Below are 57,416 nucleotides of genomic sequence, written 5' to 3'. Positions count from 1 at the left end.
GGGTAGAGGCTTCTTGCTGAAATTCTGCGCCCGCTTCCCCAATCTTCGACGCTATGAGTTGCAACAACCCGTACGCTGGGCGCAGGGATGTCCGCTGGAGCAAATTGTCAGCGATGCGCTGGTGTTTGATGATGAAACGTTCACGCATGCCCCATTGGGGGAGCTTCACTTCTCGGCATTTGAGCAACAGTCCTGGGATGCTAGCCCGGCGCTGCCGTTAGCGGTATACCAGTTGCTCTCCGGAGCGCATTATCGCACCTCGCCATTAGACCTGCGGCGAATGATGGACGCGCCTGGTCAGCATTTTCTTCAGGCATCAACCGCTGACTCAGTGGCGGGTGCTGTCTGGCTGGTCGATGAAGGGGGACTATCCGCAGAATTAAGCCAGGCCGTCTGGGCCGGATATCGTCGACCGAGGGGGAATCTGGTTGCACAGTCGCTGGCGGCGCACGGTGGTGACCCGTTGGCGGCGACGCTCGTCGGGAGAAGAGTCAGTCGAATTGCGGTTCATCCTGCGCGCCAAAGAGAAGGTATTGGGCAACAGCTGATTGTGCTGGCCCACCACTATTCCACATCGTGTGACTATCTGTCGGTCAGTTTTGGGTATACGGCTGAACTATGGCGTTTCTGGCAGTGCTGCGGTTTTGTGCTGGTGCGAATGGGAAATCACCGGGAAGCCAGCAGCGGCTGTTATACCGCCATGGCGTTGCTGCCGATCAGCGAAGCGGGAAAGCGCCTTGCCGAGCGGGAGCACCAGCATTTGCGGCGTGACGCGGAAATCCTTGCGCGATGGAATGGTGAGAGCATTCCGCTGGTCCCGCTGAAAGAGACTACGCTTAATGAGGATGACTGGGCTGAGCTGGCTGGGTTTGCCTTCGCGCATCGGCCATTATTGACGTCGCTAGGCTGTCTGAATCGTCTGCTTGAGCACAGTGAATTACCTCTTCCGGCATTGCGCGGACGTATACAGGCTAAACGCAGCGACGCCGAATTATGCCAACAGCTGAAGATCTCAGGTCGTAAAGCGCTGCTGGTCGTTCAGCGCGCCGAAGCGGCACAAGCGTTAAATCAGCTGGATGCTGAACGTGAACAGCGGCTACATAATCGCATTATGCAATGGCAATTTTTTCACTAACATCTTCAATTTCCTGGCATGGTCATTGCGGTTAAGCGGCGTAGAATGATTCTCATCAGTTAAGGAGATCGCCATGAAACATGACCATTTTGTTGTTCAAAGTCCCGATAAACCCGCTCAACAGCTACTGCTGCTGTTTCATGGCGTCGGCGATAACCCGGTTGCCATGGGTGAAATTGGCTCCTGGTTTGCGCCGCTGTTTCCGGATGCGTTAATCGTCAGCATTGGCGGGGCAGAGCCTTACGGTACGACTTCCGGACGTCAGTGGTTTTCGGTACAGGGCGTAACGGAAGAGAACCGCCAGGCGCGTATTGACGCGATTATGCCGGTGTTTATCGAAACCGTGCGCTACTGGCAGAAACAAAGCGGCGTTTCACCGCAGGCCACCGCGCTGATTGGTTTTTCTCAGGGTTCGATTATGTCGCTTGAGAGCATCAAAGCCGAGCCGGGGCTGGCGTCGCGGGTCATTGCTTTCAATGGTCGCTATGCCACCTTACCGGAGGTTGCAACTACCGCAACGACGGTGCATTTGATTCACGGTGGTGAAGACCGGGTGATAGAGCTCTCCCATGCCGTTGCCGCGCAGGAGGCATTAATTGCTGCGGGTGGGGATGTGACGCTGGATATCGTCGAAAACCTGGGGCACGCCATTGATGAACGCAGCATGCAGTTTGCGCTCGATCATCTGCGTTTTACCGTACCGAAGCACTATTTTGATGAAGCGCTGAGCGGCGGTAAGCCTCACGATGATGATGTGATTGAGATGATCTGATTGATAACCGTAGGCCGGATAAAACGCGAAGCGTTGCCATCCGGCACTTAACGCCCGGTGGCGCTAGCGCTTACCGGGCCTACGTGACTTATCGGCCTGGAAATTATTTCTTCGGTTGATCCTTGTTCGGCCAATCGTCGTCGTCATCCCATTTATCGTTAAAGTCACGATGCGGGGGAAGCTCCGGTTTGTTGGCCAGATATTTCTTTGAATCGACGCGCTTGAGATCTTTGATAACGTTAAGCAGCACGCCTACCAGAAACACCAACACCAGAATCCACCAATATTTTGCTAGCCAGTCCATGTATTTTTCCTCTTGCAGGAACACTCATCAGGCGACGAGTTGCTCCATGATACGTTGATACATACGGGCAAGCAGCTGCAGGTCGGCGGCATTAACACATTCATTTATTTTATGAATAGTGGCGTTGACCGGCCCAAGTTCGACTACCTGTGCCCCCATGCGGGCAATAAAGCGCCCGTCGGACGTCCCGCCTGTAGTCAGTAACTGCGGTTTAATTTCATTATAGTGCTCAATGGCGTTCACTACTGCATCCACCAGTTTACCGCGTTCAGTCAGGAACGGCTGACCGGAAAGCCACCAGTCGACGGTATAGCGCAACTGATGTTTCTCCAGCAGCGCGTGAACCCGTGCTTTAATCATCTCATCGGTCAGCTCAGTGCTGAAACGGAAGTTGAACTGGATAAACAGTTCTCCGGGGATAACGTTGTTGCTGCCGGTACCTGCCTGAATATTGGCAATCTGCATGCTGGTCGCCGGGAAGAATTCGTTCCCCTGATCCCACTCAATCGCCACCAGTTCGTTGAGCATTGGCGCCGCGCGGTGTACCGGGTTATCGGCCAGATGCGGATAGGCTACGTGCCCCTGCACGCCATGAATGGTCAGGTTGCAGGTCAGTGAACCACGACGTCCATTCTTGACTACGTCGCCAACGATTTCCGTGCTGGACGGCTCGCCAACCAGACAATAATCCAGTCGCTCATTACGCGCCATCAGTGCTTCAACCACCTTTACGGTGCCGTTTTTGGCGCTGGCTTCTTCGTCGGACGTTATCAAAAATGCCAGACGACCCTGATGGTTTGGATGCTGGGCGACAAAACGCTCTGCGGCCACGACCATCGCTGCCAGTGAGCCTTTCATATCGGCAGCGCCACGCCCGAACAGCATGCCATCGCGAATGGTCGGTTCGAACGGTGGATTGATCCAACGATCGACATCGCCGGCGGGCACTACGTCGGTGTGACCGGCAAATGCCAGGGTCTCACCTTTACCGCGCCATGCCCAAAAATTCTGTGTGTCACCAAAATCCATACGCTCAACGGTAAAACCTACCGCGCGCAGGCGTTCAATCATTAACGCCTGGCACCCGGCATCATCCGGGCTCAGGGAAGGACGGCGAATAAGCTGCTGTGTCAGCTCAATAACCGGGCACGACATAGACTACACCTCATTAAAAAACAGAGTATAACTGGATTCACTGAAACCAAGCAGCATAGGCTTACCCGGCGCGCAGAGCAATGGGCGTTTGATAATTGCTGGCATTTCAATCATCAATGCGGCGGCGGAAGCCGCATCGGTGATTTGACTGCGCGTGGATTCATCGAGTTTACGCCAGGTGGCTCCACGTGTATTGAGCAGCGCTTCCCAACCTAATTCGCTGATAAAGGACTGTAATAGCGTATTGTCAAGACCGTCGACGCGATAATCATGAAAGCGATAGTCAATACCTTGAGCTTCCAACCAGCGTCTGGCTTTTTTAATCGTGTCGCAATTCTTAATGCCGTAGAGGGTGATCATTTGAATCCTTATTGACGTAATTTGAATATTTATTCTTTTATTATGTGGCAATGAATAATACATATTGTCATTCAATCGTTATAGAAAAATATAACATTGTTGAACAATAGTGAATAATGATTCCTGAAAGTTCCAAAAATACCGTATAACTAAAAATCAGAATCTGCCTGTTTGCATCAGCCTGTTTTTCCATCAGAATTGCAAAAGTAGTAGATGATGTATGAATATTTCAAAATATTGCAGTAAGTCACATAAAATTTATGGGTATGGCGCATAGTGATCACATAAACCCCAAACACGGGAGGATGTAATCACAACCATCGGTTAAATGTTCTTCTTTTGATGATGATGATTTTGTAGAATGCTCATAATAATAAGAGAGGTTGTTATGATTGAACGTGAACTGGGGAACTGGAAAGACTTTATCGAAGTGATGCTTCGTAAATAATTTTCTGGAAGAAATTCATATCCTGTAAAGGATAAAAAAAGGCGACTCAACGTAAGTCGCCTTTTTTGTGCCCGATTATTCCGGGCGCGGTTTCAACGGGAAGCGTCTGCGTACCAGCACAAAGAACAGGGGCACGAAGTAAATCGCCAGGATAGTGGCTGAAATCATCCCGCCCATTACGCCTGTCCCCACCGCATGTTGACCGCCAGAACCTGCGCCACTGCTGATGGTCATCGGCAGAACCCCAAAGATAAACGCCAGCGAGGTCATCAGAATCGGACGCAAGCGCTGGCGACAGGCGTGGAGCGTGGCATCGAGCAGATCGTGTCCTTTCTCGTTCATCTCATTGGCGAATTCAACAATCAATATTGCGTTCTTCGCCGATAGCCCGATAACGGTAAGTAACCCGACCTGGAAGTACACGTCGTTTTCCAGACCGCGCATCCAGGTCGCCAGCAGAGCACCAATGACCCCCAGCGGCACAACCAGCATGACGGAGAAGGGAACTGACCAGCTTTCATACAGGGCCGCCAGACACAGGAATACCACCAGCAGAGAAATGGCGTACAGGGCGGGGGCCTGAGAACCCGACAGCCGTTCCTGATAAGACATCGCAGTCCATTCGAGGCCGAATCCGGTCGGCAACTGGCGCACCAGCGATTCCATTATGTCCATCGCTGTACCGGTACTGACGCCGGACGCGGCTTCTCCGACAATCTCGACCGCGGAGTAGCCGTTGTAGCGTTCCAAACGCGGTGAACCGGTTTCCCAGCGCGACGTGGCAAAGGCCGAGAAAGGCACCATGCCACCGTTGTTATTACGGACGTACCACAAATTGATGTCGTCAGGGAGCATGCGATATTTTGCTGCCGCCTGCACGTAAACCTTCTTCACGCGACCGCGGTCCATAAAGTCATTGACGTAGCTGGAACCCCAGGCCGTTTGCAATGTATCGTTGATGTCGTCGATGGAAACGCCCAGAGCCTGGGCTTTGCGCTGATCGATATCAATTTGCAACTGCGGGCTGTCGTCCAGACCGTTATGACGAACGCGGGTCAGGGAAGAATCCTTCCCGGCCAGCTCAATCAGCTTGTCGCGCGCGGCCATTAACGCGTCATGTCCCGCTCCAGCGTGATCCTGCAGCTCCATATCGAAACCGGCAGAGCTTCCGAGGCCACTGATAGCCGGAGGGCTACTGGCGAAGACGCGGGCTTCTTTAATCTTATTAAAGGCTTTGGTCGCACGTTCAATGATGGCGAAAGAGGTTCCGGTTGTGGTGTCGCGCTCATCCCAGTCTTTTAAACGGACAAACATACGCGCCACGTTTTGACCGTTCCCGCCAGGGCCTGAACCGACCGTGGAAAAGACCGACATAATGTTGTCTTTCTCATGGGTGAAGTAATACTTCTCTACTTCCTCAACCACTTTCAATGTTTGTTGCTGTGTGGAGCCGCTGGGCAGCTGTACCGAGGTGGTAAACATGCCGCGGTCTTCCAGCGGCAGGAAGGAGGTTGGCAGGCGCAGGAACAGGAAAACCATTCCGCCGAGCAGCAGGCCGTAGATCAGTATCCAGCGCAGGCTGCGGTGCAGGATCCTGGCAACGCCTTTTTCGTAGCGCTCGGCGTTGCGATTAAACATTCGGTTAAACCAGCCGAAGAAACCGGTTTGTCCGTGATGCTCGCCCTTATGCAGCGGTTTGAGCAGGGTGGCGCACAGAGCAGGAGTGAGGATCATCGCCACCAGAACAGACAGCACCATTGCGGAGACGATAGTAATCGAGAACTGGCGGTAAATAGCCCCGGTAGTGCCGCCGAAGAAGGCCATCGGGATAAACACCGCCGACAGCACCATGGCAATACCAACCAGCGCGCCCTGGATTTGCCCCATCGATTTCCGCGTCGCTTCCCGCGGTGTGAGCCCTTCCTCACTCATAATACGCTCGACGTTTTCCACTACCACTATGGCGTCATCGACCAGCAGGCCGATCGCCAGCACCATCGCAAACATCGTCAAGGTGTTAACGCTATAGCCAAAGGCGTAAAGCACGGAGAAGGTACCCATCAGGACGACGGGAACGGCGATGGTGGGAATCAGCGTGGCGCGGAAGTTTTGCAGGAACAGGTACATCACGAGGAATACCAGCGCGATCGCTTCCAGCAGGGTTTTTACCACGTCGATGATTGAGGCTTTGACAAAGGAGGTGGTTTCATATGCCACCTTATATTCCAGCCCATGTGGAAAATACTGTGACAGTTCGTCAAGGCGGTTGAGCACCAGTTCCGCCGTCGCCATTTCATTGGCGCCTGAAGCCAGCTTCACGCCCAGACCGGAGGCAGGATTTCCATTAAAGCGGCTGAGGTAATCATACTTTTCAGCACCCATTTCGACCGTAGCCACATCGCCCAGTTTAACTTCTGAGCCATCCTGGTTGACACGTAGAGTAATGGCGCGGAATTCATCCGGAGTCTGCAGTAGCGACTGGGCGTTGATCGTCGCGTTCAGCGCCTGCTTGTCCACCGAAGGCGTACCGCCAAGTTGTCCGACCGCAATCTGCGCATTCTGTGACTCGATAGCGTCGGTCACATCTTTAGCGGTCATCTGGAAACTGTTCAGTTTGGCCGGGTCAAGCCAGATTCGCATGGAGTACTGTGAGCCGTAAGCGTCAATATCCCCCACGCCGTTAATACGGCTGAGCGGATCCTGAATGTTACTGGCGACATAGTCGGCGATGTCCTGCTTATCCATTGAGCCATCGGTGGAGACAAAGGCGATTGTCAGAATATTGGTGTCCCCGGTCTTACGCACCGTGACCCCCTGATCCTGTACCGCCTGCGGTAGTTTACGCATTGCCGATTGCAGCTGGTTTTGCACCTGCTGGACGGCCTCATCAGGATCGGTTCCGGCGACAAAGCTCAGCGTAACTGATGCCTGACCTGTCCCGCTGCTCTGTGACGACATGTACATCAGGTTATCGAGACCGGTCATGTTCTGCTCGATCACCTGGGTGACGGTGTTTTCCAGAGTCTGAGCCGAGGCGCCAGGATAGTTGGCGGTGACCCGTACATTTGGCGGCGCCAGATCGGGATATTGCTCAACGGGCAGTGAAAAAATAGCCAGGGCTCCTGTCAGGCACAACAGGATAGCTAACACCCAGGCAAAAATGGGGCGATCGATGAAAAAATTCGCCATTAAAAGAGGACCTCGTGTTTCTGCGTATCGTTATGGGTATGGCTTGCTTCACTTTAGCGGCAAGGTACGGGTCAAACGTGGAGAAAAAAAGAAGATAATGTAAATTATCATGCCCGTTTACAGCATACCTTTCGTGCCAACGCCGTCAGGCCAGGATCCAGACCCGACGGCGCTTTGCGGTTCTTTACGTTAGATAACTGTCTGATTCAGCCGAGCGGAAACTGATGCTTACCAACGTTCCTCCTCCGGAAGGTTGAGAGAAGGTCAACGTGCCGCTTAGTCTTTCCGCCCGCTCACGCATAATATTTAGTCCATAGTGCCCTGTAGGCTCATGCGGCTCGCCAATGCCGATGCCGTTATCGCGGATATAAACCGTGTGGTTGCCGTCCGGAGCCGTTACGCAACTGACGGCAATTTCGCTCGCACTGGCATGCTTAATGGCGTTCAGCACCGCTTCGCGGATGATCTGCAACAGGTGCACTTGCATTTGCGCATCCAACGCCAGCGTGGGTAACCGACAGTCGAGTGTGAGTTTAGCTGAGGTTTGATTTTGCAGAGTTTCCAGCATTTCATGCAGGGCGGAGGGTAAGTCTGCCTGTTGTAAGGTCAGACGGAAGGTGGTGAGCAGTTCGCGTAGCTGGCGGTAGGCATCGTTCAGCGCCTGGGAGAAATCCGCCATGATGCTTTGCGCTGGGGCGTTATCTTCCGGAATTGACCGCTTCAGCAGCGTCAACTGAATGCGTAAATAAGAGAGCACCTGTGCCAGTGAGTCGTGCAGTTCGCGTGCAATCGTCGCTCGCTCCTCCATTAACAACAGTTGCTGAAAATGTTTTTGTGCCTGGTTGAAGTACAACCCGCGTCCCAGCATTGAGGAAACGCTGTTAAGCAGTGGAATAGAAGCATTGACGTTTGGACTTTGCCAGTGCAGTTCGCCGTAGACGGTTTCCTGCATAGTGACCGGCAGGATCTGCATCGGCAGCTCCAGGCTTTTAGTCCCTTCGCTAATCCGCCAGTTATCACCGACGGTGAGCTCAAGGAAATACGCGGCGTCATGTTCGCGGACGATCTGTAAAATATGGCGGAAGCAGTGCACGTCAATCTGGCTGGTATTTAACGCCTGGGAGCACTGATACAACACCTCCAGACGGCGATTGGCTTCATGGAGATCGTGAGTTTTCTCGGCAACAGACGCTTCCAGCGAGCGATACAGCTTGTGTAATTCACTCGACATCTGGCTAAACGTTTTGCCCAGCAACCCCAGTTCATTGGGCAAACCGGTATCCAGCGGTGGGATATTAAACTGACCGTGTTCAATTTGCTGACTGGCCATCACCAGTTTATTCAGCGGACGCACCACCTGCTGGCGAATGCGCCGCAGGGTAAAGAAGACGAGGGTGAATATGCCGATCCCGCCCGCCAGCGAGATGCCAAATACCAGCATGACTTTACGCTCGGCATAATGTTGCAACGCCAGCACGAAGAGATCGATTTGATCGACGTAGTTGTTGATATTGGCCTGGTACCATTTTAAATCGCCGTCGATCAGGCGGGCATTCATTTCCAGCCAGTTAGCATGCAGACGTCCATAGCGGCTTTTTACCGCTTGTGGCACATACCACGCATTCAGATTCTGTAATGCCGGTGCGTTTAGCGCCTGCTGGAAAAGCTGGCGGTGGGCGTTAAGCTGCGGGCTCTGGCTTTGCAGATCGTAACCCAGACGGTAGCTTTGCATGCGCAATGAGCCAGCAACGTTGATGGCTTCGGCATCTCGCAAGCTGCTGGTCAGCGTGAGCAGCGCAATACCTGTTGAGAGAATTGACAGCAGCACTATGTAGAAAAAAGCTTTAGCCAGACTGGCCGAGACCGGACGCTTTACCGTCACTTGTGCATCCTCACACAATACACGTCGCGCCTGAAAACAGCGTGAACGATGCGGTGTATTTGATAAAGGTTAATAAAACGCCATGAAACTGGATGGTAACTGAAACACAATTTCATATGCGATGAAATAAATTGATCTGCCACAGGTTCTGCATAAATAGTTGTGCTTCCTGGGCAAATGAACATTGCCGCTTCCTTCCGTGTCGGTTAATAACACTCTTATAAAGAATAAGGTTTTTGCAACCAAAAAAGAAGGAAGCCATGAATCGTTTTATTATGGTCAATAGCCAGCAGTGCCTGGGATGCCATGCCTGTGAGGTCGCTTGCGTCATGGCTCACAATGGCGAACAGCATGTCCTGAGCCAACGGCATTTTCAGCCCCGAATTACCGTCATTAAACATCAGCAGCAGCGCAGCGCGGTGACCTGTCACCACTGCGAAGATGCACCCTGCGCCAGAAGTTGCCCAAATGGGGCAATTAGCCATGATAACGACAGCGTTCAGGTGAACCCGCAAAAGTGCATTGGCTGTAAATCGTGCGTCGTTGCCTGTCCTTTCGGCACGATGCAGATCGTACTCACTCCCGTCGCCAAAGGGAAGGTGAAAGCCACCGCGCACAAATGCGATCTGTGCCAGGGGCGTGAACAGGGGCCCGCCTGCGTAGAGAACTGCCCGGCGCAGGCGTTACAGTTGGTGACGGAAAATTCGCTTACCGGTCTGTCAAAAGCGCGCAGGCTGCGTACCGCAAGTCTGGAAAGCCAGCCATGGCACGCCAGCACTACCGATTTTGTTCCACATGTCATCACCAAACGTGAGCAAATGCAGGCGACGCCTGCGCGTGGTGAACCGGATAAACTGGCGATTGATGCCCGGAAAACCAGCTTTGAAGAGATCTATCTGCCGTTTCGTACGGCGCAGGCGGAGCGGGAAGCCTCTCGCTGCCTGAAATGCGGCGACCACAGTATTTGCGAATGGACCTGTCCGTTGCATAACCACATTCCGCAGTGGATTGAGCTGGTCAAAGCCGGAAACATCGATGCCGCGGTTGAGCTTTCACATCAAACCAACTGCTTGCCGGAGGTGACCGGGCGTGTATGCCCGCAGGATCGACTCTGCGAAGGGGCATGCACGGTGCGTAGTGAGCATGGCGCAGTCACCATCGGTAATATTGAGCGTTACATCTCCGATCGGGCGCTGAGTAAAGGGTGGCGACCGGACTTAAGCCATGTGCAGAAAGTGGACAAGCGTGTTGCCATTATCGGCGCGGGTCCGGCGGGTCTGGCCTGCGCAGATGTGCTGGCGCGTAGCGGTATCAGTGCCACCGTTTACGATCGCCATCCTGAAATTGGCGGTTTGCTGACGTTCGGTATTCCGGCCTTCAAACTGGACAAATCGCTGCTGACGCGTCGCCGTGAAATCTTCAGCGCTATGGGGATTCATTTCGAACTTAACTGTGAAGTGGGTAAGGACGTCGCACTTGAAAAGTTGCTGGAGGATTACGATGCCGTGTTCGTGGGGGTGGGAACCTATCGTTCCATGAAGGCGGACCTGCCAAATGAAGACGCGCCAGGCGTGTATGACGCGCTACCGTTCCTGATTGCCAACACCAAGCAGGTGATGGGGCTGGATGAGTTGCCTGAAGAGCCGTTTATCGATACCGCCGGACTGAACGTGGTGGTTCTGGGCGGAGGCGATACGGCCATGGACTGTGTACGTACCGCGCTGCGCCACGGTGCAAGCCAGGTAACCTGCGCCTATCGTCGTGATGAAGCCAACATGCCGGGTTCGAAAAAAGAGGTGAAGAACGCCCGGGAAGAGGGGGCAAACTTCGAGTTTAACGTCCAGCCGGTTGAGCTGGTGTTGCATGCCGATGGGCGAGTCAGCGGCGTGCGTTTCTTACGTACCCAACTTGGCGAACCTGATGCGCAGGGGCGTCGTCGCCCGGTTCCCATCGCCGGGAGTGAGTTTGTGATGCCCGCAGATGCGGTGATCATGGCGTTTGGTTTTCACCCACACGGCATGCCGTGGCTGGAGTCGCATGGCGTTAAGGTCGATAACTGGGGGCGCATTGCCGCCGATGTTGAAAGCGCATACCGTTACCAAACCAGTAACCCGAAAATCTTTGCCGGTGGCGACGCGGTACGCGGTGCGGACCTGGTGGTGACGGCCATGGCGGAAGGGCGGCACGCCGCCCAGGGGATCGTCGACTGGCTGGGCGTAAAATCAGTCAAATCTCACTAATCGGCGTCCAGGCCGGATAAAACGCGTTAGCGTTGCCATCCGGCAATGTGCCGCATGAATGCCTGATGGCGCTTTGCTTATCAGGCCTACATTGTTCCAAGACAAACCCGGTTTCACGGCGTAGTATTATTTCTCACTTCTTGCTGTGGAGCCGGTATGTCGCAAAAAATTACCCTCATCAAAGATAAAGTCCTCTCCGATAACTACTTCATCCTGCGCAATATCACTTATGACCTGACCCGTAGCACTGGGGAGGTGATTCGTCATAAACGCGAGGTTTACGATCGCGGTAACGGTGCCACAATCCTGCTGTATAACCCGGAGAAGAAAACGGTGGTCTTAATTCGCCAGTTCCGCGTCGCCACCTGGGTCAACGGTAATGAAGATGGTCAACTGATTGAAACCTGCGCCGGGCTGTTGGATAACGATGAACCGGAAGCGTGCATTCGCAAAGAGGCCATTGAAGAGACCGGCTTTGAAGTAGGCGAAGTGCGCAAACTGTTTGAGTTATACATGTCGCCGGGCGGCGTGACGGAAATAATCCACTTCTTCATTGCACAATACAGTGACAGCCAGCGAGCAAACGCGGGTGGCGGTGTGGAAGATGAAGATATTGAAGTTCTGGAACTGCCGTTCACCCAGGCGCTGGAAATGATCAAAACGGGTGAGATCCGTGACGGTAAAACGGTGCTATTGTTGAACTATTTGCAGTCGTCCCATCTCATGGACTAATGCGCGGGATTTATATTTCTTTACAAATTTACGGCCAATCCGACAATTCTTATTGAGCCACATCAGTCGCGCAAGGAAGATACCGCTTAGGCTGTGTGTTTTGACTTCGGGGTTGTACCGTCCATGCGCTATCGCGTTATTCTCCTTTTCCTGCTCGGGTTGCTACCAGCCCGATTGCTCTGGGCTGCGTCCGCGCAACAGGCGTTTTCTGACTGGCAGGTGACGTGTAATAACCAAAATTTTTGCGTGGCGCGCAATACCGGAGAGCACCACGGCCTGGTCATGACCTTGAGCCGCAGCGCCGGGGCACATACTGACGCCGTGTTGCGTATTGAGCTGGGCGGGCTGGAATCGTCCAACGTCAAAGAGAGCGATATTGCGCCGCGTCTGTTGTTGGATGGTGTGCCGCTCTCGCTGAACGGCGAGCACTGGCGTGTTACCCCATGGCAACTGATGACCGATGATCCCGCCACCATTAGCGCATTTTTACAAACCGTACAGGACGCGAAGGCGATTACCCTGCAAAAAGGTGCGCAAAATCTTTCGCTGGTCGGGCTAAAAGCCGCATTGTTGTTTATCGATGCCCAGCAAAAACGGGTTGGCAGCGAAACCGCATGGATCGAAAAAGGTGACGAGCCTCCGCTCAGTGTACCTCCTGCCCCCGCGCTGAAAGGCGTAGCGGTCATTAACCCAACACCAACGCCTCTCACACAGCAAGAGCGCAGTGAACTGCTGGACTATGGTAACTGGCGAATCAACGGTATTCGTTGCTCTATCGATCCGCTGCGTCGCGAGATGCGCGTCACGGCCCTAACGGATGATAAAGCGCTGCTGATGATTGGCTGTGAGGCCGGAGCGTATAACACTATCGATCTGGCGTGGGTGGTTTCACGTACAACCCCGCTGACTTCACGCGCGGTACGGTTAAGCCTGCCTTTTAAAACGGATGCGGAAAGTCGCGATATGGAGCTGACCAACGCTACGTTTGACGAAAAGTCGCGGGAGCTGGTTACCCTCGCTAAAGGACGAGGGTTGGCAGATTGCGGTATCCAGACCCGCTGGCGCTACGATGGTCAGCGTTTTCGCCTGGTGCGCTATGCCCAGGAGCCAAGTTGTGATAACTGGCATGGGCCAGATGCCTGGCCCACACTGTGGATCACACGTTAAGCACCTTGTGTGCTTTGTCGACGATGTTATCTACCGTAAAGCCGAAGAACGGGAACAGTTTGTCTGCCGGAGCCGACTCCCCATAGCCCGTCATCCCAACAATCGCCCCTTTCAGCCCAACATACTTGTACCAGTAGTCGGCAATACCGGCTTCTACCGCCACGCGCGCGCTGACGTTTGCCGGCAGGACCGACTCCCGGTATGCCTCATCCTGGGCGTCGAAGATATCGGTTGAGGGCAGAGAAACTACCCGTACGTTACGGCCTTCGCCGGTCAGTTTTTCCGCCGCCAGCAGTGTGATTTCCATTTCTGAACCGGTAGCAATCAGGATAACATCCGGCTTACCGCCGCCGTCCTTCAGCACATAGCCGCCGCGGGCAATTTGCTGCACCTGCTCAGGTGTGCGCTCAACCTGCGCCAGATTCTGCCGCGAGAGGATCAGCGCCGTTGGCCCGTCATGGCGTTCGACCGCCAGCTTCCAGCCTACTGCCGCCTCAACCTGATCGCACGGTCGCCAGGTACTGAAATTAGGTGTCAGGCGTAGGCTGGCGAGTTGTTCGACGGCCTGGTGCGTGGGACCATCTTCCCCCAGGCCAATCGAGTCGTGGGTATAAACCATGATTTGTCGGGCTTTCATCAGCGCCGCCATGCGCGCGGCATTACGAGCATATTCAACAAACATCAGGAACGTGGCAGTGTAAGGTACGAAGCCCCCGTGGTGCGCGATACCATTGGCAATGGCGGTCATGCCAAATTCCCGCACGCCGTAGTGGATGTAGTTTCCTGCATGATCCTCTTTAAGAGAGGAGGAGCCTTTCCAGATGGTCAGGTTGCTGGGTGCCAGATCCGCCGAGCCGCCGAGCAGTTCTGGCAGTATCGGCCCATAGGCGTTCAGGGTATTTTGCGAAGCTTTACGGGTGGCTATTTTGGCTGGGTTGGCTTGCAGGTCGGTAATATATTTCTGGGTTGTTGCTTCCCACTCCTTAGGCAGTCCGCCGCTCATCCGGCGAGTAAACTCTGCCGCCAGTTCTGGGTAGGCTTGTTCGTAAGCTGCGAATTTTTCCTTCCAGCCCTGTTGCGCTTTTTCGCCTTTCTCGTGTGCGTCCCAGGCCCGGTAAATCTCTTTGGGGATTTCAAAAGCAGGATGATGCCACCCCAGTTTCTGCCGGGTCAGCGCCACCTCTTCTTCGCCCAGCGCAGCGCCATGCGCTTCCTCTTTCCCGGCTTTATTCGGTGAGCCAAAACCAATCACCGTGCGGCAGATAATCAGCGACGGTTTATCGGTAACAGCCTGCGCCTCCTGAATGGCTTTTTTCACCGCCTCAGGGTCATGACCGTCAATGTCGTGCACTACATGCCAGTGGTAAGCCTCAAAGCGTTTTGCAGTATCGTCGGTAAACCAGCCGTCGGTTTCGCCATCAATTGAGATGCCGTTGTGATCGTAGAAGCCGATGAGTTTGCCAAGCCCCAGCGTGCCCGCCAGCGAACAAGCCTCGTGTGAAATACCCTCCATCAGACAGCCGTCGCCCATAAAGACCCAGGTAAAGTGGTTAACAATCTCATGGTCCGGCTGGTTAAACTGCGCTGCCAGCGTGCGCTCGGCAATGGCCATGCCGACGGCGTTGGCCAAACCCTGGCCCAGCGGTCCGGTGGTGGTTTCCACGCCCGGCGTGTAGCCAATTTCCGGGTGACCTGGCGTCTTCGAATGGAGCTGACGGAAGTTCTTTAATTCTTCGATCGGCAGGTCGTAACCGGAAAGATGCAATAGGCTGTAAAGCAGCATTGAGGCGTGGCCGTTGGACAGAATAAACCGGTCACGATCGTACCAGGTGGGATCTGTCGGGTTATGGCGTAGAAAATCGTTCCACAGCACTTCGGCGATATCGGCCATCCCCATTGGTGCTCCTGGGTGGCCGGAGTTAGCTTTTTGGACGGCATCCATACTCAGCGCACGAATGGCATTGGCAAGCTCTTTACGGGTCATAGGAAATACTCCTTGAAAAGTAAAGTGTTAGATGCGTGTTGTGATTCACACTTTTGGGAAAATTGCGGGCGTTGTCAGCAAAAAGCATAGCAGACAAGCATGGTATTGCTGGATTAAGCAGGTAACATGGCTGTTATAAATTGATAACAAATTCTTTCTTTGAATGGTGAGAGTTTGGGGACCTTCAAAGTTTGTGCAGTTGACTGAGGTGATAATGTGCGGCTCAGTAGAATGGTTACCCGCGCCACTTTTTTGATAGATACGTGAAAGGAACAACAAGATGGATGACCAGTTAAAACAAAGCGCCCTCGATTTCCACGAATTTCCAGTACCCGGTAAAATCCAGGTTTCTCCGACCAAGCCTCTGGCAACGCAGCGCGACCTGGCGCTGGCCTACTCGCCGGGCGTGGCTGCACCGTGTCTTGAAATTGAAAAGGACCCGCTGGCAGCCTACAAATACACCGCGCGTGGCAACCTGGTTGCGGTTATCTCTAACGGTACGGCGGTGCTGGGTCTTGGCAACATTGGCGCACTGGCCGGCAAACCGGTGATGGAAGGTAAAGGCGTTCTGTTTAAGAAATTCGCCGGGATCGACGTGTTCGACATTGAAGTCGATGAACTCGATCCGGATAAATTTATCAATGTGGTTGCGGCCCTGGAACCCACGTTTGGCGGTATCAACCTCGAAGATATCAAAGCGCCGGAGTGCTTCTACATTGAGCAAAAGCTGCGCGAACGCATGAATATTCCGGTCTTCCACGATGACCAGCACGGTACAGCAATCATCAGTACTGCCGCAATTCTGAACGGTCTGCGGGTGGTTGAGAAAAATATCTCCGACGTGCGCATGGTGGTGTCTGGCGCAGGCGCGGCGGCGATTGCCTGTATGAACCTGCTGGTAGCGCTGGGTATGCAGAAACACAATATTGTGGTCTGTGACTCCAAAGGCGTGATTTACAAAGACCGCGAACCGAACATGGCGGAAACCAAAGCGGCTTATGCGGTGGTGGATGACGGTAAGCGTACGCTGGATGATGTCATTGACGGCGCAGATATTTTCCTCGGTTGCTCCGGTCCGAAAGTGCTGACGCAGGAAATGGTTAAGAAGATGGCGCGTGCGCCAATGATTCTGGCACTCGCTAACCCGGAACCGGAAATCCTGCCGCCGTTGGCAAAAGAGGTGCGTTCCGACGCAATCATTTGTACTGGTCGTTCAGACTACCCGAACCAGGTTAACAATGTCCTGTGCTTCCCGTTCATCTTCCGCGGTGCGCTGGATGTCGGTGCAACGGCCATCAACGAAGAGATGAAACTGGCGGCGGTGCACGCCATTGCTGAGCTGGCGCATGCCGAGCAGAGTGAAGTGGTGGCCTCTGCTTATGGCGATCAGGACCTGAGCTTCGGCCCGGAATACATCATTCCGAAACCGTTCGACCCGCGTCTGATCGTCAAAATCGCCCCTGCTGTGGCGAAAGCAGCGATGGACTCTGGTGTGGCAACGCGTCCGATTGCCGACTTTGACGCTTACATCGATAAGCTGACTGAATTCGTCTACAAAACCAACCTGTTCATGAAGCCAATTTTCTCCCTGGCACGCAAAGCGCCGAAGCGTGTGGTGCTGACGGAAGGGGAAGAAGCGCGCGTACTGCATGCTACCCAAGAATTGATCACTTTAGGTCTGGCGAAGCCGATCCTGATCGGTCGTCCGAGCGTTATTGAAATGCGTATCCAGAAACTGGGGCTGCAGATCAAAGCGGGCGTCGATTTTGAGATCGTCAACAACGAATCCGATCCGCGCTTTAAAGAGTACTGGAGTGAGTATTATCAGATTATGAAGCGCCGTGGGATCACCCAGGAGCAGGCGCAGCGTGCGGTGATTGCCAACACTACGGTGATCGGTGCAATCATGGTGCAGCGTGGCGAAGCGGATGCGATGATCTGCGGTACGATTGGCGACTACCATGAGCACTTCAGCGTGGTGAAAGAGGTGTTTGGTCATCGTGACGGCGTGCATACTGCCGGGGCGATGAACGCCTTGCTGCTGCCAAGCGGTAACACTTTTATCGCCGATACTTACGTCAACGACGATCCTACACCTGAGCAACTGGCGGAAATCGCCGTGATGGCGGCAGAGACTGTGCGTCGCTTTGGTATTGAACCGAAGGTGGCGTTGCTGTCGCACTCCAACTTTGGTTCCTCTGACTGCCCGTCGGCCAGCAAAATGCGCGAAGCGCTGGAGCTGATTAAGGCGCGCGCGCCAGAGTTGATGATTGACGGCGAAATGCACGGCGACGCCGCGCTGGTGGAAAGTATCCGTAATGACCGCATGCCGGACAGTCCGCTGAAAGGCTCAGCGAATATTCTGGTGATGCCGAATATGGAAGCGGCCCGTATTAGTTACAACTTACTACGCGTTTCCAGTTCTGAAGGCGTAACGGTTGGCCCGGTGCTGATGGGGGTTGCGAAACCTGTTCATGTATTAACGCCGATCGCCTCTGTTCGTCGTATCGTTAATATGGTGGCGCTGGCGGTTGTAGAAGCCCAAACGCAGCCGCTGTAATTTCACTTTAATTAATTTCCGGCGCGGGTTTCTCTCGCGCCTTTTTATTTTCCCTTTCTTAGTGATCTACTTCACCTTTTAAACCTGGTTGCCGAATTTTGTTATTTACTCTGACAAAAAATTGCCACGATGAGGGCAGTTTTAGCGGAGGCGGTGAGCAATGGAAAAAGAACGCATTATTCAGGAATTTGTGCCGGGGAAACAGGTCACGCTGGCGCATCTCATTGCGCACCCCGGCGAGGAATTAGCGAAAAAGATCGGCGTTCCCGAAGCGGGCGCTATCGGCATCATGACGCTGACGCCAGGCGAAACCGCGATGATTGCCGGTGACTTAGCCATGAAGGCGGCGGATGTACATATCGGTTTTCTCGATAGATTCAGCGGCGCACTGGTGATCTACGGCTCGGTAGGCGCAGTAGAAGAAGCGTTATTACAGACGGTAAGCGGTCTGGGTCGATTATTAAATTTCACTTTGTGCAACCTGACAAAAAGTTAATCAGAGGCGGCGATGAAACGTATTGCGTTTGTCGGTACGGTGGGGGCGGGGAAAACAACGCTCTTTAATGCGCTACAGGGGAATTATTCCCTCGCCAGAAAAACACAGGCCGTGGAGTTTAATGAAAATGGCGATATCGATACGCCAGGGGAATATTTTAGCCATCCGCGCTGGTATCACGCCTTAATTACCACGCTGCAGGATGTTGATACGTTGATTTATATACACGCGGCAAATGATAAAGAAAGTCGCTTACCTGCCGGGCTGTTGGATATCGGTGCCAGTAAACGACAAATCGCCGTTATCAGTAAAACGGACATGCCGGATGCCGACGTCGCCGCAACGCGACAACTACTTCGCGGGATGGGGTTTCAGGAGCCGATTTTTGAGCTCAATAGCCATGACCCGCGCAGTGTGCAGCACCTGGTGGATTATCTGACTGAGCTCAGCCAAAAGGAGGAAAGGGCAGGTGAAAAAACTCATCACAGCTAACGATATTCGTGCGGCCCACGCACGCGGCGAACAGGAAATGTCGGTTGTTCTGCGCGCCAGCATCATCACCCCGGAGGCGCGCGAAGTGGCGGAGCTGCTGGGCGTTACCATCAGTGAATGCGATGAATCCGCGCCAGGCGCCGTCGCTGCTGCTCCGGCTGCGGTGATTGATGGCAAAACGGAAAGCCAGCGCATTCGTGAAACCATCATTGCGCAGTTACCGGAAGGGCAGTTTACCGAAAGCCTGGTCGCGCAGCTGATGGACAAAGTCATGAAGGAAAAGCAGTCGCTGGAGCAGGGCGGAATGCAGCCGAGCTTTAACTCGGTGACCGGCAAAGGCGGTGTGAAAGTCATCGACGGCAGCAGCGTGAAGTTTGGTCGTTTTGACGGCGCGCAGCCGCACTGCGTGGGCTTAACCGATCTGGTGACCGACCAGGACGGTAGCAGCATGGCCGCCGGGTTTATGCAGTGGGATAACGCCTTTTTCCCATGGACGCTGAACTACGACGAAATCGACATGATTCTGGAAGGCGAGCTGCACGTTCGCCACGAAGGCGAAACCATGATTGCAAAAGCCGGGGACGTGATGTTTATCCCGAAAGGCTCCAGCATCGAATTTGGTACGCCATCGACGGTGAAGTTTCTGTATGTGGCCTGGCCTGCGAACTGGCAGTCCTGCTAAGGCGGATGTATGAAGGATTTCATTACCGAAGCATGGCTCAGAGCGAATCATACGCTCAGCGAAGGGGCTGAAATTCATCTCCCCGCTGACGCTCGCCTGACGCCGTCTGCCCGGGAATTACTGGAAAGCCGACATCTGCGCATTAAGTTTATTGACGAGCAGGGCAGCCTGTTTATTGATGACGAAGAACAGCAGCCGCAGCCGGTTCATGGATTAACCAGCAGTGATACGCATCCACAGGCCAGCTGCGAACTGTGCCATCAACCGGTGGCGAAGAAACCGGACACCCTGACGCATCTGACGGCGGACAAGATGGTCGCCAAAAGTGACCCTCGGCTGGGATTTCGCGCCGCGCTGGACAGCACCATCGCCCTGGCCGTGTGGTTGCAGATTGAGATGGCAGAACCATGGCAGCCGTGGCTGGCGGATATCCGCTCGCGCCTGGGCAATATTATGCGCGCAGACGCCATGGATGAGCCGCTGGCAGCACAAGCTGTCGTGGGTTTAAGTGACGAAGATTTACACCGTCTTTCGCATCAACCGCTGCGCTATCTGGACCACGACCATCTGGTGCCTGAAGCCAGCCATGGACGTGATTGCGCGTTACTTAATCTGCTGCGTACCAAAGTCCGTGAAACGGAGACGGTGGCGGCCCAGGTATTCATCACTCGCAGTTTTGAGGTTATACGACCGGACATTATGCAGGCGCTCAACCGCCTTTCCAGTACGGTCTACGTGATGATGATTCTGAGTGTTGCAAAGCATCCGCTGACGGTTAGTCAAATTCAACAGAGACTGGGGGAGAAGCAATGATCATTGAACGTGCTCGTCAACTCGCCCAACGCTCACCTGCACGAGTAGTGTTCCCGGATGCGCTGGATGTCCGGGTGCTGAAGGCGGCGAATTACCTGCATCAGCACGGTCTGGCACGCCCCATTCTCGTCGCCAGCCCGTTTGCGCTACGCCAGTTTGCGCTCAGTCATCGCGTAGCCATGGATGGTATTCAGGTTATTGATCCACAAAGCAATGTACAGATGCGTGAAGAGTTTGCCCTGCGCTGGCTGGCGCGTGCGGGTGAAAAAACGCCGCCGGATGCGCGGGAGAAGCTCAACGATCCGCTGATGTTTGCCGCCGCGATGGTCAGTGCCGGTAAAGCCGATGTGTGTATTGCGGGCAACTTGTCATCAACGGCAAACGTGCTGCGTGCAGGATTGCGCATTATTGGATTACAGCCTGGTTGCAAAACGCTGTCGTCAATTTTCCTGATGCTGCCGCAGTATCTCGGGCCGTCATTAGGATTTGCAGACTGTAGCGTTGTGCCGCAGCCCACTGCTGCACAGCTGGCGGATATCGCCATCGCCAGCGCTGAAACCTGGAAGGCGATCACAGGTGAAGAGCCGCGCGTGGCCATGCTGTCGTTTTCAAGTAATGGCAGTGCTCGCCATCCTAACGTCGCTAACGTGCAGCAGGCGACCGAGATCGTTCGTGAGCGTGCCCCGCAGCTTACAGTGGACGGTGAACTGCAATTTGATGCCGCCTTTGTTCCGGATGTCGCTGCGCAAAAAGCGCCCGCCAGTCCGTTAAAGGGCAATGCCAATGTGATGGTCTTCCCATCGCTGGAGGCAGGCAATATTGGCTACAAAATCGCTCAGCGTCTGGGAGGGTATCGCGCAGTAGGGCCATTGATTCAGGGGCTTGCCGCACCGCTTCATGATCTCTCTCGTGGCTGTAGCGTACAGGAAATTATCGAACTGGCGTTGGTGGCAGCAGTGCCGCGCCAGACTGACATGAGTCGTGAAAACGCCTCGCACACAATGGTTGTATAAGGTCCCGTTCAGGACCCCTTAATGAGAGGAAAACACAATGGAAGCATTAGGAATGATTGAAACCCGGGGCCTGGTTGCACTGATTGAGGCTTCTGACGCAATGGTTAAAGCGGCACGCGTGAAACTGGTTGGCGTGAAGCAGATCGGTGGCGGTCTGGTCACTGCCATGGTCCGTGGCGACGTAGCGGCATGTAAAGCTGCAACGGACGCAGGTGCTGCGGCAGCACAGCGTATTGGCGAGCTGGTTTCAGTGCACGTGATCCCGCGTCCGCACGGCGATCTGGAAGAAGTGTTCCCGATCAGCTTTAAAGGCGACAGCAACGACATGTAAGTCGTCCATGTGACGCCACAGACTTCATTGCTGGCGTCACCCTCTCTCCTTTTCACATTACCTTCTGCGGAGGGTAGGGGGAGGTTTTACCTGAAATATGCCACGGAGGCGCGTATGAAACTGGCAATCGTTACAGGACAAATTGTTTGTACCGTACGCCATCAGGGGCTCGCGCACGACAAGTTGCTGATGGTGGAAATGATTGACGCCCAGGGAAATCCCGACGGGCAATGTGCTGTTGCTATCGACAGCATCGGGGCGGGAACCGGAGAGTGGGTGCTGCTGGTCAGCGGAAGCTCCGCCCGTCAGGCGCACCGGAATGAATCATCGCCTGTCGATCTGTGCGTGATTGGCATTGTCGATGAAGTGGTGGCAGGTGGTCAGGTGATCTTCCATAAATAAGGCAGAAAATCATGAATCAACAGGATATTGAACAGGTCGTGAAAGCGGTACTGCTGAAAATGAAAGACAGCAGCCAACCCGTCAGTGCCGTTCAAGAAATGGGCGTTTTTGCCTCCCTGGATGACGCAGTGGCGGCAGCAAAACTGGCCCAGCAGGGGCTGAAAAGCGTCGCCATGCGCCAACTGGCTATCACGGCGCTACGTGAGGCGGGCGAAAAGCACGCCAGAGAATTAGCGGAACTTGCCGTCACTGAAACCGGCATGGGACGCGTCGAAGATAAATTTGCCAAAAACGTGGCGCAGGCGCGCGGCACGCCGGGTGTGGAATGCCTGTCTCCACAGGTTCTGACCGGCGATAACGGTCTGACGCTGATTGAAAACGCGCCGTGGGGCGTGGTGGCCTCGGTAACTCCATCCACCAACCCGGCCGCGACCGTTATTAACAACGCCATCAGCCTGATTGCCGCTGGTAACAGCGTGGTTTTCGCACCGCATCCGGCGGCGAAAAAAGTCTCTCAGCGCGCTATCACTCTGCTTAACCAGGCGGTAGTTGCCGCAGGCGGTCCGGCAAACCTGTTGGTGACGGTTGCCAACCCAGATATCGAGACTGCCCAACGTCTGTTCAAGTACCCTGGTATCGGCCTGCTGGTGGTGACCGGTGGTGAAGCCGTAGTAGATGCCGCGCGTAAGCACACCAACAAACGTTTGATTGCCGCTGGCGCAGGTAATCCGCCGGTGGTGGTTGATGAAACGGCTGACCTGGCACGCGCGGCGCAGTCGGTAGTCAAAGGCGCATCGTTTGACAACAACATCATCTGCGCTGACGAAAAAGTGCTGATCGTGGTCGATAGCGTCGCTGATGAACTGATGCGTCTGATGGAAAGCCAGCATGCGGTGAAACTCACCACGGCCCAGGCCGAACAGCTGCAGCCGGTGCTGCTGAAAAATATCGATGAGCGCGGTAAAGGCACGGTCAGTCGTGACTGGGTAGGTCGTGACGCAGGCAAAATCGCTGCGGCGATTGGTCTGAACGTACCGGAGCAAACCCGTCTGTTATTCGTCGAAACCTCCGCGACGCATCCGTTTGCCGTCACCGAACTGATGATGCCGGTTCTACCAGTCGTGCGGGTCGCTAACGTCGATGAAGCCATTGAACTGGCGGTCAAGCTTGAAGGCGGTTGCCACCATACGGCGGCGATGCACTCGCGCAATATCGACAACATGAACCGTATGGCAAACGCCATTGATACCAGCATCTTCGTTAAGAACGGACCGTGCATTGCCGGTCTTGGACTGGGCGGTGAAGGCTGGACCACGATGACCATTACCACACCAACCGGGGAAGGGGTGACCAGTGCGCGTACGTTTGTGCGTCTGCGTCGCTGTGTGTTGGTAGACGCCTTCAGAATTGTATAAGGAGTAAATGAGATGGCGCACGACGAACAACGTTGGTTGACACCCAGACAGCTAAAAGCGGCAACGCTATGTAACCAGACGCCCACTAAGAGCGATTCACCGCTGTGGTTGGGCATTGATTTGGGAACGTGTGATGTGGTGTCGATGGTTGTGGACAGTGACGGACAGCCGGTCGCGGTTTGCCTGGACTGGGCCGATGTCGTGCGCGATGGAATCGTCTGGGATTTCTTTGGTGCGGTGACCATCGTTCGTCGCCATCTCGATACGCTCGAACAACAGTTGGGTTGCCGCTTTACCCATGCGGCAACCTCATTTCCACCGGGAACTGACCCTCGCATCTCTATTAACGTGCTGGAGTCTGCCGGGCTTGAAGTGAGCCATGTGCTCGACGAACCGACAGCGGTGGCGGATCTGTTGCAGCTCGATAACGCCGGCGTGGTGGATATTGGTGGTGGCACTACCGGGATTGCGATCGTTAAACAAGGCAAGGTGACCTACTCCGCTGATGAAGCAACCGGTGGGCATCATATCTCTCTGACGCTGGCCGGGAACCGTCGTATCCAGTTAGAAGAAGCCGAGCAGTACAAGCGTAGCAACGGCAAAGAAATCTGGCCGGTGGTGAAGCCTGTCTACGAAAAAATGGCGGAAATCGTGGCTCATCATATTGCGGGTCAGGGCGTTACCGATTTATGGCTGGCCGGTGGTTCCTGCATGCAGCCGGGCGTTGATGAGCTGTTCCGTAAGCGTTTCCCGGAACTGCAGGTGCATTTACCCCAGCACAGCCTGTTTATGACCCCGCTGGCGATTGCCAACAGCGGAAAAGAAAAAGCGGAAGGAATCTATGCAAGCTGAATTGCAGACCGCGCTCTTTCAGGCATTCGATACCCTGAATCTGCAACGCGTAAAAACGTTTAGCGTTCCACCGGTCACCCTTTGTGGGCTGGGAGCGCTCAGTACCTGCGGACAGGAAGCACAAACGCGCGGATTGACGCATATGTTCGTCATGGTGGACAGCTTCCTGCATCAGGCGGGGATGACCGCCGCACTGGAGCGCAGTCTGGCGATGAAAGGCGTGGCGATGACGCTGTGGCCATGTCCGGTGGGCGAACCGTGCATTACAGACGTCTGCGCGGCGGTCGCGCAATTGCGTGAATCGAAGTGCGATGGCGTTGTGGCCTTTGGTGGTGGCTCCGTACTGGATGCCGCCAAGGCAGTGGCGTTGCTGGTGACCAACCCCACTCAGACGCTGGCAGGCATGGACGAGCGCAGCGCGTTACGCCCACGTCTGCCGCTGATTGCCGTACCGACTACCGCCGGAACGGGCTCAGAAACCACCAACGTCACGGTGATAATCGACGCCGCGACTGGACTCAAAAAAGTGCTGGCCCACGCAACCCTGATGCCGGATGTGGCGATCCTGGACGCTGCATTGACGGAAGGCGTGCCTGCACATGTAACGGCAATGACCGGGATTGATGCACTGACGCACGCCGTTGAAGCGTATAGCGCGCTGAACGCGACGCCGTTTACCGACAGTCTGGCGATTGGCGCGATTGCGATGATAGGTAAATCGCTGCCGAAGGCCGTCGGCTACGGTCAGGATCTGGCGGCGCGCGAAAGCATGCTGCTGGCTTCCTGTATGGCCGGGATGGCGTTTTCCAGCGCAGGGCTGGGCCTGTGCCATGCGATGGCGCACCAGCCGGGAGCGACGTTGCATATCCCACACGGACAGGCTAACGCCATGCTGCTTCCTACGGTAATGGGGTTCAACCGCATGGTGTGTCGTGAGCGTTTCAGCCATATCGGACGCGCGTTAACCAACAAGAAATCGGACGATCGTGATGCTATCAACGCGGTCAGCGAGTTGATTAGCGAAGTGGGCCAGACCAAACGGCTCTCAGACGTTGGAGCAAAACCCGAGCATTACAGCGCATGGGCACACGCCGCGCTGGAGGATATTTGTATTCGCAGTAACCCACGCACCGCCACGCAGGAACAGATTATCGACCTGTACGCGGCTGCCGGGTAATGCCTGTAGGCCGGATAAGGTGCTTGCACCGCCATCCGGCAATAACACGGCGTTAATGCCGGAGGCGACGTAAACGTCTTATCCGGCCTACAAATCACAAATGACAGGGAGTAGGGGCTATGGGAATTAACGAAATCATCATGTACATCATGATGTTCTTTATGCTGATTGCCGCCGTGGACAGGATCCTGTCGCAGTTCGGCGGTTCGGCGCGCTTCCTCGGTAAGTTCGGTAAGAGCATTGAGGGATCGGGCGGTCAGTTTGAAGAAGGCTTTATGGCAATGGGCGCGCTGGGCCTGGCGATGGTCGGTATGACCGCGCTGGCACCGGTACTGGCGCATGTGCTCGGGCCGGTAATTATTCCGCTGTACGAAATGCTGGGCGCGAACCCGTCGATGTTTGCCGGAACGCTGCTGGCGTGCGATATGGGCGGCTTCTTCCTGGCGAAAGAACTGGCGGGCGGCGACGTGGCGGCGTGGTTGTACTCTGGGCTGATTCTCGGCGCGATGATGGGACCGACGCTGGTGTTCTCCATTCCGGTTGCGCTGGGAATTATTGAACCGTCTGACCGTCGTTATCTGGCGCTGGGCGTGCTGGCCGGTATTGTCACCATTCCGATTGGCTGTATTGCGGGTGGTCTGGTCGCGATGTACTCCGGCGTGGAAATCAACGGTCAGCCGGTGGAGTTCACCTTTGCGTTGATCCTGATGAACATGATCCCGGTGCTGATCGTAGCCGTGCTGGTGGCGCTGGGACTGAAATTCATCCCGGAAAAAATGATCAACGGCTTCCAGATCTTCGCCAAGTTCCTGGTAGCGCTGATCACCCTCGGTCTGGCTGCGGCAGTCATCAAGTTCCTGCTCGGCTGGGAGCTGATCCCAGGTCTTGATCCTATTTTCATGGCGCCAGGCGACAAGCCGGGTGAAGTGATGCGCGCCATCGAAGTTATCGGTTCTATCTCCTGTGTGCTGCTGGGTGCCTACCCGATGGTGCTGCTGCTGACCCGCTGGTTTGAAAAACCGCTGATGAGCGTCGGCAACCTGTTAAAAGTCAATAACATTGCGGCTGCGGGTATGGTGGCAACGCTTGCCAACAACATCCCAATGTTCGGCATGATGAAAAACATGGATACCCGCGGCAAAGTGATCAACTGCGCCTTTGCGGTTTCCGCGGCCTTCGCTCTGGGTGACCACTTAGGTTTCGCCGCTGCCAACATGAACGCCATGATCTTCCCGATGATTGTCGGCAAGCTGATCGGCGGCGTGACGGCGATTGGCGTGGCTATGCTGTTAGTACCGAAAGACGAAGATGTTCCGGCACCAGCAGAAACCAATCCGGAGGCGCAATCGTGAATACTCGCCAGCTACTCAGCGTCGGTATCGATATCGGCACCACCACCACTCAGGTGATCTTCTCGCGCCTTGAGCTGGTTAACCGTGCGGCAGTGTCGCAGGTGCCGCGCTACGAATTCATCAAACGCGAAATTAGCTGGCAAAGCCCGGTGTTCTTTACCCCCGTTGATAAGCAGGGCGGGTTGAAAGAGGCCGAACTGAAAGCACTGATCCTCGCCCAGTATCAGGCGGCGGGGATTGCGCCAGAGACCGTCGATTCCGGCGCGATCATCATTACCGGGGAAAGTGCCAAAACGCGCAACGCGCGCCCGGCGGTGATGGCGCTCTCCCAGTCGCTGGGGGATTTCGTGGTTGCCAGCGCCGGTCCGCATCTGGAATCGGTGATTGCCGGTCACGGTGCGGGGGCGCAAACCCTTTCCGAGCAGAAGTTGTGCCGCGTACTGAATATCGACATCGGCGGCGGTACGTCGAACTACGTTCTGTTCGATGCCGGAAAAGTCAGCGGATCGGCCTGTCTGAATGTCGGCGGACGGTTACTGGAAACGGACGGTCAGGGGCGCGTGGTGCATGCGCATCAGCCGGGACAAATGATTGTGGATGACGTATTTGGTCCAGGCACTGATGCCCGAACCCTCAATGCGGCGCAGCTTGTTCAGGTGGCCCGACGGATGGCGGCGCTGATTGTGGAGGTGATTGACGGCACGCTTTCACCGCTGGCACAGGCGCTGATGCAAACCGCTCTGTTACCGGCGGGCGTGAAGCCGGAAGTGATTACGTTGTCCGGCGGGGTGGGCGAGTGCTACCGCAACCAACCTGCCGATCCGTTCTGTTTTTCCGACATTGGGCCGCTGTTAGCGACGGCGCTGCATGAACATCCGCGCCTGCGTGAGATGAACGTGCAGTTCCCGGCGCAAACCGTGCGCGCCACAGTGATTGGCGCCGGTGCGCATACGCTGTCGCTTTCGGGCAGCACTATCTGGCTGGAAGGTGTGGCGCTTCCGCTGCGCAATCTGCCGGTGGCGATTCCGGTTGATGAGGCTGATCTGGTGGCCGCCTGGCAACAGGCACTAATGCAGCTCGATCTGGACCCGCAAACGGACGCCTACGTGTTGGCGCTGCCCGCTTCTCTGCCGGTGCGCTACGCCGCGCTGTTAACGGTGATTGATGCGTTGCTGGCCTTTGTCGCGCGCTATCCGAATCCGCATCCCCTGCTGGTGGTAGCCGAGCAGGATTTTGGTAAAGCCCTGGGCATGCTGTTACGCCCACAGTTACAGCAACACCCGCTGGCGGTCATCGATGAGGTGGTTGTCCGGGCGGGGGACTATATCGACATTGGTACGCCTCTTTTTGGCGGATCGGTTGTGCCGGTGACGGTGAAATCACTCGCATTTCCTTCCTGAGGGAACGACTTATGAAACTAAAGACCACATTGTTCGGCAATGTTTATCAGTTTAAGGATGTTAAAGAGGTGCTGGCAAAAGCCAACGAACTGCGTTCGGGGGATGTGCTGGCAGGTGTCGCTGCAACCAGTTCGCAAGAGCGCGTGGCGGCTAAGCAGGTATTGTCGGAAATGACGGTAGCGGATATCCGTAATAACCCGGTGATTTCCTATGAAGAGGACTGCGTGACGCGTCTGATTCAGGATGACGTCAACGAAACGGCCTATAACCGCATCAAAAACTGGAGTATCAGCGAGCTGCGCGAGTACGTGCTAAGCGATGAAACCTCTGTTGATGATATTGCGTTTACGCGTAAAGGGTTAACGTCGGAAGTGGTCGCTGCGGTAGCAAAAATCTGCTCTAACGCGGACCTGATCTACGGCGGTAAGAAAATGCCGGTGATCAAAAAGGCTAACACCACCATCGGTCTACCGGGCACCTTTAGCTGCCGTTTGCAGCCGAACGATACCCGTGACGATGTACAGAGTATTGCGGCGCAAATCTATGAAGGACTGTCTTTCGGTGCGGGCGATGCGGTGATCGGTGTCAACCCGGTCACGGATGACGTGGAAAACTTAAGCCGTGTGCTCGATACCGTGTATGGCGTTATCGACAAGTTCAATATTCCGACCCAGGGCTGCGTACTGGCGCACGTCACCACCCAGATTGAAGCGATTCGTCGCGGTGCGCCGGGCGGGCTGATTTTCCAGAGTATCTGCGGTAGCGAAAAAGGCTTAAAAGAGTTTGGCGTTGAGCTGGCCATGCTGGATGAAGCGCGTGCAGTGGGTGCTGAGTTCAACCGTATCGCCGGGGAAAACTGCCTGTACTTTGAAACCGGGCAAGGGTCTGCGCTCTCCGCTGGCGCTAACTTTGGTGCCGATCAGGTGACGATGGAAGCGCGTAACTACGGGCTGGCGCGTCACTACGATCCGTTCCTGGTGAACACCGTGGTGGGCTTTATCGGGCCGGAATATCTCTACAACGATCGTCAGATTATTCGCGCGGGCTTAGAAGATCACTTCATGGGCAAACTGAGCGGCATCTCAATGGGCTGCGACTGCTGTTACACCAACCATGCTGATGCTGACCAGAACCTTAATGAAAACCTGATGATTCTGCTCGCCACCGCTGGCTGCAACTACATCATGGGCATGCCGCTCGGTGACGACATCATGCTCAACTACCAGACCACCGCCTTCCACGACACCGCGACCGTGCGCCAGTTGCTGAACCTGCGCCCGTCGCCGGAGTTTGAACGCTGGCTGGAAACCATGGGCATTATGGCAAACGGTCGCCTGACCAAACGGGCGGGCGATCCGTCACTGTTCTTCTGATGACGCGGGGATGACACACGATGGATCAAAAACAGATTGAAGAAATTGTACGCAGCGTAATGGCGTCAATGGGAGAGCCGCAGGTTCAAGCGCCATCAGCGGAAGTGAAATGCAGCACTACGCAGTGCGCCGCGCCGACCGGTGAAAGCTGTGCGATGGACTTAGGTTCAGCTGAAGCGAAAGCGTGGATTGGCGTTGAGAACCCGCACCGTGCAGAAGTGCTGACCGAACTGCGCCGCAGCACCGCCGCGCGTGTATGTACCGGTCGTGCCGGTCCGCGTCCGCGCACTCAGGCACTGCTGCGCTTCCTGGCCGACCACTCGCGTTCAAAAGACACAGTGTTGAAAGAAGTCCCGGAAGAGTGGGTGAAAGCGCAAGGCTTGCTGGAAGTGCGCTCGGAAATCAGCGACAAAAACCTGTATCTGACGCGCCCGGACATGGGACGTCGTCTGAGTGCGGAAGCCATTGAAGCACTGAAATCACAGTGTGTAATGAATCCGGATGTGCAGGTGATTATTTCTGATGGTCTGTCTACTGACGCCATCACCGCCAACTACGAAGAGATCCTGCCGCCGTTGTTGTCGGGCTTAAAACAGGCCGGATTGAAGGTCGGGACGCCGTTCTTTGTTCGCTATGGGCGCGTGAAAATTGAAGATCAGATCGGCGAACTGCTGGGTGCAAAAGCGGTGATCTTGCTGGTTGGTGAGCGTCCGGGCCTCGGCCAGTCGGAAAGTCTTTCTTGCTACGCCGTCTATTCGCCGCGTGTGGCAACCACCGTTGAGGCTGACCGTACCTGCATCTCGAACATTCACCAGGGCGGTACGCCACCGGTTGAAGCGGCGGCGGTGATTGTGGATTTGGCCAAGCGCATGCTGGAGCAAAAAGCATCCGGCATCAATATGACCCGTTAAGGAGGCATCATGCCAGCATTAGATTTGATTAGACCTTCAGTCACCGCGATGCGTGTGATTGCCTCGGTAAATGACGGTTTTGCCCGCGAACTTAAATTACCGCCACATATACGTAGCCTCGGACTCATCACAGCAGACTCTGATGACGTGGCGTATATTGCCGCAGATGAAGCGACAAAACAGGCGATGGTGGAAGTGGTTTATGGCCGCTCGCTGTATGCCGGTGCGGCGCACAGTCCCTCTCCAACCTCGGGCGAAGTGCTGATTATGCTCGGTGGACCAAACCCGGCCGAAGTTCGCGCGGGTCTGGACGCGATGGTGGCCAATATTGAAAGCGGTGCGGCATTCCAGTGGGCGAATGACGCAGAAGATACCGCCTTCCTGGCGCATGTGGTTTCGCGTACCGGTTCGTATCTTTCCGCGACCGCGGGATGCCGACTGGGCGATCCGATGGCGTATCTGGTAGCACCGCCGCTGGAAGCGACATTTGGTATTGATGCCGCGCTGAAATCTGCCGATGTACAACTGGTAACCTATGTACCACCGCCGTCAGAAACCAACTATTCAGCAGCGTTTTTGACCGGTAGCCAGGCCGCTTGTAAAGCCGCATGTAACGCCTTTGCCGATGCCGTTCTGGATATTGCCCGTAATCCAATCCAGCGCGCGTAAGAGAGGTAGTGATGATCAATGCACTGGGATTACTGGAAGTGGATGGCATGGTGGCTGCCGTGGACGCGGCCGATGCCATGCTGAAAGCCGCGAATGTGCGCCTGCTTAGCCACGAAGTGCTCGATCCTGGTCGGCTGACGCTGGTGGTGGAAGGCGATCTGGCGGCATGCCGAGCAGCGCTGGATGCTGGCAGTGCAGCTGCAGCGCGTACAGGCCATGTTATCAGCCGTAAGGAAATAGGCCGGCCGGACGATGACACCCAGTGGCTGATCGGCGGTTTTAAACGCCAGCCGAAGAAACCAGAGCAGAAGCCTGAAGTGAAGTCAGATGTGGCCCCAGAGAAGACGCAGGAAGCACCTGTGTCATCTGAATCCTCTGATGAATTGCTGGCGCTGTTAACATCGGTCCGTCAAGGAATGACGGCAGGGGAAGTGGCTGCCCACTTTGGCTGGTCACTTGATGAAGCCAGAAATGCGCTGGAACAGCTCTTTTCTGACGGAGCGTTGCGTAAACGCAGTAGTCGCTATCGCTTAAAAAATTAACCTGTCGGAGGGCCGGGGGCTTCGTTGAAGCTTCCGGCTTAAAAGATCATGAAAAAGAACCGTACTGCAAACTTGCACCATCTTTATCATGAAGTATTACCCGAAGACGTTAAATTGACGCCGAAAGTGGAAGTGGACAACGTTCACCAACGGCGAACAACGGATGTGTATGAGCACGCGCTGACGATTACAGCCTGGCAGCAGATCTACGACCAGCTGCATCCGGGAAAATTTCATGGCGAGTTCACGGAAATCCTGCTCGATGATATTCAGGTGTTCCGTGAATACACCGGACTGGCGCTGCGTCAGTCATGCCTTGTCTGGCCAAACTCATTTTGGTTTGGCATTCCGGCCACGCGCGGCGAGCAGGGATTTATTGGTACTCAGTGTTTGGGTAACGCTGAAATTGCCACCCGCCCAGGCGGGACGGAGTTTGAACTAAGTACGCCGGATGACTACACCATTCTGGGTGTCGTCATTTCTGAAGAGGCCATTGCTCGTCAGGCCAACTTCCTGCATAACCCGGAAAGGGTGTTGCATATGCTGCGCAACCAGTCGGCGCTGGAAGTGAAAGAACAACACAAAGCCGCGCTATGGGGCTTTGTGCAGCAGGCGCTGGCGACGTTTAGCGAAAACCCGGAAAACCTTCGCCAACCTGCGGTACGCAAAGTGTTGGGCGATAACCTGCTGCTGGCGATGGGGACTATGCTGGAAGAAGCGCAGCCGATTATGACTGCGGAGAGCATCAGCCATCAGAGCTATCGTCGCTTGCTGTCGCGTGCGCGCGAATATGTGCTGGAAAATATGTCAGAGCCGCTGACTGTGCTCGACTTATGCAATCAACTGCACGTTAGCCGCCGGACGTTGCAAAACGCCTTTCACGCGATCCTCGGTATTGGCCCCAATGCCTGGTTGAAACGTATTCGCCTGAACGCCGTGCGCCGTGAGTTGATAAGCCCGTGGTCGCAGAGTGCGACGGTGAAAGACGCCGCCATGCAGTGGGGATTCTGGCATTTAGGGCAGTTTGCTACCGACTACCAGCAACTGTTTGCGGAGAAACCGTCGTTGACGCTGCATCAGCGTATGCGCCAGTGGGCGTGATGGTATAGCTTGAGTAGGCCTGATAAGGCGTTAGCCGCCATCAGGCAATTGTGCTTGCTGCGCTGCCGGATGGCGACGCCTTGCGTCTTATCCGGCCTACGAATTGTGTCGCTATCAGGCCATTACACCCAGTCGCGGACCTGAATAAACTCGCTAAGGGCGGCTTCCGGGCTGTTCGCTTCTGGCTGCCAGTCATACTCCCAGCGTACCAGCGGCGGCATCGACATCAGAATCGATTCCGTGCGCCCGCCGGTTTGCAAACCAAATAATGTGCCGCGATCCCACACCAGGTTAAATTCCACATAGCGTCCGCGACGATAAAGCTGAAAATTGCGTTCACGCTCGCCCCAGCTCATTGCTTTGCGGCGCTCGACGATGGGCAAATACGCCTCGGTATAACCCTTTCCAACAGCCTGCATAAAGGCGAAGCAGTGCTCGAAATCTGGCGTATTCAAATCATCGAAGAACAGCCCGCCAATGCCGCGCTGCTCGTTGCGGTGCTTGAGGAAGAAGTAGTCATCGCACCACTTTTTGTAACGGGGATAAACATCTTCGCCGAACGGCTGGCATAGATCCCGCGCCGTGCGGTGCCAGTGAACTGCATCCTCATCAAAGCCGTAGTAGGGCGTTAAGTCAAAGCCGCCGCCAAACCACCACACCGGGTCGGCGCCCGGTTTCTCCGCGATAAAAAAACGTACGTTGGCATGGCTGGTCGGAATGTAAGGATTCTGCGGATGCACCACCAGCGAGACGCCCATCGCTTCAAAGCTACGCCCGGCAAGCTCCGGGCGATGTGCAGTAGCCGAGGCCGGCATTGCATCGCCATGGACATGAGAGAAGTTGACGCCTGCTTGCTCGAAAATACCGCCGTTACGCAACACTCGACTGCGCCCGCCACCGCCCGCTGCGCGTTGCCAGTTATCCTCAACAAATTCGGTGCCGTCTATGGTGGATAACTGCTGACAAATCTCATCCTGCAGATTGAGCAGGAACTGTTTTACGCGTTGTACATCGGGCTTCATGGTTAACGTTTCTTCGAGTGTGCTTTCTGGTTATCAAACCAGTGGAAATAGCTGATGATGCCATTGGCGATAGCGGTGGCGATTTTCTGACGAAACGCAGCCGTCCCCAGTAATCGTTCTTCTTCCGGGTTGGTGATGAACGAGGTTTCGACCAGGACCGACGGAATCGAAGGTGATTTTAGCACCACGAAGGCGGCTTGTTCCGTGCTGCGACTGTGCAGACGGTGTACCGGCTTGATCTTCTTAAGAATATGCGAGCCTAACGTCAGGCTGTTTTTAATGGTGTCAGTTTGCACCAGATCGAACAGCACCTGCTGCAACAAATGATCTTTGTCGGTGGCCTTCTTCCCGGCGACTTCATCGGCCCGGTTTTCACGATCGGACAGATATTTCGCCATGGCGCTACTGGCACCGCGATTGGATAAGGCAAAGACCGAAGCACCCGCAGCGCTCGGATTGGTAAAACCGTCGGCGTGAATCGACATGAAAAGATCTGCGCCATGTTTGTGGGCGATCTCGACGCGATCGTAGAGCGGAATAAACGTATCGCCGGAGCGGGTCAGGCGTGCATCAATCCCCTGGTTGCGTAGGATTGAGCGCACGTTTTTGGCAATCGCCAGCACCACGTGCTTTTCTTTCGATCCGTTGCGACCAATTGCGCCGGTATCAATCCCGCCGTGCCCCGGATCAAGAACAACAACACGCTTAGCGCCTGATTTTTTCGCTTTCGGTTTGCTGTGTCCATTACTGGTCTTTAGCGCTTCTTCTTTAGCGATGGCTTGCGACATGCCTGACAGCGTCAGGGCGGCCAGCCCGGCTTTCAGCACCTGGCGGCGCGATGTGAGTGTTTTTAGTGGTTTAAAAGTGCTCATACGGCCTGAGTTGTAAAAAAAAGGTTCTAAACGTTATATCGTATCGCGTAGTCCGTTGCGACGGATCGAGATAAGAATTGTTTTACTTTTCATTTCAATACGTGACAATTCCGTATTATGCCATTTTTTCCGCCGCTTCGCGTCAGATATTGGCTAAATCAGCCGTTCGCGCCATAATCGCTTTTTAACGTCCTGAAAAGGTAACCAATACCATGGAAATACGCGTTTTTCGCCAGGAAGATTTCGAAGAGGTGATCACCCTCTGGGAGCGTTGTGATTTGCTGCGTCCATGGAACGACCCTGAAATGGACATCGAACGTAAAGTCAATCATGACGTCAGCTTGTTCCTCGTCGCTGAAGTGAACGGTGAGGTGGTCGGTACGGTGATGGGCGGATACGACGGGCATCGCGGTTCCGCCTATTACCTGGGCGTGCATCCTGAGTTTCGCGGTCGCGGTATCGCTAATGCGCTACTCAACCGGTTGGAGAAAAAGCTCATTGCCCGCGGTTGCCCGAAGATTCAAATCATGGTGCGTGACGATAACGATGTCGTACAGGGCATGTATGAACGTCTGGGCTATGAACATGCGGATGTACTCAATCTGGGCAAGCGTTTGATTGAAGATGAAGAGTACTGAGTTTCATCCGGCCGACTATGACGGTCATGGGCGTCTGCGCCTGCCTTTTCTCTTCTGGTGCGTACTGTTGTTACAGGCACGCACCTGGGTTTTGTTTGTGATAGCCGGTTCTTCTCGTGAGCAGGGCAACACGTTGCTGAATCTGTTTTATCCCGATCATGACGCATTCTGGCTGGGTTTGCTCCCCGGCGTTCCCGCCGTGTTGGCGTTTTTACTCAGCGGGCGACGCTTTGCGTTTCCGGTAATCTGGCGCTGGCTGCGCGGATTATTGATTCTCGCTCAACTGGTGCTGCTGTGCTGGCAGCCGGTGATGTGGCTGACAGGCGATCCGCTCAACGGTGTCGGGCTGGCGCTGCTGGTGGCGGATATCGTCGCACTGATCTGGCTGTTAACCAATCAACGTCTGCGCGCCTGTTTTTCCCTTGAGAAAGAATAACGGCACTTTTTGGGGAAACCGGACTCCAAGCAACGTTGATAAATAAGGAAGGAAGTGAAATGAAATCACTGCGTTTGACTTTATGCGCGATGCCGCTGCTACTGGCCGGGTGTTCAACGTTGTCCTCGGTGAACTGGTCTGCCGCTAATCCGTGGAACTGGTTTGGTTCTTCAACGCAGGTCACAGAGCAGGGCGTCGGAGCGTTAACGGGCGCGACACCGCTGGATGAAAAAGCCATTGCTGATGCGCTGGACGGTGATTACCGCCTGCGTAGCGGGATGAAGACTGATAACGGAAATGTGGTGCGCTTCTATGAAGCGATGAAAGACGACAAGCTGGCGATAGTCATCAATGGCAGCCAGGGAACCATTAGTCGTATTGATGTGTTAGACCACGATATTTCGTCAGTCGCGGGTGTCGAAATCGGTACACCGTTTAGCGACCTTTACACTAAAGCTTTCGGTAATTGCCAAAAGGCAACCGGCGATGACAGCGCGGGCGTTGAGTGTAAAGCTGAAGGAAGTCAACATATTAGCTATATTTTTTCCGGTGAATGGAGCGGGCCTGAGGATATAATGCCGTCTGACGACACGCTGAAAGCGTGGAAAGTAAGCAAAATTATCTGGCGGCGTTAATTTGCGTCTGAACAAATCGGCTTGTTAAAAAAACAGGTAGAATAGCGCCAATCAATGCCACGATGTCGTGGCATCTTTTTTTCAGGAGGAACAATGTCTCAGGTTCAGAGTGGCATTTTGCCAGAACATTGCCGTGCGGCGATTTGGATTGAAGCCAATGTTAAAGGCGACGTTGAGGCCCTGCGTGCGGCCAGCAAAACCTTCGCCGATAAGCTGGCGACCTTTGAAGCTAAGTTCCCGGATGCGCATCTGGGCGCGGTTGTCGCTTTTGGCAACAACACCTGGCGTGCATTGAGCGGCGGCGTCGGTGCGGAAGAGTTAAAAGACTTTATCCCTTACGGTAAAGGTCTGGCACCTGCAACCCAATATGACGTGTTGATCCATATTCTCTCTTTGCGTCATGACGTGAATTTCTCCGTTGCGCAGGCGGCAATGGAAGCATTTGGCGACTGTATTGAAGTCAAAGAAGAAATCCACGGTTTCCGTTGGGTCGAAGAGCGCGATCTCAGCGGCTTTGTTGACGGTACGGAAAACCCGGCAGGCGAAGAAACGCGCCGTGAAGTCGCCGTTATCAAAGATGGTGTGGATGCCGGTGGCAGCTATGTGTTTGTGCAGCGTTGGGAACATAACCTGAAGCAGCTTAATCGCATGAGCATCCATGACCAGGAAATGATGATTGGCCGAACCAAGGAAGCCAACGAAGAGATCGACGGTGATGATCGTCCGGTCACCTCTCACCTGAGCCGTGTTGACCTCAAAGAAGACGGTAAAGGGCTGAAAATTGTGCGCCAGAGCCTGCCATACGGCACTGCCAGCGGCACGCATGGTCTCTATTTCTGCGCCTACTGCGCCCGTCTGCACAACATTGAACAACAGTTGCTGAGCATGTTTGGTGACACCGACGGTAAGCGTGATGCAATGCTGCGCTTCACCAAACCGGTAACCGGCGGCTATTACTTTGCACCGTCGCTGGACCGTTTAATGGCGCTGTAATGGCGATCTGATCCTGTTATCGGCCACGAAATAGACATCCCCGCATCGTCGGGGATTTTTTTACCTGAGATTAACCTGATTTAGTGAGCTATTCCTCAGCACTAATTTGTTATTGCTGTATCTTCTGCGTGAATGAAGCGAAGGCTTCATATTCAAAAGGAGAATATTGAAATGGGAAAACTCACGGGCAAAACAGCATTGATTACGGGCGCATCTCAGGGTATTGGCGAGGGTATCGCCAGAACGTTTGCCCGCCATGGTGCGAACTTAATTCTGCTGGATATCTCCGATGAGATTGAAAAACTGGCGGATGAGTTGGCTGGGCGAGGGCACCGTTGCACAGCCGTTCACGCTGACGTCAGAGATTTTGCGTCGGTCAAGGAAGCGGTGATGCGCGCGAAGCAGATTGAAGGCAAAATCGATATTCTGGTGAACAATGCCGGCGTATGCCGCCTCGGCAACTTCCTTGATATGAGCGATGAAGATCGCGATTTCCACATTGATATCAACATTAAAGGCGTCTGGAATGTGACGAAAGCCGTTCTGCCGGAGATGATTGCGCGCAAAGACGGGCGCATCGTGATGATGTCATCGGTGACCGGCGATATGGTTGCCGACCCGGGCGAAACGGCCTACGCACTGTCGAAAGCCGCAATCATCGGTTTGACCAAATCCCTGGCGGTAGAATATGCGCAGTCAGGCATTCGCGTTAATGCCATTTGCCCAGGCTACGTTCGTACGCCGATGGCGGAAAGCATTGCGCGTCAATCTAACCCGGAAGATCCTGAATCCGTTTTAGTCGAAATGGCGAAAGCGATCCCGATGCGTCGTCTGGCCTGTCCGCTTGAGGTCGGTGAACTGGCGGCGTTCCTGGCGTCGGATGAGTCCAGTTACTTAACTGGCACGCAAAACGTGATTGATGGCGGTAGCACCCTGCCAGAAAGCGTTAGCGTCGGCGTCTGATTGATGCCGGTCTCCTCCTCACTCGTGTGGGGAGGGATTCTCTTATTCTCTTTTCAACTTTCAAATCATCAAACGGTATATAAAACCGTTACTCCTTTAGCACTGGTTATAAATATGATGACCATAAGAAAGTCATTAAATTTATAAGGGTGCGCAATGGCCGTTAACTTACTGAAAAAAAGAACACTGACGCTGGCAGCCATGCTGTTGCTGGTGGGGCAGGCGCAGGCAACGGAACTGCTGAACAGTTCATACGATGTTTCCCGTGAGCTTTTTGCCGCCCTTAATCCACCGTTTGAACAGCAATGGGCTAAGGATAACGGCGGTGACAAACTGACGATTAAACAATCTCATGCCGGGTCATCAAAACAGGCTCTGGCGATTCTGCAGGGGCTGAAAGCCGATGTGGTGACCTATAACCAGGTCACCGACGTGCAGATCCTGCATGACAAAGGCAAACTGATCCCCGCCGACTGGCAAAGCCGCCTGCCGAATAACAGCTCGCCGTTCTATTCCACCATGGGTTTCCTGGTGCGTAAGGGGAACCCGAAAAACATTCATGACTGGAATGACCTTGTGCGTTCTGATGTGAAACTGATTTTCCCGAACCCAAAAACCTCCGGTAACGCGCGCTATACCTATCTGGCGGCGTGGGGTGCTGCGGATAAAGCTGACGGTGGTGATAAAACCAAAACCGAACAGTTTATGACCCAGTTTCTGAAAAACGTCGAAGTGTTTGATACCGGCGGTCGCGGTGCTACCACCACCTTTGCAGAGCGCGGTCTGGGCGATGTGCTGATCAGCTTCGAATCAGAAGTGAACAACATTCGTAAACAGTATGAAGCGCAGGGTTTTGAAGTGGTTATCCCGAAAACCAATATCCTCGCCGAATTCCCGGTGGCCTGGGTAGATAAAAATGTGCAAGCCAACGGTACTGAAAAAGCAGCTAAAGCGTACCTGACCTGGCTGTACAGCCCGCAGGCGCAAACCATTATTACCGATTTCTACTACCGCGTGAATAACCCGCAGGTGATGGACAAACAGCAAGATAAATTCCCGCAGACCGAATTGTTCCGTGTGGAAGATAAGTTTGGTTCGTGGCCTGAAGTGATGAAAACACACTTTGTCAGCGGTGGAGAGCTGGACAAACTGCTGGCGGCGGGGCGTAAGTAAATGTTTGCTGTTTCTTCCCGACGCGTGCTGCCCGGCTTCACTTTGAGCCTGGGTACAAGCTTACTGTTTGTCTGCCTGATATTGCTGCTGCCGCTGAGCGCGCTGGTGATGCAACTGGCGCAAATGAGCTGGGCGCAATACTGGGATGTGATTACCAATCCGCAGGTGGTGGCGGCTTATAAAGTGACGCTGCTGTCGGCGTTTGTGGCGTCGATTTTTAACGGCGTGTTCGGTTTGCTGATGGCGTGGATCTTAACCCGCTATCGCTTTCCGGGCCGTACGCTGTTGGATGCACTGATGGATCTGCCGTTTGCGCTGCCTACAGCGGTGGCGGGTCTGACGCTGGCGTCGCTGTTTTCGGTTAATGGCTTCTACGGCGAGTGGCTGGCGAAGCTGGATATCAAGGTGACCTACACCTGGCTTGGTATCGCGGTGGCGATGGCGTTTACCAGCATTCCGTTTGTGGTGCGTACCGTCCAGCCGGTGCTGGAAGAATTAGGTCCCGAATATGAAGAAGCCGCAGAAACGCTCGGTGCTACGCGCTGGCAGAGTTTCCGTAAAGTGGTGCTGCCGGAGCTGTCCCCCGCGCTGGTGGCGGGCGTTGCGCTTTCGTTTACCCGAAGCCTCGGTGAGTTTGGCGCGGTTATCTTTATCGCTGGGAACATCGCATGGAAAACGGAAGTAACCTCGCTGATGATTTTTGTTCGCTTGCAGGAGTTTGACTACCCGGCCGCCAGCGCGATTGCTTCTGTGATCCTCGGGGCTTCGTTGTTGCTGCTGTTTTCAATTAACACCCTGCAAAGTCGCTTTGGTCGACGTGTGGTAGGTCACTGATGGCAGACATTACCCAATTGAAACGCTATGGCGCACCCCGCATCAACTGGGGTAAATGGTTTCTGATCGGCACGGGCATGCTGGTCTCCGCGTTTATTTTGCTGGTGCCGATGATTTACATCTTCGTGCAGGCGTTCAGCAAGGGATTAATGCCGGTATTACAGAACCTGGCGGACCCGGACATGCTGCATGCCATCTGGCTGACGGTGCTGATTGCGCTGATTGCGGTGCCGGTGAACCTGGTGTTTGGTGTGTTGCTGGCCTGGCTGGTGACCCGTTTTAACTTCCCAGGACGCCAGTTGTTGCTGACGTTACTGGATATTCCGTTTGCCGTCTCGCCGGTGGTTGCCGGCCTGGTGTATCTGCTGTTTTACGGCTCTAACGGTCCGCTGGGTGGATGGCTGGATGAGCATAACCTGCAAATTATGTTTGCCTGGCCGGGGATGGTGCTGGTGACGGTATTCGTGACCTGTCCGTTTGTGGTGCGAGAGTTGGTGCCGGTGATGTTAAGCCAGGGCAGCAATGAAGATGAAGCGGCTGTGTTGCTGGGCGCGTCAGGCTGGCAGATGTTCCGGCGCGTTACGCTGCCAAATATCCGTTGGGCATTGCTGTACGGCGTGGTGCTGACCAACGCCCGTGCGATTGGCGAGTTTGGCGCGGTGTCGGTGGTTTCCGGCTCGATTCGCGGCGAAACCCTATCGCTACCGCTACAAATTGAATTACTGGAGCAGGACTACAACACGGTCGGCTCTTTTACCGCCGCGGCGCTATTAACGCTGATGGCGATTATTACCCTGTTTTTGAAGAGCATGTTGCAATGGCGTCTGGAGAACCAGGAGAAACGCGCGCAGCAGGAGGAAAATCATGAGCATTGAGATTGCCAATATTAAGAAGTCTTTTGGTCGCACCCAGGTGCTGAACGATATCTCGCTGGATATTCCTTCAGGTCAGATGGTCGCGCTGCTGGGGCCATCCGGCTCGGGCAAAACCACGCTGCTGCGCATTATTGCCGGGTTGGAGCATCAGTCCAGCGGGCATATCCGTTTTCACGGCACCGACGTCAGTCGTTTGCATGCTCGCGACCGTAAAGTGGGATTCGTATTCCAGCACTATGCGCTGTTTCGTCATATGACCGTTTTCGACAATATCGCGTTTGGTCTGACGGTCCTGCCACGGCGTGAGCGCCCGAATGCGGCGGCCATCAAAGCAAAAGTCACCAAACTGCTGGAGATGGTTCAATTGGCTCATCTGGCGGACCGCTTCCCGGCGCAGCTTTCTGGTGGGCAAAAGCAGCGTGTGGCGTTGGCGCGTGCGCTGGCGGTAGAGCCGCAGATTCTGCTGCTCGACGAGCCGTTTGGCGCGCTCGATGCGCAGGTACGTAAAGAGCTGCGTCGTTGGCTGCGTCAGCTGCATGAAGAGCTGAAGTTCACCAGCGTGTTTGTTACCCACGACCAGGAAGAAGCGACGGAAGTTGCCGATCGCGTGGTGGTGATGAGTCAGGGTCATATCGAGCAGGCTGATGCGCCGGATCAAGTCTGGCGCGAACCGGCTACCCGTTTTGTGCTGGAGTTTATGGGGGAAGTTAACCGCCTGCAGGGGACGATTCGCGGTGGACAATTCCACGTGGGCGCACACCGCTGGCCGCTGGGTTATACGCCTGGTTATCAGGGACCGGTGGATCTGTTTCTGCGTCCGTGGGAAGTGGACGTCAGCCGTCGTACCAGCCTGGATTCGCCGTTGCCGGTACAGGTACTGGAAGCCAGCCCGAAAGGACACTACACCCAATTAGTTGTGCAACCGCTGGGGTGGTATAACGAACCGCTGACGGTCATCATGCAGGGCGATGATTCCCCAAGCCGCGGCGAGCGGCTGTTTGTCGGGCTGCAAAATGCGCGTCTGTATAACGGTGACCAGCGTATTGAAACGCGTGAAGAGGAACTTGCTCTGGCGGAATCTGCCTGATAGGTTAATTTGCAGGTTTATCGCCCGGTGGCGCTATGCTTACCGGGCCTACCGCATATGCCGTGATTTTGTAGGCCGGGTAAGCGCAGCGCCACCCGGCTTTTTATTGGACAGCACTCATGAACACATTAGAACAAACAATTGGCAATACGCCTCTGGTGAAACTACAACGTCTGGCGCCGGATAACGGCAGTGAAATTTGGGTCAAGCTGGAAGGGAATAATCCCGCGGGTTCGGTGAAAGACCGGGCTGCGCTGTCGATGATTGTCGAAGCGGAAAAACGTGGAGAAATTAAGCCTGGTGATGTGCTGATCGAGGCTACCAGCGGTAATACCGGAATTGCTCTGGCGATGATTGCCGCGCTGAAGGGCTACCGCATGAAGCTGCTGATGCCAGACAACATGAGCCAGGAGCGCCGAGCGGCGATGCGTGCTTACGGGGCTGAACTGGTTCTGGTGACCAAAGAGCAGGGGATGGAAGGCGCGCGTGACTTAGCTCTTGAAATGGCGCAGCGCGGAGAAGGTAAACTTCTCGACCAATTTAATAATCCGGATAACCCGTACGCGCATTACACCACCACCGGACCGGAAATCTGGCAGCAGACGTCAGGTCGTATTACCCACTTTGTCTCCAGTATGGGAACAACAGGCACCATTACCGGTGTGTCGCGTTTTCTGCGTGAGCAAGAAAAAGCGGTTACCATCGTTGGCCTGCAGCCGGAAGAGGGCAGTAGTATTCCGGGAATTCGCCGCTGGCCTGCGGAATATATGCCGGGCATTTTTAACGCCTCGCTGGTGGATGAGGTATTGGATATTCATCAGAACGATGCGGAAAACACCATGCGCGCGCTGGCGGTGAAAGAGGGTGTATTCTGCGGCGTTAGTTCCGGCGGCGCGGTAGCCGGAGCGATTCGCGTGGCCGAACAAAATCCGGGAGCGGTGGTGGTGGCGATCATCTGCGATCGTGGCGATCGCTACCTTTCAACCGGCGTGTTTGGCGAAGAGCACTTTAACCAGGGATCAGGGATTTAGTTTGTAGGCCTGATAAGCATAGAGCCATCAGGCAAACGTACGGCACGATCGCCGGATGACGACGTAAAGCGTCTTATCCGGCCTGCCATAATCAATCGTTACGTTTTTCCACAAGCTTATCAAGGAATTGCCACAGCTTCTCATTCATCTGCTGATAATCCCATGCGCGCATCTCTTCAACGGAGCGGATGAAGCGCTTGCCTTTAGCTTCCGCCAGTTCTTGTTCGGAGTGTTGAATAAGCCCTTCTATAGCATCAGCCGTAAATTCCATATGGCACTGAAAACCATAGACGAAATTACCGTATTGTACGATTTGTCGCGGGCAGCCCTCGCTTGTGGCGAGAATTGTCGCCTGGTCGGTTAATCCAGGCATATCGTTGTGCCAGTGACCGACGGTAAGCGGTGAACCAAAATGGCTGAACAACGGATGCTGTTGGCCTGCTTCGGTCAGGGTGATCGGGTAGTGACCAATCTCTTTTTCCGGACTCTGGCACACCTTCGCACCCAGCGCTTCGCCGATTAACTGTGAACCCAGGCAGATCCCCACCACAATTTTACGTGCCGCAATCGCCTGATTGATCAGATGCTGCTCGGCCTGAGAATCAAAGTACGGGCACTCTGCCAGCGTGGTCCGGGGGGACTGCGGACCGCCAAACACCACCAACATATCGAAGCCATCCGCGTTCGCAGGGACCGTTTCCCCGGCGTAAACGTGCGACCAGGTGATGGTATAGCCGCGTGATTCAGCCCACGGCAGATACGCGCCAGCAGATTCAAAAGACTCATGAATAACAAAATGAACTCGCACTTTTTCTCTCCTGTTAGCGCTTTAGCGCCTGATGGATATCAGTCGCCAGCTTATCAATGTCGCTGTCTGATAATGTTGACAGCGTAATGCGCAGGCCGTGGGCAGGCGTATTGACGCCAAACACTTCGCCTTCGCGTACCAGCCAGCCGGACTTTGCCAGCGCAAAAGCGATCGCCTGGCTGTTATCTTCCAGCGGTAGCCACATATTCAGACCGTCACCAACGGGCAACTCAATGCCATGTCGCCGCAGAGCTGCCGTCAACTTTTGCTGCTGGGCAGCGTAAAATTGCTGAGTTTGCGCCAGCGTGTGTTGGTAAGTCTCGTCATTCAGGCAGGCGCAGGCCAAATCCTGCAGCAGATGGCTGACCCACTGACTGCCGGAGTTAAGCCTTAAACGTAGCTTCCCTGAAGTGAGCGGATCGCTGGCCACAATGGCCAGGCGTAAATCTGGTCCTAACGTTTTTGACATCGAGCGGACAACCGCCCAGTGCGTGGTTTCCTTCGCAATCACCGGATACCAGTGGCAGGCAGATAGCAGCGCAAAGTGGTCGTCGACAATCACCAGCGTCTGCGGATAGCGGGCCAGAATTTCCTGCAATTGCGCCGCGCGTGAGGCGCTCAGGCTGCATCCTGTCGGGTTATGCGCGCGCGGTGTCAGAATTACTGCCCGCGCGCCTTTCTGTAGCGCGAGTTCCAGCTGGTCCGGCAGCATGCCTTCGCGGTCAACGCTGGCCGGGTTTGCTGAGAATCCGGCATAGCGCAGCATGTTGATGCTGCTTAAAAAGCATGGATCTTCTACGACAACGCTATCACCAGGCAGCAAATGGGCGCACAGTAGCCGTTCGATAGCATCAATGGCACCGCTGGTAATATCAATTTCCCCTTTGCCGGGCATTGCATTTTGCATCCATTCTGATGCCCACGCCTTAAGTCCAGGTGACACAGCGGCATCGCCGTACAAGCGCGGACTCTTATTTATCTTCGCAAAATAATTACTCAGGTCAGGAAGTCGCGAGGGCGCTGGATTACCGCCGGAAAGATCGATAAGCGGGGTATCCGGATTACCACCTTCCAGTGCTACGGGGGCAGTAATCCCCTTAATCACCGTACCGTTGCGTCCCAGGCTCTGTGCCAACCCGGAGGAGACCAGGCGTTTGTAAGCCGCCGCGACAGTATTGCGGTTCACGTTTAATTCCGTTGCCAGTTCCCGCACTGGCGGTAACGTTTCTCCCACTGCCAGCGTGCCTGTAGTGACATGTTGACGGATACTGTCAAAAATTTCGTTAGCGGTTTTTCCGTCGATCATTATTGACCTATGACAAAATGAATTTTAGCATATGACGATAATAGTGAGGCGTAGACCCGCTGTCCAGCGAGAGGAGAAATTTATGGAGCAGGAGAGTGATATCCAGTCAGTGCTCTTCGACGACACGCATCGGGCGTTACAGACCGATATCGTCGCCGTTCAGTCACAGGTGGTTTATGGCAGCGTAGGTAACAGCATCGCCGTCCCGGCCATTAAAGCGCAGGGGTTACGCGTGACGGCAGTACCTACGGTGCTGTTCAGTAATACCCCGCATTATGAAACCTTCTACGGCGGCGTTATTCCAGCAGACTGGTTTAGCGGTTATCTCCGCGCCTTAAACGAGCGTGATGCCTTGCGCGAGCTAAAGGCGGTGACGACAGGGTACATGGGCAGCGCGGAACAAATCGCCTTGCTGGCACAGTGGCTGAAAACCGTTCTGACCACGCATCCGGACCTGTGCATTTTGGTCGACCCCGTGATTGGCGATACGGATAGCGGTATGTATGTTAAAGCCGAAATTCCGGAGGCTTATCGTCAGCACCTGCTGCCGCTGGCTCAGGGGCTGACTCCAAATGTGTTTGAGCTGCAAATGCTGAGCGGAAAGCCGTGTCGTACGCTTGATGAAGCCATTACGGCGGCACAATCACTGCTCACCGACACCCTCAAATGGGTGGTGATCACCAGTGCGCCGGGGGATACGGAAGAGATTATTCATGTTGCGGTGGTGACGGCTGAAACGGTTGAGGTGTTAGCTCATCCGCGAGTGAAAACGGATCTGAAGGGGACTGGCGATCTGTTCTGTGCCGAGCTGGTGAGCGGCCTTGTGATGGGGAAAGCGCTGACGACCGCGACGCACGATGCTGCACAGCGGGTGCTGGACGTGATGACGTGGACGCACCAGTGCGGTTGTGATGAATTAATTCTGCCACCGGCAGGGGAGGCGCGATGAAGAGTTACCGGCTGGTGGTTCGTCAGAATGGGCGTATGGTTGGACACTTTGATACCTGCGGGACAGCGGCGCTGGAAGATATCTGCGTGGCGCGGGCTATGTTCGGCATTGCGGGTGGTTACGACTGTGAGTTGTTAGTGGCGGATTCGGAACGACGGATGCTGGAGAGCGGGCCGGAGGGCATGAAAATCCTGATGCGCGAGGCGTGTTATCGCCCGGTGACTGCACACATTTAATTGCGGATGGCGCTACGCTTATCCGGCCTACGATACGAGATTCTTTGTAGGCCGGATAAGCGTAGCGCCATCCGGCAAGGTACTGCCTGATTGCCGGATGGCGGCGTAAACGCCTTATCCGGCCTACGCAAGAATTACTTCTTGATGCGGATAACCGGGGTTTCACCCACGGTCACGCTACCGGACAGTTTGATCAGTTCTTTGATTTCGTCCATGTTGGAGATAACAACCGGAGTCAGGGTAGACTTGGCTTTTTCTTCCAGCAGCGGCAGATCGAATTCAATAACCGGGTCGCCCACTTTCACGCGCTGACCTTCTTCAGCGATGCGTTTGAAGCCTTCGCCTTTCAGTTCAACGGTATCAATACCGAAGTGAACAAACAGCTCAATGCCGCTGTCGGATTCGATAGAGAAAGCGTGGTTGGTTTCAAAGATTTTGCCGATGGTGCCGTCAACAGGAGCAACCATTTTGTTACCGGTTGGTTTGATAGCGATGCCATCACCAACGATTTTTTCAGCAAAAACTACATCCGGCACGTCTTCGATGTTGACGATCTCGCCAGAGAGCGGAGCAACAATCTCAATAGTTCCGGTGTCTTTCTTATCATCAGAAACCAGAGATTTCAGTTTATCGAACAAACCCATGATCTTCTCCTAAGCAGTAAATTGGGCCGCATCTCGTGGATTAGCAGATTGTTTTTTCTTCAATGAACTTGTTAACCAGCGTCATTAACTCGTCCGTTGTCGGTTGAGCAAGAGCCTGCTCTGCTAACACCTTCGCATCTTCGAAGTTCGTGTTACGGATAATCTTCTTAATGCGCGGGATAGAAATGGCGCTCATAGAGAATTCGTCCAGACCCATCCCCAGCAACAGAAGTGTAGCACGTTCGTCGCCTGCAAGCTCACCACACATGCCAGTCCATTTGCCTTCAGCATGAGAAGCATCAATAACTTGCTTGATCAGCGTCAGCACAGATGGCGACATTGGTTGGTAAAGGTGTGAAATCATATCATTACCACGGTCAACTGCCAGGGTGTACTGCGTTAAATCATTGGTGCCGATACTAAAGAAATCAACTTCTTTGGCTAAATGACGCGCAATTGTTGCCGCAGCCGGTGTTTCCACCATCACGCCAATCTCAATGCTCTCGTCAAATGCTTTACCTTCGTCGCGCAGTTCCTGTTTGTAGATTTCAATCTCTTTGCGCAGTGCACGCACTTCTTCAACAGAGATGATCATTGGGAACATAATGCGCAGTTTACCGAAAGCAGAGGCGCGCAGAATCGCGCGAACCTGGTCACGCAGGATCTCTTTACGATCCATGGCGATACGCACGGCACGCCAGCCCAGGAACGGGTTCTCTTCTTTCGGGAAATTCATGTACGGCAGTTCTTTATCGCCGCCGATGTCCATGGTGCGAACGATGACCGCCTGAGAGCCACAGGCTTCAGCAACGGCTTTATACGCAGCAAACTGTTCTTCTTCAGTTGGCAGCGAATCACGGTCCATGAACAGGAATTCGGTGCGGTACAGACCCACACCTTCAGCGCCGTTACGTTCAGCGCCTTCAACGTCACGAACGGTACCGATATTGGCGCAAACTTCAACCTGATGTCCGTCCAGCGTGATAGCCGGCAGATCTTTCAGCTTAGCGAGTTCCGCTTTCTCGGTTGCAACCTGCTCCTGAACGGCACGCAGTTGCTCGATAACGTCGTTGGTCGGATTGACGTAAACCTGATTGTTTACGGCATCCAGAATCAGATAGTCGTCGTTTTTAACCTGAGAGGTGACGCTACCCGTACCGACGATGGCAGGCAGTTCCAGAGAACGCGCCATGATAGAGGTATGGGAAGTACGTCCGCCCGCGTCAGTAATGAAACCCAGCACCTTGTTCAGGTTCAGCTGTGCGGTTTCTGACGGGGTCAGGTCTGCGGCTACCAGGATAACTTCTTCCTGAATAGCGCTCAGGTCGATAATTGCCAGACCCAGGATGTTACGCAGCAGGCGTTTACCGATGTCACGTACGTCAGCCGCACGTTCTTTCAGGTATTCATCATCCAGCTCTTCCAGGGCTGTGGCCTGACCTTCGATAACTTCATGCGCGGCTGCATCAGCCGTCATGTGCTTATCTTTAATCAGGGCTATGATTTCCTGCTCCAGCTCCTCATCTTCGAGCAGCATGATATGCCCTTCAAAGATGGCTTCTTTTTCTTCACCGAACGTTTCACCAGCTTTGGTTTTGATCGCTTCCAGTTGCGCAGATGCCTTGGCACGACCGCTCAGAAAACGTTCAACTTCCTGATCAACCTTGTCGGCAGAAATTTTTTTCCGGTCAATGACGATTTCGTCTTCTTTCAGTAGCAATGCTTTACCGAAAGCGATACCCGGGGATGCTAAAATGCCTGAAATCATAACCCTACCTTACTTGTGACTGATATTTAAAAGAACTCGTTGAACTTACTCGAGTTCAGCCATCAGTTTAACCAGATGCTCAACTGCTTTCTGCTCGTCTTCACCTTCTGCGGACAGGGTAACAACGGTACCCTGAGTCAGGCCCAGAGTCTGCAGTTTAAACAGGCTTTTGGCGCTAGCGCTTTTGCCGTTGGAAGTCACAGTAATATCAGAAGTAAAGCCTTTTGCTTCTTTAACAAACTGAGCAGCAGGGCGAGTATGCAGACCGTTCGGAGCGGTAATGGTAACTTCTTGCTGGAACATTATATTTCCCCAACTTATAGGTTTAGTGTTGTGGAACTAAAGTCTAGCCTGGCGGTTCAACTTTAGCCTGTATTGTTAGCATCGGCGTAAACTGGACGCGACACAAAAGGAGTTCGGTGCAATCCGTTGCTGGCAACTTCTTGCCGCTGACGTTTCGTTCGTCATTAAACATTATGCCGCGAAAGGAAGAGTTGAACCAAATCATAAAATCGATTCAGCTAGCGCTTTTCCTGTAACGATTAATTTCGCGCATCAAAATAATTAGCTTGGTTAAATACCAGTTCTGGTGGGTTGAATCAATGCCAGGCGAGTTGAAACTTTGAAGCAGGCCACAAAAAAGCACCCAAATGGGTGCTTTTTTACGCGTTTTTAACATGCTGGCATTACTGTTGCAGTTCTTTCTCTGTGAAGAGATCGGCAAACAGTGCAGTGCTCAGATAACGCTCACCCGATGACGGTAGAATAACCACTATATTCTTATTGGTAAAGGTTTCATCTTCCTGCAGCTTAAGCGCGGCAGCAACAGCAGCGCCGGAAGAAATGCCCGCCAGAATACCTTCTTCTTCCATCAGGCGACGCGCAGTAGAGATTGCTTCATCATTGGTGATGGCGACGACTTTATCGATAAGTTTCAGATCAAGGTTGCCTGGAATGAAACCCGCGCCAATCCCCTGAATTTTATGTGGGCCCGGTTTAAGTTCTTCACCCGCCAGCGCCTGGGCGATAACCGGGGAGTCGGTAGGTTCAACCGCGACGGTGATCAGATCGGTTTTGCCTTTAGTGCCTTTGATGTAACGGGTCACACCAGTCAATGTACCGCCGGTACCGACGCCGGAAATAAAGACATCAACCTGGCCATCGGTATCTTCCCAGATTTCCGGGCCGGTGGTTTTTTCGTGAATTTCCGGGTTCGCCGGGTTGCTGAACTGCTGCAGCAGCAGGAACTTCTCCGGATCGCTGGCGACAATTTCTTCCGCTTTCTGGATTGCACCCTTCATCCCTTTTGCGCCTTCGGTCAGCACCAGATTCGCACCCAGAGCTTTCAACAGCTTGCGGCGCTCAATGCTCATCGTTTCCGGCATGGTCAGAGTCAGTTTGTAACCGCGGGCTGCGGCAACGTAGGCTAGCGCAATCCCCGTGTTGCCGCTGGTCGGTTCTACCAGCTCAACACCCGGTTTAAGTACACCACGTTTTTCGGCATCCCAAATCATATTGGCACCGATACGGCATTTGACGCTAAAGCTCGGGTTACGAGATTCCACCTTCGCCAGAATGCGTCCGTTACCGATACGGTTCAGTCGAACCAGCGGCGTATGACCGATAGTCAGCGAGTTGTCTTCAAAAATCTTACTCATGGCCTGTCCTTAACTGTATGAAATTGGGATACCGCTTCAGCATACCTGTTGAGAAAGTATGGGGAAGTAAGGAAATCGCATATCTATATGCTGATGGGAAATAATGCCTTGCAGTATGGAATAAGAGCGGGCATAAGCCAGCCCGCTTTTACACATTTTTGCATTACTTCCATAACGCGTGCTTAGCACGATAGCAGTCTACCCACATCGCCGTGGCACCACAAACCGCGACCGGCATGATGAACAGATTGAGCACCGGAATCATGGTGAACAAACTGGTTAATGCGCCAAATTGCATATTGGTGACCTTGCGTGTACGCAGCGCGACGCGCATCTCCTTAAAAGGCACCTTATGGTTATCAAACGGATAATCGCAGTACTGAATGGCCAGCATCCATGCGCTGAACAGGAACCACAGCACCGGGGCGACGGTCTGCCCAATACCCGGAATGAAATAGAGGATCAGCAATACGATGGCGCGCGGGAGATACCACGCCAGCTTTTGCCATTCACGTTTCATAATACGGGGAACATCTTTCATGATGCCGAGAACACCGGTGTCAGGCGGTGTTGCGCCCGTTAAGCGCGCTTCCAGTTGTTCAGCCAGCAGACCGTTAAACGGCGCGGCAATCCAGTTGGCTATGGTGGAAAAGAGGTAGCCGAACACCAGTAGTACGGAGATAGTGACAATCGGCCACAGCAAGTAGCTGAGCCACTGAAGCCAGTCAGGGACGTGACTCATCAGCGCGGGGATCCAGCTATCGAGTTGTGTGAATAGCCACCAGAATGCGCCGCCCATCAGCAGGATATTCACCAGCAAAGGCAGGATGACAAAGCGACGAATGCCCGGTTGGGTGATGAGCTTCCATCCCTGTGAAAAGTAATAAAGGCCGCTGCGAGGTACGACTGCAGATGATGAAACCATGGTCAGGACATACTCCTTGTTATAAAAGCTCTGGTAAACTTTGCGTATCTTACCGGGTTGTTGAGCGTTAAGCTGTTCAGAAATGTTCGAAAAAACAGCAAAAAGCACAATTTTGTTCATCTTTATGCCGTGAAAGCCAAGAGTGCACTTGCACTTGGCGTAATCGACAAATACTCTTAGTGAGTAAATGTTTGCCGTGGTGGCAAGGTGTTAGAACAACAGAGAATATAATGATGCAGGATTTGCGTCTGATATTAATCATTGTTGGCGCGATCGCCATAATCGCTTTACTGGTACATGGTTTTTGGACTAGCCGTAAAGAGCGGTCTTCTATATTCCGCGATCGCCCACTGAAACGCATGAAGTCTAAACGTGAAGACGAGGATTCGTTCGACGACAATGTCGAGGAAGACGAAGGCGTGGGCGAAGTTCGCGTTCATCGTGTGAATCATGCTCCCGGTAACGCGCAGGAACATGGTGTTCCTCCTCAGTCGCCGCAACACCAGTACCAGCCGCCTTATGCGTCGGCTCAGCCGCGTCAACCCGCGCAGCAGCCTGCACAAGCGCCGGTACCGCCGCCGCATGCTCAGCCGCAGCCTGTACAACCGCAGCAGCCGGTGCAACATCAGCCTGTTCAGCAACAACCTGTACAGCAGCCGATGCAGCATCAGCCCGTTGCTCCGCAGGTTCAGCAGCCCGTGCAGCAAGCACCGCAACCTGCGCCGCAGACTTTCCAGCCCGCAGAGCCTGCCGTTGAACATCAACCGCAGCCTGAGCCGGTAGTTGAAGAAGCGCCTGCTGCTGAAAAACCGCAGCGTAAAGAAGCGGTCATTATTATGAACGTTGCGGCGCATCACGGTAGCGAGCTCAACGGCGAAGTGCTGCTCAATAGCATTCAGCAAGCCGGTTTTAAATTTGGCGATATGAATATTTTCCATCGTCATTTGAGCCCGGATGGCAGCGGTCCGTCGCTGTTCAGCCTTGCCAATATGGTTAACCCAGGAACGTTTGATCCCGAAATGACGGGTGATTTCAGCACCCCTGGCGTAACTATTTTTATGCAGGTTCCGTCCTATGGGGACGAGCTGCAAAACTTTAAGCTGATGCTGCAGTCCGCACAGCACATCGCCGATGAAGTGGGTGGTGTGGTGCTTGACGATCAACGTCGCATGATGACGCCGCAGAAACTGCGCGAGTATCAGGACCGCATCCGCGAAGTTAAAGAATCTCGCGCCTGATTCTCCTTTGGCGTGACATCTCCTTGCTAAACCCCCGCCTGTCGGGGGTTTTTTATCATTGATGGTGCGATATGGAATCAATCGAACAACAACTGACAGAACTGCGAACCACGCTTCGCCATCATGAGTATCTCTACCATGTGATGGACGCGCCGGAAATTCCCGATGCGGAATACGATCGTCTGCTGCGCGAACTCCGCGAGCTGGAAGCGCAGCATCCGGACCTTATTACCCCTGACTCGCCAACTCAACGCGTTGGCGCCGCCCCGTTAACGGCGTTCAGTCAGATTCGCCATGAAGTGCCGATGCTGTCGCTGGATAACGTGTTTGATGAAGAGAGTTTTCTCGCCTTTAACAAGCGCGTACAGGACCGACTGAAGAGTACGGACAAACTAACCTGGTGCTGTGAGCTGAAGCTTGACGGGCTGGCGGTGAGTATTCTCTATGAAAACGGCGTGCTGGTTAGCGCCGCAACGCGCGGCGATGGCACCACCGGGGAAGACATTACCTCGAACGTGCGCACCATTCGTGCGATCCCGTTAAAACTGCGCGGCGATAACATTCCGACGCGTCTGGAAGTGCGCGGCGAGGTGTTCCTGCCGCAGGCAGGGTTTGAAAAAATCAACGAAGAGGCCCGCCGTACTGGCAACAAAGTGTTTGCTAACCCGCGAAATGCGGCGGCTGGGTCATTACGCCAGCTCGATCCGCGTATCACAGCGAAGCGACCGCTTACTTTCTTCTGCTATGGCGTTGGTGTGCTGGAAGGTGGTGTGTTGCCCGATACCCATCTGGGCCGTCTGCTGCAATTTAAAGAGTGGGGATTGCCGGTGAGCGACAGAGTGGCGCTTTGCGACTCTCCGGAGGAAGTACTTGCTTACTATCATAAGGTTGAAGAAGACCGACCGACGCTGGGCTTCGATATCGACGGCGTGGTGATTAAAGTCAACTCCATGGCGTTGCAGGAGCAACTGGGCTTTGTTGCTCGCGCGCCGCGCTGGGCGGTGGCCTTTAAGTTCCCGGCACAGGAGCAGATGACCTTTGTCCGCGATGTTGAGTTTCAGGTTGGACGTACAGGGGCGATTACGCCTGTCGCCCGCCTTGAGCCAGTTCAGGTTGCCGGGGTGTTGGTCAGTAACGCCACCTTGCACAATGCGGATGAAATTGAGCGTCTTGGTTTGCGTATTGGCGATAAAGTCGTCATTCGCCGTGCGGGCGATGTCATCCCGCAGGTAGTGAACGTCGTGATTTCCGAGCGTCCGGACGATACCCGCGAAATCGAGTTTCCCACCCACTGTCCGGTATGCAACTCTGACGTTGAGCGTGTGGAAGGCGAAGCGGTTGCTCGCTGTACCGGAGGTTTAATCTGCGGGGCACAGCGGAAGGAATCATTGAAACACTTCGTTTCCCGCCGTGCGCTGGACGTCGACGGCATGGGCGACAAAATTATCGATCAACTGGTCGAGAAAGAGTATGTCCACACGCCAGCGGATCTCTTCACGCTGACCGCAGGTAAGCTGACCGGTCTTGATCGCATGGGGCCGAAGTCGGCGCAAAACGTAGTGAATGCGCTGGAAAAAGCGAAAGAGACCACGTTTGCCCGTTTCCTCTATGCGCTGGGTATTCGTGAAGTCGGCGAAGCGACGGCTGCAGGTCTGGCTGCATATTTCGGCACGCTCGACGCGCTGGAAGCCGCCTCTGTTGAAGAGCTGCAAAAAGTGCCGGATGTCGGCATCGTGGTGGCGACCCACGTGTTTAATTTCTTTGCCGAAGAGAGTAACCGCGAGGTGATCGTCCAGCTTTTGGAGCAGGGGATTCACTGGCCAGCGCCGGTGGTTATCAACGCTGAAGAAATCGACAGCCCCTTTGCGGGTAAGACGGTGGTGCTGACCGGGAGCCTGAGCCTGATGTCACGCGATGATGCCAAAGCACGACTGACCGAGCTGGGGGCAAAAGTGGCCGGTAGCGTGTCGAAGAAAACCGATCTAGTGATTGCGGGGGAAGCGGCGGGCTCTAAACTGGCAAAAGCGCAGGAGTTGGGCATTGAAGTGATCGACGAAGCTGAAATGATCCGCTTACTGGGTGCCTGAGATGGAAAAAGAGCAGCTGGTTGAAATCGCCAATACCGTGATGCCCTTTGGCAAATATAAAGGGCGTCGGCTGATTGATGTACCGGAAGAGTATCTGCTGTGGTTTGCCCGTAAGGATGAATTCCCGCCGGGCAAGCTCGGCGAACTGATGCAAATCACGCTGCTGATTAAAACTGAAGGGCTGACGCAACTGGTGCAGCCCCTGAAACGCCCACTTTAAGCCTTTGCGGCGCGGCTTTTCTGCTGCGCCTGTAATGCGTCCGTCTGTTGCTTGTAGCGACGTGCCAGCACCGCACAAACCATCAACTGAATTTGATGGAAGATCATCAGCGGCAGCACCATCATTCCTATCACTGACGTCGGGAACAGAATATTTGCCATTGGGATCCCATTCGCCAGGCTCTTTTTCGATCCGCAAAAGACAATGGTGATCTCATCGGCCTTGTTGAAGCCGCATTTACGCGCAACAAAGACGTTGATGCCAATCACGATTGCCAGCAATACGATGCTGACCACCACGATAAACAGCAGTGAGCCAATCCCCACTTTGTGCCAGATCCCGTTAACCACGGCTTCACTGAAGGCGGAGTAAACCACCAGTAAAATGGATGATTGATCCGTTTTTGCAATCCATTTTTTATGTCGGGACACCCAGTTACCAATCCACGGACGCGAAAGATGTCCCAGTACGAACGGCAGCAGCAGCTGCAGCATGATTTTCCCCACCTGCTCCAGGCTGCCTTCTGCGCCATGCATATTCATGACCAGGCCAACAAGCAACGGCGAGAGAAAAATACCCAGCAGGCTGGAGGCCGAAGCGGAACACACGGCGGCGGCAACGTTCCCCCCCGCCAGCGACGTAAAGGCGATTGCCGACTGCACCGTGGCCGGCAAAATACACAGGTACAGGAAACCGGTGTACAGCATCGGGTCAACATTAACCGGCGCCCACCAGGCGAACAGAACGCCCAGCACCGGGAAAACAACAAACGTGCTGCACATCACCCACAGATGCAAACGCCAGTGACTACCGCCGGCAATAATTGCCTCACGAGAGAGCTTGGCCCCGTGCATAAAAAACAGCAGGGCAATGGCGGCGGTGGTTAAGCCTTCAAAGAAAGGCACAAAGCCACCTTCGGCTGGGAAAAAGGACGCCAGTAATACGACCGTAATCAACGTAATCGTGAACGGATCAAGGATACGAAAAAGTTTCATAAAAGCTCCTGAAATTCAGTAGCAACATTTTGCGTTTTTCCATTTGAGAAATAAAATTGATTTATTGCATCCATATATGAATCGAATAGATGAATTACTCTCTGCGTCAGTTGCGTATCTTTGTTACCGTCGCTCAGGCCAAAAGCTTTAGCCGGGCGGGGGATATTATTGGCTTAAGCCAGTCTGCGGTCAGCCACAGCGTTAAAGAGCTTGAAGCTCAGACGGGGGTGCGGTTGTTAGATAGAACAACGCGGGAAGTGGTGCTGACGGAAGCGGGGTACCAGTTGGCGACGCGGCTGGAACGTATTCTGGATGAACTGCACAGCACGCTGCGTGAAGCAGGCCAGGTGGGGACACAGTTAACTGGAACGGTGCGTGTTGCCGCCAGCCAGACAATCTCTGCTCACCTTATTCCACAGTGTATTGCCCAGAGTAATGAGCTTTACCCTGCGATCGATTTTGTGCTGCACGACAGGCCCCAGCAGTGGGTGCTGGAAAGTATTCGCCAGGGAGAAGTCGATTTTGGCATTGTGATTGATCCCGGAGCGGTGACCGACCTGCAATGTGAAGCCGTACTGTCCGAACCGTTCCTGCTGCTGTGTCGCGAGGATCATCCGTTAGCCCAACGTGAGTGGGTGAACTGGCAGGATTTGTATCACGAACGTTTGGTGTTACAGGATTACGCTTCCGGTAGTCGACCGCTGATCGATGCGGCGTTGGCCCATTTTTCCATTGATGCCAACATCGTTCAGGAGATTGGTCATCCCGCCACGCTGTTCCCGATGGTGGAGGCGGGGATTGGCATCAGTGTGCTGCCCGCGCTGGCGCTCCCCTTACCGCAGGGCAGTCACTTGCAGGTTAAGCGCCTGACGCCGGTAGTTGAACGGCAACTGATGCTGGCTCGACGTAAAAACCGCTCTTTATCAACCGCGGCTCAGGCGCTGTGGGACGTGGTGCGTATGCAGGCCAGTGAATTAACCGCTGGTCGCGCCCGTGATCCGTTGTATCAGATATAAATATCTGCCCGACTGGGCTAATGTGTTAGAACAAGTATTTAAGAGAATAAATAATACC

The 57,416-nt window shown here is 54.3% G+C and carries 57 protein-coding genes (2 of these 57 cut by a window edge); 40 read left to right on the top strand and 17 right to left on the bottom strand.

Annotation, left to right across the window (positions count from 1 at the left end; all coding sequences use genetic code 11):
- Positions 1-1,135, top strand: partial view of a GNAT family N-acetyltransferase gene (locus WN16_RS20720; RefSeq protein ID WP_044701777.1) — the 3' portion only. 881 nt of this gene lie to the left of the window's left edge; only the last 1,135 of its 2,016 coding nucleotides appear in the window; its start codon lies beyond the left edge, outside the window; the stop codon is at positions 1,133-1,135.
- Between the two features lie 73 nt (positions 1,136-1,208).
- Positions 1,209-1,907, top strand: a complete 699-nt coding sequence (gene ypfH, locus WN16_RS20715; RefSeq protein ID WP_003037972.1) for an esterase — start codon at positions 1,209-1,211, stop codon at positions 1,905-1,907.
- Positions 1,908-2,010: 103 nt separating this feature from the next.
- Here ypfH and WN16_RS20710 read toward each other — a convergent pair whose 3' ends face one another.
- From WN16_RS20710 to WN16_RS20700, 3 genes are read right to left on the bottom strand one after another with little or no spacing between them, the layout of a single operon-like run.
- The gene (locus tag WN16_RS20710) at positions 2,011-2,211 is read right to left on the bottom strand and encodes a hypothetical protein (protein WP_044701776.1); all 201 of its coding nucleotides are present in this window, start codon (positions 2,209-2,211) and stop codon (positions 2,011-2,013) included.
- Between the two features lie 27 nt (positions 2,212-2,238).
- Positions 2,239-3,366, bottom strand: a complete 1,128-nt coding sequence (gene dapE, locus WN16_RS20705) for a succinyl-diaminopimelate desuccinylase (protein WP_003037976.1) — start codon at positions 3,364-3,366, stop codon at positions 2,239-2,241.
- Between the two features lie 3 nt (positions 3,367-3,369).
- Positions 3,370-3,726, bottom strand: coding sequence for an ArsC family reductase (locus WN16_RS20700; RefSeq protein ID WP_044701771.1), 357 nt, complete (start codon positions 3,724-3,726; stop codon positions 3,370-3,372).
- Between the two features lie 388 nt (positions 3,727-4,114).
- Between WN16_RS20700 and ypfM the strand changes: the two genes are divergently transcribed.
- On the top strand, positions 4,115-4,174 hold the full coding sequence (gene ypfM, locus WN16_RS20695) for a protein YpfM (RefSeq protein WP_001386977.1): 60 nt from the start codon (positions 4,115-4,117) through the stop codon (positions 4,172-4,174).
- A 75-nt stretch (positions 4,175-4,249) separates the two neighbouring features.
- On the opposite strand, the gene acrD is transcribed toward ypfM, so the two are convergent.
- A complete protein-coding gene (gene acrD, locus WN16_RS20690) occupies positions 4,250-7,363 on the bottom strand; it encodes a multidrug efflux RND transporter permease AcrD (RefSeq protein WP_044701770.1) in 3,114 nt (1,037 codons plus the stop codon).
- Between the two features lie 184 nt (positions 7,364-7,547).
- A complete protein-coding gene (gene narQ / locus WN16_RS20685; RefSeq protein WP_044701769.1) occupies positions 7,548-9,245 on the bottom strand; it encodes a nitrate/nitrite two-component system sensor histidine kinase NarQ in 1,698 nt (565 codons plus the stop codon).
- 260 nt (positions 9,246-9,505) lie between these two features.
- Between narQ and aegA the strand changes: the two genes are divergently transcribed.
- The 3 genes from aegA to WN16_RS20670 all read left to right on the top strand — a co-directional run bounded on the left by aegA (position 9,506) and on the right by WN16_RS20670 (position 13,384).
- Positions 9,506-11,485 carry a formate-dependent uric acid utilization protein AegA gene (aegA, locus tag WN16_RS20680; protein ID WP_003847242.1) on the top strand — a complete coding sequence of 660 codons (1,980 nt, stop codon included), beginning with the start codon at positions 9,506-9,508 and terminating at the stop codon, positions 11,483-11,485.
- Positions 11,486-11,641: 156 nt separating this feature from the next.
- Positions 11,642-12,217 carry a GDP-mannose pyrophosphatase NudK gene (nudK, locus tag WN16_RS20675; protein WP_003838513.1) on the top strand — a complete coding sequence of 192 codons (576 nt, stop codon included), beginning with the start codon at positions 11,642-11,644 and terminating at the stop codon, positions 12,215-12,217.
- Positions 12,218-12,340: 123 nt separating this feature from the next.
- Complete coding sequence (locus WN16_RS20670; RefSeq protein WP_044701797.1) at positions 12,341-13,384, top strand: DUF1176 domain-containing protein; 1,044 nt, start codon at positions 12,341-12,343, stop codon at positions 13,382-13,384.
- On the opposite strand, the gene tkt is transcribed toward WN16_RS20670, so the two are convergent.
- Positions 13,374-15,368, bottom strand: coding sequence for a transketolase (tkt, locus tag WN16_RS20665; protein ID WP_044701767.1), 1,995 nt, complete (start codon positions 15,366-15,368; stop codon positions 13,374-13,376). The two genes, WN16_RS20670 and tkt, sit on opposite strands and share 11 nt — an antisense overlap.
- 280 nt (positions 15,369-15,648) lie before the next feature.
- On the opposite strand from tkt, the gene maeB reads away from it, so the two are divergent.
- The 18 genes from maeB to eutR all read left to right on the top strand — a co-directional run bounded on the left by maeB (position 15,649) and on the right by eutR (position 32,949).
- The gene (gene maeB / locus WN16_RS20655) at positions 15,649-17,928 is read left to right on the top strand and encodes an NADP-dependent oxaloacetate-decarboxylating malate dehydrogenase (protein ID WP_003838520.1); all 2,280 of its coding nucleotides are present in this window, start codon (positions 15,649-15,651) and stop codon (positions 17,926-17,928) included.
- 160 nt (positions 17,929-18,088) lie between these two features.
- On the top strand, positions 18,089-18,424 hold the full coding sequence (gene eutS / locus WN16_RS20650; RefSeq protein ID WP_003037995.1) for an ethanolamine utilization microcompartment protein EutS: 336 nt from the start codon (positions 18,089-18,091) through the stop codon (positions 18,422-18,424).
- A 12-nt stretch (positions 18,425-18,436) separates the two neighbouring features.
- A complete protein-coding gene (eutP, locus tag WN16_RS20645; RefSeq protein WP_003037998.1) occupies positions 18,437-18,916 on the top strand; it encodes an ethanolamine utilization acetate kinase EutP in 480 nt (159 codons plus the stop codon).
- Entirely contained in the window at positions 18,894-19,598 is a 705-nt protein-coding gene (gene eutQ, locus WN16_RS20640) for an ethanolamine utilization acetate kinase EutQ (RefSeq protein ID WP_003038001.1), read from the top strand. The genes eutP and eutQ overlap by 23 nt, the downstream gene beginning before the upstream one ends.
- A gap of 9 nt (positions 19,599-19,607) precedes the next feature.
- Entirely contained in the window at positions 19,608-20,411 is an 804-nt protein-coding gene (gene eutT, locus WN16_RS20635; protein WP_003838524.1) for an ethanolamine utilization cob(I)yrinic acid a,c-diamide adenosyltransferase EutT, read from the top strand.
- The gene (gene pta / locus WN16_RS20630) at positions 20,408-21,424 is read left to right on the top strand and encodes a phosphate acetyltransferase (RefSeq protein ID WP_044701762.1); all 1,017 of its coding nucleotides are present in this window, start codon (positions 20,408-20,410) and stop codon (positions 21,422-21,424) included. Before eutT ends, pta begins: the two co-directional genes overlap by 4 nt.
- A gap of 37 nt (positions 21,425-21,461) precedes the next feature.
- On the top strand, positions 21,462-21,755 hold the full coding sequence (gene eutM, locus WN16_RS20625) for an ethanolamine utilization microcompartment protein EutM (protein ID WP_003835054.1): 294 nt from the start codon (positions 21,462-21,464) through the stop codon (positions 21,753-21,755).
- 114 nt (positions 21,756-21,869) lie between these two features.
- Complete coding sequence (gene eutN / locus WN16_RS20620) at positions 21,870-22,157, top strand: ethanolamine utilization microcompartment protein EutN (RefSeq protein ID WP_003038011.1); 288 nt, start codon at positions 21,870-21,872, stop codon at positions 22,155-22,157.
- Positions 22,158-22,168: 11 nt separating this feature from the next.
- Positions 22,169-23,572 (top strand): aldehyde dehydrogenase family protein, encoded by a 1,404-nt coding sequence (locus WN16_RS20615; protein ID WP_003038014.1) that lies wholly within the window; start codon positions 22,169-22,171, stop codon positions 23,570-23,572.
- Between the two features lie 12 nt (positions 23,573-23,584).
- A complete protein-coding gene (gene eutJ, locus WN16_RS20610; protein WP_103790838.1) occupies positions 23,585-24,424 on the top strand; it encodes an ethanolamine utilization protein EutJ in 840 nt (279 codons plus the stop codon).
- On the top strand, positions 24,414-25,601 hold the full coding sequence (gene eutG, locus WN16_RS20605) for an ethanolamine utilization ethanol dehydrogenase EutG (RefSeq protein ID WP_044701760.1): 1,188 nt from the start codon (positions 24,414-24,416) through the stop codon (positions 25,599-25,601). The genes eutJ and eutG overlap by 11 nt, the downstream gene beginning before the upstream one ends.
- Positions 25,602-25,720: 119 nt before the next feature.
- Positions 25,721-26,953: an ethanolamine utilization protein EutH gene (eutH, locus tag WN16_RS20600; RefSeq protein ID WP_003038023.1), complete on the top strand. Its 1,233-nt coding sequence runs from the start codon at positions 25,721-25,723 to the stop codon at positions 26,951-26,953.
- Entirely contained in the window at positions 26,950-28,353 is a 1,404-nt protein-coding gene (gene eutA, locus WN16_RS20595; protein WP_003038026.1) for an ethanolamine ammonia-lyase reactivating factor EutA, read from the top strand. The genes eutH and eutA overlap by 4 nt, the downstream gene beginning before the upstream one ends.
- 11 nt (positions 28,354-28,364) lie before the next feature.
- Positions 28,365-29,726 (top strand): ethanolamine ammonia-lyase subunit alpha, encoded by a 1,362-nt coding sequence (gene eutB / locus WN16_RS20590; RefSeq protein ID WP_003038029.1) that lies wholly within the window; start codon positions 28,365-28,367, stop codon positions 29,724-29,726.
- Between the two features lie 20 nt (positions 29,727-29,746).
- A complete protein-coding gene (gene eutC, locus WN16_RS20585; RefSeq protein WP_003038033.1) occupies positions 29,747-30,637 on the top strand; it encodes an ethanolamine ammonia-lyase subunit EutC in 891 nt (296 codons plus the stop codon).
- Positions 30,638-30,646: 9 nt separating this feature from the next.
- On the top strand, positions 30,647-31,306 hold the full coding sequence (eutL, locus tag WN16_RS20580) for an ethanolamine utilization microcompartment protein EutL (RefSeq protein WP_003838537.1): 660 nt from the start codon (positions 30,647-30,649) through the stop codon (positions 31,304-31,306).
- 11 nt (positions 31,307-31,317) lie between these two features.
- The gene (gene eutK / locus WN16_RS20575) at positions 31,318-31,848 is read left to right on the top strand and encodes an ethanolamine utilization microcompartment protein EutK (RefSeq protein ID WP_044701758.1); all 531 of its coding nucleotides are present in this window, start codon (positions 31,318-31,320) and stop codon (positions 31,846-31,848) included.
- A 48-nt stretch (positions 31,849-31,896) separates the two neighbouring features.
- A complete protein-coding gene (eutR, locus tag WN16_RS20570) occupies positions 31,897-32,949 on the top strand; it encodes an HTH-type transcriptional regulator EutR (RefSeq protein WP_003038041.1) in 1,053 nt (350 codons plus the stop codon).
- Between the two features lie 122 nt (positions 32,950-33,071).
- On the opposite strand, the gene hemF is transcribed toward eutR, so the two are convergent.
- Together hemF and amiA are read right to left on the bottom strand one after the other, a co-directional pair.
- On the bottom strand, positions 33,072-33,971 hold the full coding sequence (hemF, locus tag WN16_RS20565) for an oxygen-dependent coproporphyrinogen oxidase (RefSeq protein WP_003038044.1): 900 nt from the start codon (positions 33,969-33,971) through the stop codon (positions 33,072-33,074).
- Positions 33,972-33,973: 2 nt separating this feature from the next.
- Positions 33,974-34,843 carry an N-acetylmuramoyl-L-alanine amidase AmiA gene (amiA, locus tag WN16_RS20560; RefSeq protein WP_003038046.1) on the bottom strand — a complete coding sequence of 290 codons (870 nt, stop codon included), beginning with the start codon at positions 34,841-34,843 and terminating at the stop codon, positions 33,974-33,976.
- Between the two features lie 212 nt (positions 34,844-35,055).
- Here amiA and WN16_RS20555 point away from each other — a divergent pair, with 212 nt between their 5' ends.
- The 10 genes from WN16_RS20555 to cysM all read left to right on the top strand — a co-directional run bounded on the left by WN16_RS20555 (position 35,056) and on the right by cysM (position 43,508).
- The gene (locus WN16_RS20555) at positions 35,056-35,481 is read left to right on the top strand and encodes a GNAT family acetyltransferase (protein ID WP_003038048.1); all 426 of its coding nucleotides are present in this window, start codon (positions 35,056-35,058) and stop codon (positions 35,479-35,481) included.
- Positions 35,468-35,917 carry a DUF2919 domain-containing protein gene (locus WN16_RS20550; protein ID WP_003038050.1) on the top strand — a complete coding sequence of 150 codons (450 nt, stop codon included), beginning with the start codon at positions 35,468-35,470 and terminating at the stop codon, positions 35,915-35,917. The genes WN16_RS20555 and WN16_RS20550 overlap by 14 nt, the downstream gene beginning before the upstream one ends.
- A 59-nt stretch (positions 35,918-35,976) precedes the next feature.
- Positions 35,977-36,552 (top strand): RpoE-regulated lipoprotein, encoded by a 576-nt coding sequence (locus WN16_RS20545; RefSeq protein WP_016150735.1) that lies wholly within the window; start codon positions 35,977-35,979, stop codon positions 36,550-36,552.
- 93 nt (positions 36,553-36,645) lie between these two features.
- Positions 36,646-37,545 carry a porphyrinogen peroxidase gene (gene yfeX / locus WN16_RS20540; protein ID WP_003838547.1) on the top strand — a complete coding sequence of 300 codons (900 nt, stop codon included), beginning with the start codon at positions 36,646-36,648 and terminating at the stop codon, positions 37,543-37,545.
- A 171-nt stretch (positions 37,546-37,716) separates the two neighbouring features.
- Complete coding sequence (gene ucpA, locus WN16_RS20535; protein ID WP_003038057.1) at positions 37,717-38,508, top strand: SDR family oxidoreductase UcpA; 792 nt, start codon at positions 37,717-37,719, stop codon at positions 38,506-38,508.
- A gap of 156 nt (positions 38,509-38,664) precedes the next feature.
- Complete coding sequence (cysP, locus tag WN16_RS20530; protein ID WP_003038059.1) at positions 38,665-39,681, top strand: thiosulfate/sulfate ABC transporter substrate-binding protein CysP; 1,017 nt, start codon at positions 38,665-38,667, stop codon at positions 39,679-39,681.
- Positions 39,682-40,515: a sulfate/thiosulfate ABC transporter permease CysT gene (gene cysT, locus WN16_RS20525; RefSeq protein ID WP_003038061.1), complete on the top strand. Its 834-nt coding sequence runs from the start codon at positions 39,682-39,684 to the stop codon at positions 40,513-40,515.
- Positions 40,515-41,390: a sulfate/thiosulfate ABC transporter permease CysW gene (gene cysW / locus WN16_RS20520; protein ID WP_003038064.1), complete on the top strand. Its 876-nt coding sequence runs from the start codon at positions 40,515-40,517 to the stop codon at positions 41,388-41,390. The genes cysT and cysW overlap by 1 nt, the downstream gene beginning before the upstream one ends.
- Entirely contained in the window at positions 41,380-42,477 is a 1,098-nt protein-coding gene (cysA, locus tag WN16_RS20515) for a sulfate/thiosulfate ABC transporter ATP-binding protein CysA (RefSeq protein WP_003847288.1), read from the top strand. Before cysW ends, cysA begins: the two co-directional genes overlap by 11 nt.
- 119 nt (positions 42,478-42,596) lie before the next feature.
- Positions 42,597-43,508, top strand: coding sequence for a cysteine synthase CysM (cysM, locus tag WN16_RS20510; protein WP_003838552.1), 912 nt, complete (start codon positions 42,597-42,599; stop codon positions 43,506-43,508).
- A gap of 91 nt (positions 43,509-43,599) precedes the next feature.
- On the opposite strand, the gene WN16_RS20505 is transcribed toward cysM, so the two are convergent.
- Positions 43,600-44,316 carry a type 1 glutamine amidotransferase gene (locus WN16_RS20505; protein WP_032937821.1) on the bottom strand — a complete coding sequence of 239 codons (717 nt, stop codon included), beginning with the start codon at positions 44,314-44,316 and terminating at the stop codon, positions 43,600-43,602.
- 13 nt (positions 44,317-44,329) lie between these two features.
- Positions 44,330-45,622 (bottom strand): transcriptional regulator PtsJ, encoded by a 1,293-nt coding sequence (gene ptsJ, locus WN16_RS20500; RefSeq protein WP_044701755.1) that lies wholly within the window; start codon positions 45,620-45,622, stop codon positions 44,330-44,332.
- An 82-nt stretch (positions 45,623-45,704) separates the two neighbouring features.
- On the opposite strand from ptsJ, the gene pdxK reads away from it, so the two are divergent.
- On the top strand, positions 45,705-46,571 hold the full coding sequence (pdxK, locus tag WN16_RS20495) for a pyridoxine/pyridoxal/pyridoxamine kinase (protein ID WP_003838557.1): 867 nt from the start codon (positions 45,705-45,707) through the stop codon (positions 46,569-46,571).
- Positions 46,568-46,807: a hypothetical protein gene (locus WN16_RS20490; RefSeq protein WP_003038077.1), complete on the top strand. Its 240-nt coding sequence runs from the start codon at positions 46,568-46,570 to the stop codon at positions 46,805-46,807. Before pdxK ends, WN16_RS20490 begins: the two co-directional genes overlap by 4 nt.
- A gap of 134 nt (positions 46,808-46,941) precedes the next feature.
- Here WN16_RS20490 and crr read toward each other — a convergent pair whose 3' ends face one another.
- The 5 genes from crr to cysZ all read right to left on the bottom strand — a co-directional run bounded on the left by crr (position 46,942) and on the right by cysZ (position 51,802).
- Positions 46,942-47,451 (bottom strand): PTS glucose transporter subunit IIA, encoded by a 510-nt coding sequence (gene crr / locus WN16_RS20485; protein WP_000522253.1) that lies wholly within the window; start codon positions 47,449-47,451, stop codon positions 46,942-46,944.
- Positions 47,452-47,491: 40 nt separating this feature from the next.
- A complete protein-coding gene (gene ptsI / locus WN16_RS20480; RefSeq protein ID WP_044701750.1) occupies positions 47,492-49,219 on the bottom strand; it encodes a phosphoenolpyruvate-protein phosphotransferase PtsI in 1,728 nt (575 codons plus the stop codon).
- 45 nt (positions 49,220-49,264) lie between these two features.
- Positions 49,265-49,522 carry a phosphocarrier protein Hpr gene (gene ptsH / locus WN16_RS20475; protein WP_003038086.1) on the bottom strand — a complete coding sequence of 86 codons (258 nt, stop codon included), beginning with the start codon at positions 49,520-49,522 and terminating at the stop codon, positions 49,265-49,267.
- A gap of 383 nt (positions 49,523-49,905) precedes the next feature.
- Positions 49,906-50,877, bottom strand: a complete 972-nt coding sequence (gene cysK / locus WN16_RS20470; RefSeq protein ID WP_003038091.1) for a cysteine synthase A — start codon at positions 50,875-50,877, stop codon at positions 49,906-49,908.
- Between the two features lie 163 nt (positions 50,878-51,040).
- Complete coding sequence (gene cysZ, locus WN16_RS20465) at positions 51,041-51,802, bottom strand: sulfate transporter CysZ (RefSeq protein WP_003838567.1); 762 nt, start codon at positions 51,800-51,802, stop codon at positions 51,041-51,043.
- A 230-nt stretch (positions 51,803-52,032) separates the two neighbouring features.
- Here cysZ and zipA point away from each other — a divergent pair, with 230 nt between their 5' ends.
- The 3 genes from zipA to WN16_RS20450 all read left to right on the top strand — a co-directional run bounded on the left by zipA (position 52,033) and on the right by WN16_RS20450 (position 55,347).
- Positions 52,033-53,040 (top strand): cell division protein ZipA, encoded by a 1,008-nt coding sequence (gene zipA, locus WN16_RS20460; protein WP_003038097.1) that lies wholly within the window; start codon positions 52,033-52,035, stop codon positions 53,038-53,040.
- A gap of 71 nt (positions 53,041-53,111) precedes the next feature.
- Positions 53,112-55,127 (top strand): NAD-dependent DNA ligase LigA, encoded by a 2,016-nt coding sequence (gene ligA / locus WN16_RS20455; protein ID WP_003838570.1) that lies wholly within the window; start codon positions 53,112-53,114, stop codon positions 55,125-55,127.
- A 1-nt stretch (position 55,128) separates the two neighbouring features.
- The gene (locus tag WN16_RS20450) at positions 55,129-55,347 is read left to right on the top strand and encodes a DUF3820 family protein (protein WP_003038102.1); all 219 of its coding nucleotides are present in this window, start codon (positions 55,129-55,131) and stop codon (positions 55,345-55,347) included.
- On the opposite strand, the gene WN16_RS20445 is transcribed toward WN16_RS20450, so the two are convergent.
- On the bottom strand, positions 55,344-56,342 hold the full coding sequence (locus WN16_RS20445) for a bile acid:sodium symporter family protein (protein ID WP_003038103.1): 999 nt from the start codon (positions 56,340-56,342) through the stop codon (positions 55,344-55,346). The genes WN16_RS20450 and WN16_RS20445 overlap by 4 nt on opposite strands.
- Before the next feature lie 89 nt (positions 56,343-56,431).
- Here WN16_RS20445 and WN16_RS20440 point away from each other — a divergent pair, with 89 nt between their 5' ends.
- Positions 56,432-57,358: a LysR family transcriptional regulator gene (locus tag WN16_RS20440; protein ID WP_003838572.1), complete on the top strand. Its 927-nt coding sequence runs from the start codon at positions 56,432-56,434 to the stop codon at positions 57,356-57,358.
- A 25-nt stretch (positions 57,359-57,383) separates the two neighbouring features.
- On the opposite strand, the gene WN16_RS20435 is transcribed toward WN16_RS20440, so the two are convergent.
- A protein-coding gene (locus WN16_RS20435) for an outer membrane protein OmpK (protein ID WP_003847297.1) crosses the window boundary here: on the bottom strand, positions 57,384-57,416 show its final stretch. Its footprint extends 729 nt past the window's final position; the window shows 33 of its 762 coding nt (coding positions 730-762); its start codon lies beyond the right edge, outside the window; it ends in the stop codon at positions 57,384-57,386.

The sequence above is a fragment of the Citrobacter sp. ABFQG genome (assembly GCF_004322975.1).
In the GTDB taxonomy this organism is placed as follows: domain Bacteria; phylum Pseudomonadota; class Gammaproteobacteria; order Enterobacterales; family Enterobacteriaceae; genus Citrobacter; species Citrobacter freundii.
Note: the sequence above shows the minus strand (reverse complement) of the source record. Positions and strands in the feature narration are given on the sequence as shown.

Coding starts and splice junctions, on each gene's coding strand:
- ypfH (WP_003037972.1), top strand. CDS start 1,209: ATGAAACATGACCATTTTGTTGTTCAAAGTCCCGATAAACCCGCTCAA.
- WN16_RS20710 (WP_044701776.1), bottom strand. CDS start 2,211: ATGGACTGGCTAGCAAAATATTGGTGGATTCTGGTGTTGGTGTTTCTG.
- dapE (WP_003037976.1), bottom strand. CDS start 3,366: ATGTCGTGCCCGGTTATTGAGCTGACACAGCAGCTTATTCGCCGTCCT.
- WN16_RS20700 (WP_044701771.1), bottom strand. CDS start 3,726: ATGATCACCCTCTACGGCATTAAGAATTGCGACACGATTAAAAAAGCC.
- acrD (WP_044701770.1), bottom strand. CDS start 7,363: ATGGCGAATTTTTTCATCGATCGCCCCATTTTTGCCTGGGTGTTAGCT.
- aegA (WP_003847242.1), top strand. CDS start 9,506: ATGAATCGTTTTATTATGGTCAATAGCCAGCAGTGCCTGGGATGCCAT.
- nudK (WP_003838513.1), top strand. CDS start 11,642: ATGTCGCAAAAAATTACCCTCATCAAAGATAAAGTCCTCTCCGATAAC.
- WN16_RS20670 (WP_044701797.1), top strand. CDS start 12,341: ATGCGCTATCGCGTTATTCTCCTTTTCCTGCTCGGGTTGCTACCAGCC.
- tkt (WP_044701767.1), bottom strand. CDS start 15,368: ATGACCCGTAAAGAGCTTGCCAATGCCATTCGTGCGCTGAGTATGGAT.
- maeB (WP_003838520.1), top strand. CDS start 15,649: ATGGATGACCAGTTAAAACAAAGCGCCCTCGATTTCCACGAATTTCCA.
- eutS (WP_003037995.1), top strand. CDS start 18,089: ATGGAAAAAGAACGCATTATTCAGGAATTTGTGCCGGGGAAACAGGTC.
- eutP (WP_003037998.1), top strand. CDS start 18,437: ATGAAACGTATTGCGTTTGTCGGTACGGTGGGGGCGGGGAAAACAACG.
- eutT (WP_003838524.1), top strand. CDS start 19,608: ATGAAGGATTTCATTACCGAAGCATGGCTCAGAGCGAATCATACGCTC.
- pta (WP_044701762.1), top strand. CDS start 20,408: ATGATCATTGAACGTGCTCGTCAACTCGCCCAACGCTCACCTGCACGA.
- eutM (WP_003835054.1), top strand. CDS start 21,462: ATGGAAGCATTAGGAATGATTGAAACCCGGGGCCTGGTTGCACTGATT.
- eutN (WP_003038011.1), top strand. CDS start 21,870: ATGAAACTGGCAATCGTTACAGGACAAATTGTTTGTACCGTACGCCAT.
- WN16_RS20615 (WP_003038014.1), top strand. CDS start 22,169: ATGAATCAACAGGATATTGAACAGGTCGTGAAAGCGGTACTGCTGAAA.
- eutJ (WP_103790838.1), top strand. CDS start 23,585: ATGGCGCACGACGAACAACGTTGGTTGACACCCAGACAGCTAAAAGCG.
- eutG (WP_044701760.1), top strand. CDS start 24,414: ATGCAAGCTGAATTGCAGACCGCGCTCTTTCAGGCATTCGATACCCTG.
- eutH (WP_003038023.1), top strand. CDS start 25,721: ATGGGAATTAACGAAATCATCATGTACATCATGATGTTCTTTATGCTG.
- eutB (WP_003038029.1), top strand. CDS start 28,365: ATGAAACTAAAGACCACATTGTTCGGCAATGTTTATCAGTTTAAGGAT.
- eutC (WP_003038033.1), top strand. CDS start 29,747: ATGGATCAAAAACAGATTGAAGAAATTGTACGCAGCGTAATGGCGTCA.
- eutL (WP_003838537.1), top strand. CDS start 30,647: ATGCCAGCATTAGATTTGATTAGACCTTCAGTCACCGCGATGCGTGTG.
- eutK (WP_044701758.1), top strand. CDS start 31,318: ATGATCAATGCACTGGGATTACTGGAAGTGGATGGCATGGTGGCTGCC.
- eutR (WP_003038041.1), top strand. CDS start 31,897: ATGAAAAAGAACCGTACTGCAAACTTGCACCATCTTTATCATGAAGTA.
- hemF (WP_003038044.1), bottom strand. CDS start 33,971: ATGAAGCCCGATGTACAACGCGTAAAACAGTTCCTGCTCAATCTGCAG.
- amiA (WP_003038046.1), bottom strand. CDS start 34,843: ATGAGCACTTTTAAACCACTAAAAACACTCACATCGCGCCGCCAGGTG.
- WN16_RS20555 (WP_003038048.1), top strand. CDS start 35,056: ATGGAAATACGCGTTTTTCGCCAGGAAGATTTCGAAGAGGTGATCACC.
- WN16_RS20550 (WP_003038050.1), top strand. CDS start 35,468: ATGAAGAGTACTGAGTTTCATCCGGCCGACTATGACGGTCATGGGCGT.
- WN16_RS20545 (WP_016150735.1), top strand. CDS start 35,977: ATGAAATCACTGCGTTTGACTTTATGCGCGATGCCGCTGCTACTGGCC.
- yfeX (WP_003838547.1), top strand. CDS start 36,646: ATGTCTCAGGTTCAGAGTGGCATTTTGCCAGAACATTGCCGTGCGGCG.
- ucpA (WP_003038057.1), top strand. CDS start 37,717: ATGGGAAAACTCACGGGCAAAACAGCATTGATTACGGGCGCATCTCAG.
- cysP (WP_003038059.1), top strand. CDS start 38,665: ATGGCCGTTAACTTACTGAAAAAAAGAACACTGACGCTGGCAGCCATG.
- cysT (WP_003038061.1), top strand. CDS start 39,682: ATGTTTGCTGTTTCTTCCCGACGCGTGCTGCCCGGCTTCACTTTGAGC.
- cysW (WP_003038064.1), top strand. CDS start 40,515: ATGGCAGACATTACCCAATTGAAACGCTATGGCGCACCCCGCATCAAC.
- cysA (WP_003847288.1), top strand. CDS start 41,380: ATGAGCATTGAGATTGCCAATATTAAGAAGTCTTTTGGTCGCACCCAG.
- cysM (WP_003838552.1), top strand. CDS start 42,597: ATGAACACATTAGAACAAACAATTGGCAATACGCCTCTGGTGAAACTA.
- ptsJ (WP_044701755.1), bottom strand. CDS start 45,622: ATGATCGACGGAAAAACCGCTAACGAAATTTTTGACAGTATCCGTCAA.
- pdxK (WP_003838557.1), top strand. CDS start 45,705: ATGGAGCAGGAGAGTGATATCCAGTCAGTGCTCTTCGACGACACGCAT.
- WN16_RS20490 (WP_003038077.1), top strand. CDS start 46,568: ATGAAGAGTTACCGGCTGGTGGTTCGTCAGAATGGGCGTATGGTTGGA.
- crr (WP_000522253.1), bottom strand. CDS start 47,451: ATGGGTTTGTTCGATAAACTGAAATCTCTGGTTTCTGATGATAAGAAA.
- ptsI (WP_044701750.1), bottom strand. CDS start 49,219: ATGATTTCAGGCATTTTAGCATCCCCGGGTATCGCTTTCGGTAAAGCA.
- ptsH (WP_003038086.1), bottom strand. CDS start 49,522: ATGTTCCAGCAAGAAGTTACCATTACCGCTCCGAACGGTCTGCATACT.
- cysK (WP_003038091.1), bottom strand. CDS start 50,877: ATGAGTAAGATTTTTGAAGACAACTCGCTGACTATCGGTCATACGCCG.
- cysZ (WP_003838567.1), bottom strand. CDS start 51,802: ATGGTTTCATCATCTGCAGTCGTACCTCGCAGCGGCCTTTATTACTTT.
- zipA (WP_003038097.1), top strand. CDS start 52,033: ATGATGCAGGATTTGCGTCTGATATTAATCATTGTTGGCGCGATCGCC.
- ligA (WP_003838570.1), top strand. CDS start 53,112: ATGGAATCAATCGAACAACAACTGACAGAACTGCGAACCACGCTTCGC.
- WN16_RS20450 (WP_003038102.1), top strand. CDS start 55,129: ATGGAAAAAGAGCAGCTGGTTGAAATCGCCAATACCGTGATGCCCTTT.
- WN16_RS20445 (WP_003038103.1), bottom strand. CDS start 56,342: ATGAAACTTTTTCGTATCCTTGATCCGTTCACGATTACGTTGATTACG.
- WN16_RS20440 (WP_003838572.1), top strand. CDS start 56,432: ATGAATTACTCTCTGCGTCAGTTGCGTATCTTTGTTACCGTCGCTCAG.